Below are 57,038 nucleotides of genomic sequence, written 5' to 3'. Positions count from 1 at the left end.
GCCGACCGCCGACATCAGCCCCAGCGTCTTGCCTCCGGGTGCGGCACACGCATCAAGCACCCGCTGGCCCTGTAGCGGGCCAAGAGCCTCGACCGCCAATTGCGCGGCAAGGTCTTGCACATGGAAGGCACCGTCATCGAATCCCGGGAGCTGCGTCGGGTTCGCGCGCTCGAGGACCCGCAGGCCGTCGCGCGCCGGGCCGGATTCGCTGGCGATGCCTGCCTCGGACCAACGTGCGGCGAGGGCCTCGCGGCCAACACGCGGCGCGTTGGCGCGCAGCCACAGCGGCGCCTCGGTGTTGTTCGCCTCCAGCAAGGCATCGACGCGCTCCGGCCAATCGGCCTCGAAGCGCCGCACCATCCAATCGGGGTGGCTCGTCCGGACCGCGCGCGAATCCGGGACCGCCCACGGCTCGCGCGTGGCCTTGCGCAGCACGGCGTTGAACAGGCCGGCCAGGCCTTCGCGACCGAGCTGCTTGACCGCATCGACCGTCGCGCCCACGGCCGCATGGGGCGCCATGCCGAGCGCATCGAGTTGGGCGAGTCCGACCAGCAACAGGCGCGCCACCGCGCGATCCTTCGCCGTGCCCACCGGCAGCGGCCGGGTGAGCCAGCGCGAGAGCACGAACGTGTAGCGCCGCTCGTGGCGAAGCGCCGCGAAGACGATGGCCTCGAGCAGACCGCGGTCGCGCGGGTCGGCGATCTTCGGCAGGGCCGCCGAGAGCACCGCCTTCAGCGAGCGGCCGTCGTCCAGCACGGCGACGAGCACACGCGCCGCCTCGGCGCGCAGTGCGGCGCCGGGGCCCAAGGTGCTCATGCGGTCTTCAGCTGCGGCCGCGCATTGAGAAAATCCGCCACCGGCTGCGGCTTGCCGCCTTCGCGCTGCACGTGGGTGAGGCGCAGTGCGCCGTCGCCGCAGGCGACGGTGAGGCCTTCGCGGGTCCCCGCCATGAGCGTGCCGGGCGCGTGCCGGCCGGCGCCCAGCGCCCGTGCGGCGGCGTCGGAAATCGGCACCGCGCCATGCACGCGCAGGCGCTCGCCGGCGAGTTCGCATTCGGCGATCGGCCACGGATAGAAGGCCCGAACCTTGCGAGCCAGCACAGCGGCCGGCAGCGCCCAATCGAGCTTCGCCTCGGCCTTGTCGAGCTTGTGGGCGTAGGTGGCCCCCTCGGCGGGCTGCGGCGTTGCCACCGGCACCATGCCGGCGCGCAGCAGCTTCAGGCCGTCGCCCAGCACTTCCGCGCCGAGCGCCGAAAGGCGGTCATGCAGTGTGCCGCCAGTGTCGGTGTCGGTGATCGGCGTGGTGAGCCGGAGCATCAGCGGGCCGGTGTCGAGGCCCTTCTCCATGCGCATCAGGTCGACGCCGGTGAGTTCGTCGCCGGCCTCGATGGCTCGCTGGATGGGCGCCGCGCCGCGCCAGCGCGGCAGCAACGAGGCATGCACGTTCCAGCAGCCGTGGGTCGGGATGTCGAGCACGGCTTGCGGCAGGATCAATCCGTAAGCCACCACCACCAGGAGGTCGGGCTTCAATTCGCGCAGCTGCGCCTGCGCCTCGGCGTCACGCAAGGTCGCGGGCTGGAAGACGTCGATGCCCAGCTGCGTCGCCCGCTGCTTCACCGGGGATTCGGCCAGTGCGCGGCCGCGGCCGGCAGGGCGGTCGGGCTGGGTGTACACCCCCACGACTTCGCCGCGGGCGGCGGCGGCGTCGAGGCAGGGCACGCTGAACTCCGGCGTGCCCGCGAAGACGATCCGCAGGGCCATCAGCCCTCGGCCTTGGCCAGTTTGGCGAGCTTCTTCATCGCCATCTCGCGCTTCAGAGGCGTCAGGTAGTCGACGAAGACCTTGCCGTCGAGGTGGTCCATCTCATGCTGCACGCAGACGGCCTCGAGGCCGCTGCAGGTGAACTCGTAGGTCTGGCCGTCGCGGTCGAGGGCGCGGACCGTCACGGTCTCCGCGCGCTTCACCTCAGCGAACACCGTCGGCACCGAGAGACAGCCTTCCTTGCAGTTCTGCACGCCGCTGGAAGCGACGATCTCCGGGTTGATCAGCACCTTCTTGTTCGACTTGTCGTCAGACACGTCCATGACGATCAGGCGGATGTGCTGGTCGACCTGGGTGGCGGCGAGGCCGATGCCCGGCTCGTCGTACATGGTCTGGAACATGTCGTCGATCAGCGCCCGCAGGGCGTCGTCGACGTGCTCGACCGGCTTGGCGACGGTACGGAGGCGGGGATCGGGGAATCGGAGGATCGGCAGCAGGGCCATGGCGAGGGGTTCGGCAAGGGGCGCGGGCCGGGCCCGCTGGTCGCACAGTTTAGCGGCCGCACCCCAACCGGCGCTGGCCGATTGCAATGCCGTGGACGATCTGGTCTATAGTGACAAGTGTTAACCTTTCGGAAAATCAGGGGGATAGCGGCCATGTTTAAACGGCTTTGTGCAGTCACCGCAGCCGCGCTGCTGACGGTGGCGTCCTACGCCGCTGCCGTCGAGATGCGCGAAGGGCATCCGACCACTTATACGGTGCAACGCGGCGACACGCTGTGGGACATCGCCGGCCGCTTCCTGTCGAAGCCCTGGCTGTGGCCGGAGATCTGGCAGGCGAATCCGCAGATCGAGAACCCGCACCGGATCTACCCGGGCGACATCATCAGCCTCGCCTACCTCGACGGCCGTGCCGTCGTGCAGACGACGCAGGCCGGGCCGCGTTCGGAGCCGGCCATCACCACCGTCCCGCTGACCGACATCGAGGCCTTCCTGCGCCAGGCATCGGTCGTGGCGGAGTTCGAAGACCTGCCGCACGTCGTCAGCATCGAAGAGGGCCACCTGCGCGGCGGTGACGGTCAGATCGCCTACGTGCGCGGCCTCGAGGGCGCGTCGGTGGGCGACACGATCATGCTGGTGCGCCCGACGCACCACTTCCGCCTGCCGGCCTCGCGCCGCATCACCAACACGATCCCGACCGAGCTGGATTTCCGCGGCGACGAGACCTACCGCGACGTCCGCAGCGCCTGGGGGCGTGATCTGGCGCGCGGCGAGAGCCTCGGCTACGAGATGACCCGCCAGAGCCTCGCGCGCATCACCCAGGTCCAGGGCGAGGTGGCGCTGGCCCTGCTGGTCGACGGCACCGCCGACGTCCGCCCGGGCGACCGCGCCGTGCCGGCTGAAGCCCAACCCTACGACGACGGCTTCCTGCCGCAGGCGCCGACCTCGATCCCCGACCATGCCGCGGTGATCGGCATCGCCGACGCCGGCCTGTCGGCCGGCCCGAATTCGGTGATCGCGCTGTCCGTCGGCAGCGCTGACGGCGTCAAGAACGGCACGGTGTTCTCGACCTGGCGCCCGGGCCAGGCCGTGCCGGACGACGTCATGAACGCCAACCGCATCGCCGCAGCCCGCGACAAGGTGCAGCTGCCCGACGAGTTCAACGGTCGCGTGATGGTGTTCCGCACCTTCGACCGCGTGAGCTACGCCATGGTGATGGAGGGAGTTCGTCACACGCAGGTTGGCGACAAGCTGAAGGCGCCCGACGCGGTGCAGTAAGACCCGGCATCGCAGGGTTTTCCGACTGAAGGCGCCTCCGGGCGCCTTCATCGTTCCGGGCATGGACACCGTCGATGCCTTCCTTCGCCTCCACCACGCCGCCGGCAATGCCGGCTGGCTGCGCGAGGCGCTGCTCCGCAGCGAACCCCGCGCGCCCGAAGGGGCGGACGACGCCGGATGGACCCCGGAACGTCTGCTGGCCGCGCCCGTGGCCGACTGGCTGGCGGCGGGTGCGCCGATCGGGGCCCGCGAAGCCGCCTTCGGCCCGGAGGCTGACGCCTACGTGCTCGGGATAAGGGCCTGGCTCGAAGCCGACCCGACGCACACGATCCTGGGCTGGTTCGACGCCGATTACCCGAGCCTTCTGCGCGAGATCGCGAATCCGCCGACCGCGCTGTTCGTGCACGGCGCGGCCGAGCGACTGTGGTGGCCGCAGGTCGCCGTGGTGGGGAGCCGGGCGCCGACGCCCGCAGGCCGGGAGCGCGCGGCGCGCTGGGCCCGCGCCTTCGCCGACGCCGGTTATGTCGTCACCAGCGGGCTGGCCGCCGGCGTGGATGCCGCGGCGCATGCCGCGACGCTGGACGAACCCGGAACGATTGCCGTCATCGCCACCGGCCCGGACCGCTGCTTCCCTGCCGCGCACCGTCGGCTGCAGTCCGACGTGGCCCGGCACGGCGCCGTCGTCACCGAGCACCCGCCTGGGGCCGACGCGCGGCCCGAGCACTTCCCCAGCCGGAACCGGATCATCGCCGGGCTGTCGCTCGCCACCGTCGTGGTCGAAGCCGCGCAGCGCTCCGGCGCGCTGATCACCGCCCGGCTCGCGGCGGAGACCGGCCGCGAGGTGTTCGCCCTGCCCGGCGCGCCCGAGAACCTGAAGGCGCGCGGCTGCCACCGGCTGATCCGCGACGGCGCCACCCTCGCCGACGATCCGGCCCAGGTGATCGAGGCGCTGGCCACCGGCACCGGCGCAGCCATCGGCCGCCTGCGCTCGGTGCTACGCGGGCCACGCCCATCCTCTTCGGCGACGACGGCATCCCTGCCCTTCGCCAGCGTCGACGACGAACGGGTGTGGCAGGCGCTCGGCCCGGACGGCGCGGGCTTCGATGAACTGCTCCAACGCGCGGGATTGACGACGGCCACCCTCGCCCCCATCCTGCTGGTCATGGAGTTGGATGGTCGTCTCACGCAGCAGCACGGGGTGTACATCCCCCGCGGCTCCGCCCCTCACACACGCGCTGGTTTGCAGCGCAGGCGCTAGGGTGTGATGAAAGAATCGATCCTCGACGTACTGCTCTATCTCTTCGAACACTACTTCAGCGACGACGCCGACCTCGTCCGCGACCGCGACTCGCTCCAGAACGGCCTGCTCGAAGCGGGCTTCAGCCCCGCCGAGATCCACAAAGCCTTCGAATGGCTGGATGAACTGGCCGAGCAGCGCCCGGCCGTCGCCAGCACCCGCTTCGACGGGCCGGTGCGCCTCTACACCGCCCCCGAGTACGCCAAGCTCGACGCCGAAGGCGTCGGCTTCCTGATGTTCCTCGAGCAGTCGGGTGTACTGAATGCCGAGCAGCGCGAACTGGCGGTGGATCGCGCGATGGCGCTCGACCAGGACGACATCGATCTCGACGACCTGAAGTGGGTGGTGCTGATGGTGCTCTTCAACCAGCCGGGGGCCGAGGCGGCCTACGCGTGGATGGAGAACCTGATGTTCGGCGACGAACCCGCGCCGACGCACTGACCGGCGGCGCCATTCCTCGCGCCGGCGGCGCCGGCTCGGCTTCCCTTGGCCTGCCGTTCACGGGCATCCTTCCCGGGACGCCGCCTCGCGCGGCCATCCCCCTGAAGTCTTGGAGTCCGGGCATGGAAACCGCCCCGTGGTACTACGTGAACGCCGATCGGCAGCGCCAAGGGCCGGTGCCCGCGGCGACGATCCGCGAATTGGCCGCCGCCGGTTCGGTGGAGGCCCGAACCCTCGTCTGGCGCCAGGGCATGCCGCAATGGCAGCCGCTTGAAGCAATGGCCGGGGAGCTCGGCATCGTGCTCGCCGCGACGGCTCCGTCGCCCGCACCGCCTTCCCCGCCGCCCGCGCCAGCCCCCGCGCCCCGCATGGACAGCCCGGCCCAGGCCGCGGACACCGAGGCGACCCGCGTGCTGCGCTCCGAACCGCGCCTCGCCGATGTCGGCGCCGCCTCGCCGCTCTCGGAACCGAAGCGAGTCGCGCCCGCGAGCGCCTATCCCGATGCGGCCGTGCAGCAGGCCTACGCGGCGCAGGTCGGTGCGGATCCGCAGGCGCGGACCGCCTTCGCCGCTGACGGCCACGTGCTCTATGCCAGCTTCTTGAAGCGCGTTGCAGCCAGCATCATCGACGGCTTCATCGTCAGCATCATCGCCGTGGTCGTGCAGACGCCGATCGCGCTCGTCGCCGGCATCAGCCTCGGCGCACTCGGCGATAGCACGGGCGCGGGGTCCGCCTTGCTGCAGTTGGCGAGCCAACTTATCGGCGTCGCCATCGGCATCGCCTACTTCGGCTACTTCTACACCTCGGAACAGCAGGCCTCGCCCGGCAAGCAGCTCGTCGGCATCAAGGTCGCGCGGCCGGACGGGGAGCGGATCAGCTTCGCCCGCAGCGTCGGCCGCTATTTCGCCAACTGGCTGAACATCTTCACCCTCGGCCTGTCGTACCTGTTGCCGCTGTTCACCGAGAAACGCCAGGCACTGCACGACCTCATCTGCGACACGGTGGTGGTCGACCGGTGGGCCTTCACCGACTCCCCCGAACGCCAGACCGAAGAGCTCGGCGGCTGCGCCATCGCCGTGCTGGTGCTCTGGGGCCTGATGATCCTCGGCATCATCGGTGCGACGGTGTTCTTCATCGCCGCCCTTGGCTCCGGAGGTTGGAACTGATGTCCTCGCCCACCTGGTACTGCGTCAACGCCGCGCGCGAGCGGCTGGGCCCGATGGCGGCCGACGAGATCCGCCGCCGCTTCGAAGCCGGCGAACTGCAGCGCCGCAGCCTGGTCTGGCAGAACGGCATGCCGCAGTGGCAGCCGCTCGAGTCGGTGGCCGGGGAGCTCGGAATCGCCCTCGCCGCCGAGGCGCCGACGCCGTCGGCAGCGCCCCTGATGCCGGAACCTCCGACAGCCCCCGCGGCGAGCGTGATCACCACCGAAACGCCGAGGGCGCCTGCCGCCGAGGCCGCCATGGCGCAAGCCTACGCGGCGAGCTCGCGCGATGCCTCGGCCACCGGAACGATCGATGGCGAAGACATCGTCGACGCGGGGTTCCTGCGTCGATTCGCCGCGTTCATCGTCGACAGCTTCATTCTCGGCATCGCGATGTACGCGGTCATCTTCCTGTTGCTGATCGTGCTGGGCTTCGGCATCGGCGGCATCGTCACGATGTTCGAGTCGAGCGCGAGCGGCGGCCTCCCCGAAGGCCCGCTGCTCTGGGTCTTCGTGATCGGCTTCTACGTGCTGCCGATCCTGATGCAGGGCGCGTACCACATCGTGTTCACGGGCTCGACCTGGCAGGCCACGCCGGGCAAGCGCGTGCTGGGCATCAAGGTGGTCGACCAGGACGGCCGCCGCATCACGCTGGCGCGTTCCACCGGGCGCTGGTTCGCCGCGGCGCTGTCCTACCTGACCTTCTACATCGGCTTCCTGATGGCCGCCTTCACCGACCGCAAGCTGGCCCTGCATGACATGGTGGCGAGCACCCGCGTGGTCGACCAGTGGGCCTACACCGCGAACCCCGAGCGGCAACAGCGTGGCCTCGGCGGCTGCGGCATCGCCATCCTGGTCGGCGGGCTGTTGTTGGGCCTGGTGTTCTTCGTGGGCATCCTCGCGGCGATCTCGCTGCCGGCCTACCAGGACTACACCCAGCGCGCGAAGGTCGCCGAAGTGGTGGCGCAGGGCCGCAGCATGACCCTCGCCATCGACGAGTTCGTGCTGGCGACCGACCGTTGCCCGGCCAGCCTCGAGGAAGCCGGGCTCGTCGAAGCGTCCAGCCCTCTCGTCGAGTCGACCGATCTCGGCGAGATCGACGCCGGCCAATGCAGCCTCCGCTTCACTCTGGGCGGCGCCCAAGCCGGCCCTTTCGATGGCGAATACCTGTGGTTCTCCCACGACGGCGAAGGCGGCTGGGACTGCGGCGGCAGCATGGACGACAAGCTCCTGCCGGCGGCCTGCCGGGGCTGAAACTTGACACCGCCGCCGCACCGGTGGCCCTAATGAAAAAAGGAAAGCCCGCCCCTTGGCGGGCTTTCGCCCCTTCGCGCGGCCTTCCGCGCGCGGCCCTCACGGTAAACCGGACATGGCCAAGAACCTCCTCATCGTCGAATCGCCCGCCAAGGCGAAAACCATCAACAAGTACCTGGGCAAGGACTTCCAGGTGCTGGCCAGCTACGGCCACGTCCGCGACCTCGTGCCCAAGGAGGGCGCGGTCGATCCCGAGCGCGGCTTCGCCATGCGCTACGAGCTGATCGACAAGAACGAGAAGCACGTCGACGCGATCACCAAGGCCGCCAAGGACGCCACCTCCATCTACCTCGCGACCGACCCGGACCGCGAAGGAGAGGCCATCAGCTGGCACATCGCCGAGATCCTGAAGGAGCGCAAGCTGCTGAAGGACAAGACGCTGCACCGCGTGGTGTTCACCGAGATCACGCCGAAGGCGATCAAGGAAGCGGTGGAGCACCCGCGCAAGGTCAGCGACGAACTGGTGAACGCCCAGCAGGCGCGCCGCGCGCTGGACTACCTCGTCGGCTTCAACCTCTCGCCGCTGCTGTGGCGCAAGGTGCAGCGCGGCCTGTCCGCCGGCCGCGTGCAGTCGCCCGCGCTGCGGATGATCGTCGAGCGCGAGGAAGAGATCGAAGCCTTCAAGGCGCGCGAGTACTGGTCGATCGCCGCCGAGGCCACGCACCCGAAGCAGCCCTTCACCGCCAAGCTCACCAAGCTCGACGGCGGCAAGGTCGAACAGTTCACGATCACCGACGGCAAGACGGCGGAAGCCGCGCGCGCGCGCATCGCCAAGGATGCGCAGGGCCTGCTGGTCGTCACCGATGTCGAGAGCAAGCAGCGAAAGCGCCGCCCGGCGCCGCCCTTCATCACCTCGACGCTGCAGCAGGAAGCCGCGCGCAAGCTCGGCTTCTCCACCAGCCGCACCATGCGCGTCGCGCAGAAGCTCTACGAGGGCGTGGCCCTCGGCGACGAAGGTACGGTCGGTCTGATCACCTACATGCGTACCGACGGCGTCAGCCTGTCGGTGGACGCCGTGGCCGAGATCCGCGACGTCATCGCCCGCGATTTCGGCACCCAGGCCCTGCCCGACAAGCCGGTGCTCTACCAGTCGAAGTCGAAGAACGCGCAGGAGGCCCACGAGGCCGTGCGCCCGACCTCGGCGCTGCGCACGCCGGCGTCTGTCGCGAAGTACCTCGCCGACGACGAGCGCCGTCTTTACGAGCTGGTGTGGAAGCGCACGCTGGCCTCGCAGATGGTGCCGGCCACGCTGAACACCGTCTCGGTCGACCTCGCCGCCGGCAGCCAGCACGGCTTCCGCGTCAGCGGCACGACCGTCGTCGATCCGGGCTTCCTCGCCGTCTACGAAGAAGGCAAGGACTCCAAGGGCGAAGAGGACGACGAGGAAGGCCGCAAGCTGCCCGACATGAAGCCGGGCGACCGCGTCCCGCTGGCCGATGTCACCACCACGCAGCACTTCACCGAGCCGCCGCCGCGCTTCTCGGAAGCTTCGCTGGTGAAGGCGCTCGAGGAACACGGCATCGGCCGTCCCTCGACCTACGCCAGCATCATCCAGACCCTCCTCAACCGCGAGTACGTCTACCTCGACGCGCGCCGCTTCCGACCGACCGACGTGGGCCGCGCGGTGGCGAAGTTCCTCTCCGCGCACTTCACGCAGTACGTCGACTACGACTTCACCGCCAAGCTCGAGGACGAGCTCGACGAGGTCTCGCGCGGCGAGGCCGAGTGGGTGCCGCTGCTCGAGAAGTTCTGGAAGCCGTTCTCGAAGACGGTGGAAGAGAAGGGCGAGAGCGTCGAGCGCAGCGAGGCCTCGGGCTCGCGCGTGCTGGGCGTCGACCCGGCGAGCGGCAAGCCGGTGTCCGTTCGCCTCGGCCGCTACGGGCCGTTCGCGCAGATCGGCACCGCCGAGGACGAGGACAAGCCGAAGTTCGCCTCCCTGCGCGGCGGCCAGAGCATGCACACGATCACGCTCGAGGAGGCGATCAAGCTCTTCGACCTGCCGCGCACGCTGGGTGTGTCGAACGGCGAGACGGTGACCGTGGCCGTGGGCCGCTTCGGGCCGTTCGCCAAGCGTGGGCCCACCTATGCCTCGCTGGGCAAGGAGGACGATCCGTACACGATCACCTTCGAGCAGGCCGTGGCGCTCATCGACGCGCGCGAGCTCGCCATCGCCAACCGCATCATCAAGAAGTGGGACGACGCCGGCATCGAGGTGCTCAACGGCCGCTATGGCCCGTACATCACCGACGGCGCGAAGAACGGCAAGATCCCGAAGGATCGCGAGCCCGCCTCGCTGACGCTCGAGGAGTGCAAGGCCATCCTCGAGGCCGCGCCGGAAGCCAAGGGCCGTTTCGCCAAGAAGGCGGCCGCTAAGAAGGCCGCGGCGAAGAAGGCGCCAGCGAAGAAGGCCGCCAAGGCCGCGAAGCCGGAGGGCGAGGCCGTGAAGGCCGCGCCGGCGGCGAAGAAAGCGACGGCGAAGAAAGCCGCCGTGAAGAAGGCAGCAGCGAAGACGGCACCAGCGAAGAAATCGGCGACCAAAGCGGCGGCCAAAAAGGCGCCCGCGAAGAAGGCGGTGAAGAAGGCGGTGAAGAAGGCGACCGCGAAAGCCTGAGCCGGAGGGCCCGTTCAGACGGATCCACGGCGGCTGAACGGGGCGACCGTCGGCGTGCAGCGCGCGGTGCCCCGGGAGTAGCATCAGGCTCCCCCTCGGCCACCGGACGGCCGTTCATCAGGAGCTTTCCGATGTCGCTTCGTCCCCAGATCCTTGCCGCCGCTGTCCTCGCCAGCCTCGCTGTCCTGGCGGCGCCGACCACTTCCGCCCAGAGCGTCCGCGGCGAACCGCTGAAGCTCGAAAACGCCAAGCGCGACGTCGCGCATGCCTTCAAGGCCGCCACCCTGGCGCCGCAGGCCACGCTGCGCTTCCAGTCGCTCGACGCCGAGCGCGTGGCTGCCATGCAGCGGTACAACGTCGCCAACGGCGCCAAGCGCCTGCAGATCGGCATTGAGCGGGACGTCGCTGACGAGGCCTCGGCCCTGCTACCCGCAGCCCTTGAATGGACGTCGGTGAGCGGTGGCCGGGTGCTGCGCTTCGACGTGACTTCGCCGCAGGCCGCCGCGCTCCGCGTCGCCCTCGACCTGCGCCAGGTGCCGGACGGAGCCGAACTGCGGGTCGCCAGCGCGTCGGGCGGGATCGTCGAGTTCGTCGACGCCGCCGCCCTGCGCGCGGGTGTCGATGGCGCGGGCCTTTACTGGTCGCCGGTGACCGACGGCGACACCCAGCGCCTCGAACTGTTCGTGCCGGCGGGCGCGTCGACCTTCGCTCCGCTGGCTACCCGCGTGTCGCACCTCGTCACCTCGCCGCTGCGGCCGCTCAACCTGGCCAAGGCGTTGGGCAACTCGGGCGCCTGCAACATCGACGTCGCCTGCCGCACGGGCAGCCTCGGCCAGTCGTTCGTCAACGCGAAGAACGCCGTCGCCCGCATGGTGTTCCAGGACGGGGGAAGCTTCACCTGCACGGGCACCCTGCTGAACGACAACACGCCGTCCACGCAGGTGCCGTACTTTTATTCCGCGGCGCACTGCATGACGACACAGACGGTGGCGAGCACCCTCACCACGTTCTGGAACTACGAGACGCCGACGTGCAACGTCAGCAGCTCGGGCAGCAACACGCAGGTCACGGGCGGCGCGGACCTGCTGTTCGCGACGCTGTCGTCCGACGCGCTGCTGCTGCGCTTGCGGAGCACGCCGCCGGCCGGCGCGTTCTTCGCGGGCTGGAACGCCGCCACGTTGACGGCGCCGAGCGCGGTCATCGCCATCCACCACCCGGCCGGCGACAACAAGAAGTACAGCCGTGGCACGCACAGCGGTTTCTCGTCCAACGTCCAGTTCCAGGGGGATCCGCAGATCGTGACGAGTGCTGCGCGTTCGACTTGGGCCGAGGGCACGACCGAAGGTGGCAGCTCAGGCTCCGGTCTCTTCACGCTCAGCGGGTCTGACTACCAGCTCCGCGGCGGGCTATACGGCGGCGGCGCCTCGTGCGCGAACACCGGGCAGTCGGAAGGCAACGGCAACGTCGACTACTACTCGCGATTCGACCAGGTCTACCCGTCGCTGCAGCAGTGGTTGGGCAACAGCACGACCCCAGGCCCGACGCGCGACTACACCGGCGCCTGGTTCGTGCCTGCGGAGTCGGGCTGGGGCCTGACGGTCTTCAATTTCCCCGGCCAGATGTTCGCGCTGTTCTTCGTCTACGACAGCCAAGGCCGTCCGGCGTGGTACCGCTTCCAGGGCGCCTGGACGGGCCCCGACCAGGTGACGGCGAACCTCGATCGCGCCACCGGCCCGGCTTGGTCGTCGAGCTTCAACCCGAACGCGGTGAGCTACACCACGGTCGGCACCGGCACGATGACCTTCACCTCGGCCACGGCGGCGACGTTGACCTTCAGCGACGGCACCGTGACCCGCACGGTGACGCTCTCGAAGCTCTGACGTGGGCCCGGCGCGCTGGCGCGGGCATCGCAGCGGCGCGCAATTCCGCGCCGTCATGGCGGCCGCGCTTGCGCTGCCCGCCTTCGGCCTGAACGCCTCACCGGGGACGACGCCCGCGGCGACGGCTTCGGCACCGACGGCCGGGGTGATCTACCGCTGCACCGCGGCCGATGGCGCCGTCGCGCTGCAGGACGACCCTTGCCCGCGCGGCCAGCGGCAGGAATTGCGCGAGATCGCCCCGTTCGCACCGCCAACGGCGCCTTCGGCTTCCTCGCTGCCGGCCTCGGAGGCCAACGGCGAGCCTGCGGGCGGAAGCGCGGGCTCGCCTCCGCCGGGGATCACGACGGGCGAAGCCCCGCCGCCGCGTCGGAGCGTGCTGCCCCCGCCGCTGTGGCGCTGCACCGACCTCAACGGGACGTCGCGCCTCTCTGACACCTACGACCCGCAGCCGCGCTGCGTGCCGCTGTCCGTGCTCGGTGTCGATCTGTCCCGTGCGCCACCCTCGGCGGCGACGCTCTGCCGCACCGTCGAGGATGCCTGCGTGGAACTGGGCGGCGAAGCCGCCTGCGCGGCGTGGGAAGAACGGCTGGCGAACGCGGAGTCGGCGCTTCGCCATGCCTTCAGCGACACGCAGGATCAGCGCCGTCGCGAGCGCGATCGCGCCAAGGCCGTCGTCGAGAACGACTGCCGCGACTAGCGGCGCGCTTCAGAACCCGTAGTTGAGGAACCCGCCATCCACCGCGAGGCATTGCGCGGTGATGTAGCCCGACGCCGGCAGGCACAGGAAGGCGATGGCCGCGGCCACCTCCTCCGGCTCGCCGATGCGCGACATCGGCGTGCGATCGAGCACCTCCTCGAGGTAGTCGGCGTCGGCCAGCACCGTGGAGGTGCGCCGCGTGCGGATGTACCAGGGCAGTACCGCGTTCACGCGTACGCCCTCGGGCGCCCACTCCACCGCGAGGTTGCGCGTGAGCTGGTGCATCGCCGCCTTGCTCATGCCGTAGGGCGAGCCGGTGCGCACGTGCGTGGCGCCGGACACCGAGCCGACATTCACGATGGCCGAGTTCGCGTGTTCGCGCAGCAGCGGATAGGCGCTGCGGCAGAGCTCGAAGGTGGCGAACAGATTGGTTTCGAAGATGGCGCGCCATTCGGCCTCGTCGTAATCCATGGTCGCGCGACGCTGGTTGGTGCCGACGTTGTTGACCAGGATCGAAAGCCCGAGGCCCAGCCCGTCGATCCAGTCGAACAGGCGCTCGCGCCCCGCCGCCTCGGCGACATCGCAGGCCAGCACGTGCACCTCGCCCTCGGGATGGTCCTCGCGCCACTCGGCAGCGGCGGCCTCGAGGGTGTCGATGTCGCGTGCGCAGGCCAGCACGGTGGCACCGAGGCCCAGCAGTTCGGCGACGGTGGCGCGGCCGATTCCGGCACTCGCGCCGGTGACCAGGGCGACCTGGCCGTCGAGGCGCCATCGAGTGGCATTCGGCATCACGGACTCCATGGAAAGGCGGGCGCCGTAGGATAGCCGCACGCCCACCGGAGTCCGGCCATGCCCGCGAATCGCTTCCCCGCCCTCCCGCTGCTCGCCGTACTCGCCCTCGCCGCCTGCAGCCCCGAGCCCACGCCCGTGGAACCCACGCCGGTGCCGGAAGACGAGCCCACGCCGCAGGTGGTGGCCGGCGACGCCACCGAGCTGCGCGATGCGATCCAGGCGCCGCAGGACAAGGCGCGCGCCGTCGAAGACACACTGATGCAGGCCGCCGATGCGCAGCGCGAGGCCATCGACGCGGCGGAGAGCGGCGAAACCGCGCCGCCCGAGGGCGGCTGACCGTCGCGGCCGCCTGCGGCTCGCGGACGTCGTCCACGAACGGATCCAGCGAGCAGGCTCGTCGACCCCGGGGCCGGTAAATCGCATGACGCGACGCAGCGACCCAGCGGTTTCTGGCAACCGCCGGGACTGATGCCCGATCCGAAGGCGCACCCCAACGGATTCCCTGCCCTGTGCCTTGCTGGAAAGGATGCTGGGGCTTCGCTCGAAACGTCCGTTTCGCTCAGCCACGGAGGCTCATCCCGTCGACCAGGCCCTCCGCGCACTGGGCGAACGAGTCTCGAATCCGCTCCGCCGTCGGTTGCTCGGCCCAAGCCCAGAGGAGGCCTTGGCCCTCGAGGGTGGCGGTGACCTGGCGGGCGAAGGCCTCGGGTGATCGGGGTCGAAGGACCCGTCCGTCGGCCACGTCGGAGCGGTAAAGCCGTGCCATCTCGGCCTCGACGGCTTGCTGGCGGTCCCGAACCCATTCCGCGCGGTCCGGAAAGAGCGACAACAGGAACCGCAAGTAGCTGGCGAGATCGATGCCTTGGTCGAGGAGTCCGGCCAAGTGCTCCGCATAGCCAGCGGCCAAGGTGCGCACCAGTGTGGCCGCGTCCGGGGCCTCGGTGGGTTCTCCGGAGGGCAGGAAGCCGGTGAAAAAGTGGTCCACGCAGGCCTCGAAGAGGTCGGGCTTGCGGGAAAAGTGATGGTGGAAGGCCCCTTTGGACAAGCCGCTGGCGGAGGCGAGGTCGGTCATGGTCGTGCCTTCGTACCCCTTCGTCAGGAAGAGTCGAAAGGCCACCAAGAGCAGTTCCTCCCGGCTGGTTTTCATTGCGCCGCCTCCTTCTCCTCAAGGGTCATCAGGAAAACCTCAAGCGTGCCCAGCCTGAGGGACCCGTCATGGGTCAGGCCCCACCGACGGTAGACGTCCACGTTGGCCGGATTTTCTGTATCGAGACCCCAGACACCGGAATGACGGGACACCAGGAACGAGAACAGCTGTCGACCGAGGCCCTGGCGCTGGAATTCCGAGTCAACCCCGAGCATCACCAGGTAGAACGCCAGTGCACTGCGGTGGGCCTGCCGCACCGCCCTGCGGTATGCCTCCACCCGAGAAAGGACCGCCCAGGGCAGCGCTCGGCCCACGGTGGCCAGACTGGCCACCTCCGCCCAGCCCCGTCGCAAGGCCCTTCCAAGGCCCGGGCGCCGGTCCTCGGTAATCGCCACGGCGGCGAGCCGCGAGCCCAGATACAAGCCGACCACCTCATCGCCGCCCCGCAGTGCCGACTGCAGCACCAAGGTCAGTAAGGCCCCGAGCTGTTGATCCCAGCGCGATGGGTCCGCCGCCGGTCGCGGCCCCAGAAAGTGAGCCATGGAAGGATCGGCGGCGAAGGCGCTTGCCAGAAGCCTGACGGCCTCAGGCACCTCCTCTGAGCCCAGAAGGCGAAACACCGCCGTCATCCCTGACTCCGATGGGTCGGATAGTGGTTCACGGCGAAGGCGTAAAGCACCTTGACCAGAAACAGCTGGGCCACCGCAAGCGCCCAGGGCTCCCATGGACCAACGAGGGGGGCGGCCCCGAGGCCTACAACCAACAGCACTCCGGCGACAGGCACTTGGCTCGATCTCCCGTCCAGGGCGTTGATCACGAAGGCGCCCGCGATCGTCCATGCCCAGACCAACAACCCAGGCACCAAAGGGAGGCCCGTCAGGGCGAGGACGACAGGCAGGTGAACATGGACAGCAATGAACCCGATTCTGTGCACGGGACGGGCGGCGTAGAAGTCGTTCGTCCCCCGGGTGAAGTTGGCCGCGCACCCGGCAATGATGTCGAGGATCAGCAGAAGCGCCAGGGCCGCGCGCCAGCCCTCCACGGCAGACAAGCTGGGCAAGGCCGCCCAGCCGATTGCTCCCCCGAGGAACAGCACCGTGAGCCCTAGACCCGCCAAGGCCGACAGTTCCTGCGTTTCACCCAGAACTTCGTGGAAGGCCGAAGGAATCGCCAAGCGCTTCATCAAGCCTCCAAAATACCGGGCGGATGGTATGTTTTGCAGCGTACCCCAGGGCCACCGACCCATCAACCCCTCGCCGTCGCCGCGCAGAGGAAGTTCGAACGCCCTTCCGGGCGAGCCTTGCGGGTGGGTGGCTGCCACGCAAGCGCCGGTTTGGGCGCGGCATCCGACGTACGCGCTCAACAGGCCGGACGCTGCCCGGCGGGCGCGTCCTCGTTTTCGGTCGCCGGCTGGCAGCGAACCGAGGAACTGCCGTCAAGAAAAAAGGAACGCCCCTCGCGGGGCGTTCCTCAGGTCCGGCTCACGGTCCGTGTTTGGCACGGACCGTGAGCCGCGGTCTTTCGTTCGCCGCAACCCCGGGACCGGGAGCGCCGCCGCCTTACAGATCGCAGAAGCAGTGCGCGACGGCGCGGAAGGGCTTGCCCTGCGAATCCAGCACGAAGGCGAGGTCGTCGGCCACGCGGCCGGCATGCTCGTCGCCGAGGAAGGCCAGCGCCGGCGCGACGCGGCCCAGCACCGCATTGGCCTGAGCACTGCGGTTGACGTCGGCGAGGAACTGCTCGAATGGCGTCATCGGCGCGGTGATGTAGGTGTGCGGCGCATCGGCCTCGAGCTTCGCGAGTTCGGTTGCCTTCGCCAGCGCATCGCGCAGGCCGCCGAGCTCGTCGACGAGGCCGCGTTCCTTCGCCTGCGCACCGCTCCACACACGGCCACGGGCCACCTGGTCGATGGCCGCGACGTCGGTCTCGCGCGCCGTAGCCACCTTGCCGATGAACTGCTGGTAGCCGTGGTCGATGAAGGTCTGGATCAGCTCGCCCACTTCCGGCACGAGGGCGCGGGTGGGATCGAAAGCGCCGGCCAGCGGCGTGGTGCCGACGCCGTCGGTGCGCACGCCGATCTTCTCCAGCGCGCGCGGGCCGTTCATGAACAAGCCGAAGATGCCGATCGAACCGGTGATGGTCGAGGGATCGGCGTAGATCGTGTCGGCGTTCATCGAGATCCAGTAACCGCCCGAGGCCGCGACGTTGCCCATCGAGACGACGACAGGCTTGCCCGCGCCCTTCAGCAGTTCCACTTCGCGGCGGATCTGCTCGGACGGATACACGCCACCGCCGGGCGAATCGACGCGCAGCACGACGGCCTTGATGGCGTCGTCCTCGCGCGCCTGCCGCAGCAGGGCCGAGGTGCTGACGCCGCCGACGGCGCCGACCGGCTGCTCGCCGTCGACGATGCCGCCCTGGGCCACGACCACGCCGATGCCCGGCGCCGCTTCGGTCGGCAGCGTGGGCGCGCCGAGGTGCGACAGGAAGCGGTCGAGGTCGACCTGGCGGTAGCCCGTCTCTTCGTCTTCCGCGCCGCGCTCGGCGAGCAGGGTCTCGAGCTCTTCGGCGGTCTTGGTGCCGTCGATCATCTTGGTTTCGACCGCGAGCGCGGCGAAGTCACCACCGGCGGCCCTCAGGCGCGCGGGGAACTCGGCGACCAGCGTCTCGAACGAGGCGCCTTCAAACTTGCGCGCCGCCGACACATCGGCGAGGTAGCGCTGCCACAGGTCACCCATCCAGAACAGGTCGGCTTCCTTGGACTCGGCCGATGCGCCATCGAGGATGTAGGGCTCGGCGGCGCTTTTGAACTCACCAACGCGGAACAGGTGCACGTCGACGCCGAGCTTGTCCGCCAGCAGCTCGCGGTAGTACGGGCGATAGCGGCCGAGGCCTTCGATCAGGATCAGGCCTTCGGAATCCATGTAGATCTCGTCGGCCTGCGCCGCGAGGTAGTAGCCGACCTGGTCGTAGCCGGTGCCCCAAGCGACGACCTGCTTGCCGCTGGCCTTGAAGTCGGCGATGGCATCGCCGAGCTCGCGCAGGGCCGCGAAGCCGCTGGCCGAGAAGCCGTCGGTCTTCAGGACGAGGCGGTCGATCTTCGGATCGTCCTTGGCGCCGTCGATGGCGCGCAGCAGGTCACGCAGCTGGAACTCGGCGGTCGCTTCGCCGCGGGTGATCTGCTCTTCGAATTTCTGTGCCGGTGAGCGCGCTTCCTCGACCAGGCGACCGCCGAGGTCGAGCACGAGGGCGCTCTTGTCCTGCACCGGCTTCACCGACGGACCGGAAAGGATCGCGACCAGCAGGAACAGAAGCACCGTGAGGAACAGCAGATTGAAAACGAGGCGACGGGTGAAGTTCAGGGCGTCCCACAGGCCGCCGAACAGGCGGCGGAGGGGACCGGGACGATCGACTGTGGCCATGGGGGACTCCGAAAGTGACGACCCGACCTTAGCCGCTCAATCGGCGGCGGTCACGCCCCGAAAGTCACGTGAGGAATGCGCGAGGAAGCGCCAGGTGAGCAGCACCGCGGCCACGCTCAGGCCCACGATCAGGCCGGCCCAGTAGCCCGGCGGGCCCCAGCCGAGGCCGAGGGCGATGCGGGTGCCGCCGTCGGCGCCGATGCCGCCGAGGCCGATGGCCACCGGCAGGCCGAGGCCCCAGTAGCTGAGCACGCAGATCCACGCCGGCACGCGGGTGTCCCTCAGGCCGCGCAGGGCACCGGCCGAGATCGCCTGCAAGCCGTCGGTTTACTGGAACACCGCTGCGAACAGCATCAGCGTGGCGGCCATCGCGATGACGGCCGGGTCGTCGGTGATCAGGGCCGCGATCCACGCCCCGCCCAGGGCCAGCACGAGGGCCGAGGCCGTCTGGGTGGCGAATCCGATGATCCAGCCTGCCTTGGCCGCCCAGCGCACGCCCTCGGCATCACCGGCGCCGGCCGCCTGCCCGACGCGCACTGTTGTGCCCATGGCCACGCCCAGCGGCACCATGAAGGCCGCGGAGGCGGCGAGGATCGCCACCTGGTGGGCAGCGATCGGCACGGTGCCGAGCGTCGCGATCAGCAGGGCCGTGGCGACGAACAGGCTGCCTTCCATGAAGATCGCCAGGCCCATCGGCAGGCCGAGCTTCAGCAGCTGGCCGATGGCCGCGGCGTCGGGGGCGTCGAAGCGGGCGAACAGGCCGAGGTCCGCACAGCGCCGCGCGCGCGCCAGCGTGGTCGCCATGGCCGCGACCTGCGTCCACAGCACGAGCGCGGTAGCGAGGCCGAGCCCGCCGGCGCCGAGCTCCGGCAGCGGACCCACGCCGTCCATCAGCGCCCATCCCAGCGGCAGCAGCAGCACGAGGCCACCGGCACCGATCACCATGGTCGGCACCGTCCAGGCCACGCCTTCGGCGAGGTAGCGGAGGCTGAAGTACAGCGCCAGCGCCGGCGCTCCCCAGCTGATGCCGTGCAGGAAGCCGGTGACGCCGGGCATCACCTCCGGCGCGATGAAGTTCGACAACGCGAGCGGCGCGAGCCGGATCAGCGCGAACAGGCCGAGGCCGAGGGCCAGCGCCAGCCACAGCGCCTGCCGGAACAGGGCGCCGATCTCGCCGCGGCGTCCGGCGCCGTCGAGCTGCGCCACCGAGGGCGGCACGGCCATCAGCACGCCGATGCACAGCAGGATCACCACCGACCACGCCGGCGCACCCACGCCGATGGCGGCCAAGGTCTGCGTGCCATGGCGTCCGGCCAGCACGGTGTCGATGACGTTCATGCCCATCGAGGACAGCTGCCCGACCACCAGCGGCGCGGACAGCAGGGCGGTGGCCCGCAGCTCGCGCTTCAGGCGCGCGCGGTGGGCGTCGTCATGACGCATGGCAGGGGAACCCGGGAATCGGCGGGCGCCTACTATATCGACGATGACGACCCCGACCGACGCCCATTGCCGCAACTGCGGTTCGCCCCTGTACGGCGAGCATTGCTACGCCTGCGGCCAGCCGACGAAGGGCCTGGTCCGGCACTTCAGTTCGATCCTCGGCGATGTCGCCGACACCATCTTCAACATCGACGGCCGCCTGCTGCGCACGCTGCCGGCGCTGCTGCTGAAGCCCGGCTTCCTCACCCGCGAGTACATCGAAGGGCACCGCGTGCGCTACGTCTCGCCGGTGCGGCTGTTCGTGTTCCTGTGCATCGGCACCTTCTTCGCGGCGAAGCTCGCCACGCCCTCGTTCGAGATCGGCCGCGACGATGCCGTGCGGGTGGCCGGCACCGATGCCGTCGTCCTCGACCCCGACGGCAACGAGGGCTTCGAGGAGATCGACACCGTCGAAGGCGTCGAGGCGCGCATGGCCGAAGTGCGGGCGGAATTCGCCGCCTCGCGCAAGGAGTCCGAGGGCGTGCCGGGCATGCGCTCGGTGCTCGATGCCACGGAGAAGCAGGTCGAGGCCGCCGCCGCGGCGCGCATCGCCGAACTGCGTGCGTCGGAAGGCGACGGTGGCGCACCGGCAACGCGCGAGTCCTCGCCCGGCTTCTCGGTGGACGAGAATTCCGACACGCCCGACATCAACTTCAACGGCAAGCCGTGGGACGCGGAGACGAATCCGCTGGTGATCGAGTCATTGCCCGATGGCGTGAACCGCTGGCTCAACACCCAGATCGGTCACGTCCCGCAGAACTGGAAGCGCGTGCGCGAAGACCCCGACCTGCTGCGCAACGCCTTCTATTCGGCGCTGCCGACGGCGCTGTTCGTGCTGGTGCCGGTGTTCGCGCTGCTGCTGAAGATCCTCTACGTCTACCAGCGGCGGCTGTACATGGAGCATCTCGTCAGCGCCCTGCACGGCCACGCCTTCGTTTGCGCGATGCTGCTGGTGCTGATGGCGATGACCTCGTTCGAATCGCTGCTCGGGTCGCCGGCGTGGCTGGCGGCACCGATGGGCTGGCTGGAGTGGCTGGCCTTGGCGTGGATCCCCGCCTACCTGTGGCTGCACCTGAAGCGGGTGCACGGCCAGGGCTGGTTCGCGACCAGCCTGAACTTCGCGATCCTCGGCTTCGCCGAAATCCTGCTGCTCTCGGTGGTGGCGGTGTTCGCGCTGCTCGCGGCACTGGTCTGGCTGTAGCGTCGCCCAGACGCCACGCCTGACGCGGCCGGCGGGCCTCAGGGCCCCGCCGCCTCGGCCAGCAGGCCGGGACGGGCGTCCGCCGGAGCCGCCAGCACCTTGCCGCGAAGCGCGGCCCGCTGCGCCGTCCCCATCGTGGCCACGCGCGCCGCCAGCGCGGCGCGGGTCGGCTCGCCCAGGGCCTCGAGTGCGGCGATCAGGGCCGCCTGCTCGCTGGCCGGCACGAAGGCCAGCAGGGGTCGCAGGCCCGGCAGCTGGGTGCCCAACCGGGGGCCGACGGCCCAATCGCGTTGGGATTGCGCATCCAAGGCGGCGAAGGCCGCCCGCTGCGCCTGCTGGGCGTCGACCGGCAGGGCCGCCAGCACGGCCGCCGTGGCCGTCAGCGCTTCGCGCTCCCCGGCATCCAGCGCCTTCCACTCCGCGTGGGCGGCGCGCAGGGCGGAGCGCTCCAGCGCCGGCCGCTGCACCCAGGCGGCATAGGCCGTGCGCAGGGCCTCACGGCGTGCGGTGTCGTAGCCGGCCCACGCCTCGGCGTTGGCCAGCAGGTCGGCCTGCGCGGCCGCGTCCAGCGCCGGCCACGCCGCCTGGACCGGGGCCAGCAGGGCCTGCCGGTCCGCCGGCAAGCTGCCCCAGGGGCGCGCCACGGCCGGGGAGGGGTCGACCGGTGTGGGCAAGGCCACGCCGCGCTGCACGGTCGCCCAGCTCAGAAAGGCGACGCCCTCGCGCCAGGGCGCGGCCGGGGCCGCGTCGAGCAGGGTGAAATCGGGATCCACGACCAGCGCCGCCGCCATGTCGCGGGGCGGCGATCCGGGCGAGGCCTCGAGTGTGGTCGGGGCGGCATCGGCCGAGCCGGCGGCCGTGGCCGGCACGATCGGTGCCGGTGGCCAGATGAAGGTCGCGGCCAGAACGGCCAGAAGGACCAGTGCCACCGCCCCGAGACCCCATTGCAGGGGCGTCGGGCGCCAGCGCGGCCCGCGAGGCCGCCCGATCGGCGCGGCATGGCGCGCCGGCGTGCGCGGCGGCGCATCGGCGGAGGCGGCCTCGCCGCGTGCCTCGCGCTGGAAGGCCTCGTGCCAGCGCATCAACACCGCCGGCCCCACGCCCTGTTCGGCCAGCTTGTCTTCCGCATCGGCCCAGAGCGCGCGGTAGGCGGTTTCCGACAAGCCCATGACGCGAGCGGCGCCGGCCGGCTCCAGGCCGACCACCAGACGCAGCAGAAGCGCGAGCCGACGCGTGTGGGTCAGGCTGTAGAGCGGATGCGCCGGGGTCTGGCCGGAAGGACGGCCGAGCTCGTCGCGAGCCAACAGCAGGCCCCAGTAGCGCAACGGCCATTCGGCCAATGGGAGGCGGGCCGCGCGCGCGCTGAATTCCTCCCGCACGTCGGCCAGCAGGCGCTCGTCGTCGAGCGCCGGACCGGCCTGGGCGCGGGAGAGCACGCGGGCACGCGGCTCGATGCCGCGGAGGAAGGCCGGAAGGGCGGAAGAAGGGGTCGAGCTCACCCCGCGAGTCTAGGCAGGGGCGTCGACAAGGTCACGTTTCGCTTGCCCCCGCAGGCTTGTGCCGTCGTCCGCACTTTTTTTCGTCCACCGGTTGACAGGGGGCCGAACAGCGGCTCCGCCGCGATTTTGTTGGGGTTCTGCGGGGCGCAGTTGTGCACACCCCGGCCTGAGACCCGTTCCCGATCCATTCAGGCGGCCAACCACCCCGCACAGCGCCCCCTTTCACACCCTAAGCCATTGCTTTAAAAGGGATATTTCAGTTTGACTAAAAAATCATCAAGACACAAAGAAGCCGCGAAACAGCGGGGCTGCGCAGCCCCCACCCCATGCCATTCCACAGACTTATCCACAGCGCATGTGGATAAGACCGCGACCCCATTCAAATCAGCAGCTTGTGGTGCACACCTCAGCGAGTGGGCAGCACTGTGCGGCAAGTGGCCCAACGGTCGCACCGGGCGGGGAGAGGGCCTGCGACGGGCCTCAGCGGCGCGCTGGACGCCGCCGCTACACTCGCGGCATGCCGCTCACGACCCTGCAGGTGGCCCTGCCCCGGCCCCTGCCCGCCCCGTTCGACTACCTCCCCGACGAAGGCCGGGAGGCGGACACGGGCTGGATCGGCTGCCGCGTGCGCGTGCCCTTCGGCCGCGGCAGCGCCATGGGCGTGGTGGTCGGCGTGGGACCGAGCGGGGCGGCCGACGCCGTCCTGAAGCCGGTCCTTGAGCGCCTTGACGCACAGCCCCTGGTCGACGCCGAGCTCTGGAGCACGTTGGGCTTCGCCAGCCGCTACTACCATGCGCCGTTCGGCGAGGTGTGGGCCACCGCCCTGCCCGGCCCCCTGCGCGATGGCGAGCCCGTGCTGGACCACCGTGCGTTCGGCTGGCGCCTGACGCCTGCGGGCCGGGCCGGCCTCGAGACCCTGCGCACCGGCCGCCCCAAGGCGCTGGCCGAGGCCTGGGCGGCCACCGGCGACGCCCCGTGGCCCGAAGCCCGACTCGACCTCGAACACCCGGGATGGCGCGATGCGGCCCGACGCTTGGCCGAGCGCGGCGCCGCCGAGCGGGTGCCGATGCCGGCCGCGGTGCGAGCGATCGGCGCTGGCCTCACGCTCAACGACGCTCAGGCCGAGGCCGTCGCAACGATCACGGGCCCCCGAGGCTTCGCGCCCTTCCTGCTCGACGGCGTCACCGGCTCGGGCAAGACCGAGGTCTACCTCGAGGCCATCCGCCATGCCTTGGCGCAGGGGAAGCAGGCGCTGCTGCTGGTGCCGGAAATCGGCCTCACCGCGCAGACCATCGCACGGCTCCAGCGCGGCCTGCCGGTCGAGGTGCACGCGATGCACTCCGGCCTCGCCGACGGCGCCCGCGCCCGGGCCTGGGCGGCGATGCGCAGCGGCGAAGGCCGCGTGCTGGTCGGCACCCGCTCCGCGGTGTTCTGCCCGCTGCCCGAGGCCGGGCTGATCCTCGTCGACGAGGAGCACGACGCCAGCTACAAGCAGCAGGACGGCATCCGCTACCACGCCCGCGACCTCGCGCTCTGGCGCGGCCAGGCCTGCGGTGTTCCGGTGGTGCTGGGCAGCGCCACGCCCGCCCTCGAAACGCAGCGCCAGGCCCTGTCGCGGCGGCTGACGCGGTTGGTGCTTCCCGCACGCGCGCGGGCCGGGGCACGGGCACCGTCGGTGCGCGTGCTCGATGTGCGCAAGCGCAAGCTCGAAGCCGGCCTCGCGCCGGAACTGCTGGACGCGATCGAAAAGACGCTGGAACGCGGCGAGCAGGCGCTGGTGTTCCGCAACCGCCGCGGCTACGCCCCGGTGCTCCTCTGCCACGACTGCGGCTGGAGCGCGCCCTGCAAGCGCTGCGATGCGCCGCTGACCGTGCACGGCGTGGGTCGAAGGCTCATCTGCCACCACTGCGGTTACCGCGCGCCGAAGCCGAACGCCTGCCCCGACTGCGGCAGCCTCGCCCTGCAGCCGCAGGGCCAGGGCACCGAACGCGTGGAGGAGGCGTTGGCCGCCCGATTCCCCGACGCCCGCATCGTCCGCGTCGACCGCGACACCACGGCGGTGAAGGACGGCCTCGCGAAGCGCTTGGCCGAACTCGGCGACGGCCCCGGCATCTTCGTCGGCACGCAGATGCTGGCGAAGGGCCACGACCTGCCCCTGCTCACGCTGTCCGCCGTGGTGTCGATGGACGAGGGCCTGTTCTCTGCCGACTTCCGCGCCGGCGAGCGGCTCGGTCAGTTACTGGTGCAGGTGGCCGGGCGCGCCGGGCGCAGCGAGCGTCCCGGCGAGGTGATCCTGCAGACCCACCATCCCGAACACCCGTGGCTGGCCCTGCTGCTCTCCGGCGGCTACGCGGCGCTGTCGGCCGCCCTGCTGGCGGAACGCGAGGCCGCCGCGCTCCCGCCGTTCGCGCACTGGGCCCTGCTGCGCGCGGAAGCGACCGACGCGGCCGACGCGGAGGCCTTCCTCACCGCGGCTCGGCAGCATCTGCTCGGCGCGGCCGTCGATGGCCAGCGCGTGCCGGGCTTGGATTGGGCCGGCCCGGTACCTGCGCCGATGCCGCGCCGCGCCGGACGCGCCCGCTTCCAGCTGCTGCTGCGCGCCGACGAGCGTCGCGTGCTGCAGGCGGCGCTGGGCGCGGCGGCGTCCGGCTGGTACGCGCTGCCGGAGGCCCGCCGCGTGCGATGGTCGATCGACGTCGATCCGATCGACCTTTACTGAGGGGCGAGCGGCGCGATGAGGCCCTAAAACGAAACGACCGGCACAAGGCCGGTCGTTCGCAAGGCGGGATGCGGAGGCGGCCCGTTACGGCTGCAGGGCCTGCAGCTGCTTCATCGTGGCGGCGTCCACCTCGAGAGTCTCGCCGCTCGGCAGGGTCAACGTGGCCGACTTGAACGCCTGCGTCGCCTGGTCCGTCTCGATGACGAGGCGGCCTTCGCCCTTCTCGCCGGTGATGTTGAAGATCATGACGCTCCGGCCGGCCTGGCTGGCCTCCATCATGGCGCCGAAGTCCATGCCGGCATCGGTCACGGCACCGAAATGCTCCTGCACGGCTGGCACCTGGGCGACGATTTCCTTGCCACCCGCGGAAACCGCTTTCGCGCCGAAGTAGAACATCGCCGCGACGGCGAGCCCGCCGAGGACGATAAGCGTGAGGCAGCCGCCGAGGAACCACGGCCAGAGCTTGCGCTTCTTCTCGGGGGCGGCGGGCGGCGGCGGAAAGGGGGTGTTCATGGGTTCGTTCCTTGTGGGGGTGGGGAAAGGCCGCACGATGCTAGCAGCCCGAAACGACGACGGCGCCCGAAGGCGCCGTCGTTAGGTTGCCCGGCCGGTGGCCGCGGGCTCAGGCCAGCAGCAGGCCGCGCAGCTTCTTCAGCGCATTGGCTTCGATCTGGCGCACGCGCTCGGCCGACACGCCGTACTCGACGGCGAGGTCCTGCAGGGTGGCCTTCTCTTCGGCGAGGAACCGGCGTTGCAGGATGGCGCGCGAGCGGGCGTCGAGGCTGTCGAGGCCCTCGCCCAGCGCGTCGAGCTGCTTCTCTTCGTGGTTCTCGCGCTCGAACAGCGCGGCCGGATCGCCATCGGCCTGCTCGAGGTAGGCGATCGGCGCCGGCGGCGCGTGGTCGTCATCCTCGCCGGCGGGCGCGTCGAAGCCGATGTCGCGGCCGGACAGGCGGGCTTCCATCTCCAGCACTTCGCGCTTCGAGACGTTGAGGTCCTTGGCCACCGCGGTGACCTCGGCGTCGTTCATCCAGCCGAGGCGCGTCTTGCTCTTGCGCAGGTTGAAGAACAGCTTGCGCTGCGCCTTGGTCGTGGCGACCTTCACGATGCGCCAGTTCTTCAGGATGAACTCGTGGATCTCGGCGCGGATCCAGTGCACGGCGAAGCTGACGAGGCGCACGCCCTGGTCGGGGTCGAAGCGCTTCACCGCCTTCATCAGGCCGATGTTGCCTTCCTGCACGAGGTCGCCGACGCCGAGGCCGTAGCCCTGGTAGCCGCGGGCCACGTGGACGACGAAGCGCAGGTGCGAGACGACGAGGGCCTTCGCGGCCTCGAGGTCGCCCTCGTCGCGGAGGCGGCGGGCGAGCGCCTGCTCGTCCTCGACGCTGAGCACGGGGATCTGGTGGACGGCCGCCACATAGGCCTCCAGCGAGCCAAGCGCGCTGGGGATGGGGTAGTTGGCGGTGATCAAGGTCGTGGTCATTCCTGCGTCCCTCGGGGGGTCATGGGGGCAATTTAGCACTCGCCTGCTACGAGTGCTAAGACCCCGGAAAGTTCCACAGCGTTCCACCGGCAGCAGCAATCGCCATAGTCTCATTCACTTATGAGATAACCCCTCGCCCATCGGCGCAGGGCCCGCGCATACTGGAGCGTCCGCCCGGGGCCGGCGGCCACCAGGACGAGGACGCATGCCGAAGAAAGCCGCCACGAAGGCCAAGGGCCCCCTCCAGATGAGCGACCTCGCGAAGATCGCGGGGGTCTCGGAGTCGACGGTCTCCCGCGCGCTGGCCGACCATCCGACGGTAGCCCAGGCCACCCGGGTGAGGATCAAGGCCCTGGCCAGCGAGCTCGGTTACCGCATCAACCCGATCGCGCGCAGCCTGCGCGCGGGGCGCTCCGGCGTCATCGCCGTCGTGGTGCCCCTGCAGCACGATCGCAGCGGGCACCTCACCGACCCGTTCATGATGACGATGCTGACCTACCTCGCCGACGAGCTGACCAGCCGCGGCTACAGCATGCTGCTCTCGAAGGCCGTGCAGGAATCCGGCACCTGGCTCGACGCGACGCTGGCGCAGTCGATCGCCGAGGGGCTGGTGATCATCGGCCAAAGCCACGAGCACGAGGCGATCAACGCCGCCGCCGAGCGCGGCGCGCCACTGGTGGCCTGGGGCGCGCAGATGCCCGGGCAGGCCTACCCCTGCGTCGGCTCGGACAACCACGCCGGCGGGCTGATCGCCACCCGGCACCTGATCCGCCAGGGCCGCCGCCGCATCGCCTTCCTCGGCGACGAGCGGCTGCCGGAAGTGGCGCACCGCTTCGCCGGCTACAGTGAAGCGCTGGCGACGGCGGGCATCGACGACGACCCGCGGCGGCACCTGCGCGCGCCGTTCGACGCGGACGAGGCCTACCGCGCCTTCCGCGGCCTACTCGCACAGGACGTGCCGCTGGACGGTGTGGTCGCGGCCTCCGACGTGATCGCGATCAGCGCCATCCGCGCCCTCAACGACCGCGGCGTGCGCGTGCCCCAGGACGTCTCGGTGGTGGGCTACGACGACGTGCCGCTGGCGCAGTACACGCATCCGGCGCTGACCACCGTGCGGCAGGACCTCAAGCGCGGTGCCGAACTGCTCACGCTCTCGCTGATCGAACGGCTCAACGGCGGCGACCCGCGCCCGGCGCCGATCGCGCCGTCGCTGGTCATCCGCGAATCGGCGTGAGTCGGGACGGACGCCGCCCGCGCGGCGTCAGCGGAACACCCAGACGATTGCCGCGGTGAGCACCAGCAGCGCGACGGCCTGCAGCCGGTAGTTCTGCCAGGCCGGCACGCCGGCCAGCGCCCGCGTCTCGGCGCGGAAGAAGTCCGGGGTCCAGAGCATGGCGTCGACACCGTCCTTCGCCGGGGCGGGGGACAGCAACGAGACGGTCACCAGCACCACCACGCACAGCACGAACAGCAGCGGGGCGACCAGCAGGAAATGCAGCCCCAACGGCTCGGCGGCGACGACGTTCGTCCAGAAGAGGGCACCACCGCCGACCACGCCCGCCACGATGCAGGCCACGGCGCCTCGGGCGTTCGCCCCGCGCCAGAACAGGCCGACCAGGAACAGCGCGCAGATCGGCGGCACCGCGTAGGCCAGCACGGCCTGCAGGTACTGCCACAGCGATTCGAAGCGGGCGATCTGCGGCGCCCACAGCACCGCGAGCACCATGAAGCCCACGGTGGCGAGCCGACCCGTGCGCACCAGCGCGTCGTTGTCCATCTGCGGCCGCCACACGCGGATGAAGTCCATCGTCACCAGCGTGGCCGCCGAATTGAAGGTGCTGGCGATGGACGACATGATCGCGGCGAAGAAGCCGGCGATGACGAGGCCGAGCAGGCCCGCCGGCAACAGGTCGAAGACGAGCGTGGGGTAGACCAGGTCGGGCTTGGCCAGCTCGGGGTAAAGCAGGATCGCGCAGGTGCCCGGGAGCACCATCACCCACAGGACGGGCAGCTTCAGCAGGCCGGCGAACAGCGCGCCCCAGCGGCCGTGGTTCTCGTCCTTGGCCGAAAGAACGCGCTGCACCATGAACTGGTTGGTGCACCAGAAGTAGAAGCCGAGCAGGGGCACGCCGAGGACCAGGCCGGTCCACGGCAGATGCGGGTCGTCGGCGGGTCGGACGAGGGAGAGCTTCTCCGGGTCGACGCTGGCCATCACGTGGTCCCAGCCGCCGGCCTTGTCGAAGGCGAACCAGGCGATGACGATGGCCGCGCCACCAAGGATGACCGCCTGCAGCGTCTCGGTGTAGATCACCGCGCGCAGCCCACCCAGAACCGTGTAGACGCCGGCCGACAGGGCGAGGCCGACGACGATCTGCCACAACGGCACGTCGGGCAGCACCAGGCTGAGCATCAGCGCACCGCCATAGAGCGCGCCCGCGGTGTCGACGACGATGTTGAGGAAGATGGTGAGACCGGAGAAATAGGTGCGCGACGCGCGGCTGTAGCGGCGTTCGAGGTACTCGGGAAGCGTGTAGACCTGCGAACGCAGCAGGAACGGCAGGAAGAACACACAGAAGAAGGCCAGCACCACGGTGGCCATCCACTCGTAGTTGTAGACCGCGATGCCGGAGGCGAAGGCCGCGCCGGCGAGGCCCACGAGCGTGGTCGACGAGATGTTCGAGGCCAGCAGCGCCGACCCGATCACCGGCCAGGACATCGAACGCGAGGCGAGGAAATAGTCCTGGGCGCTCTGCTTGCCGCGGGCGACGAACAAGCCCAGGCCGATGACGACGAGGAAATAGAGCGCGACGATCGCGTAGTCGATGCCGGCCAGCTGCGGGTTCACGTTGCCCATGTGCGGATCGTACCGGTAGCGCGGGCCCCTCCCCGCCGGCGAACGATGCCCGCAGCCCACCGCAAATGCAATCGGTTGCGCTAATGGCGCGTGCTGCACCACAGCATACGAATGGAATCGCAACCGCGGAACGGAAAAACACCCTAGATATAAGCACCGTATGGACACCAAAGTGAGGCGACATCGCCTTCACGCGGGGCACTTGCAATCGTTTGCATCGAGGCGTATCCATGACGAACCAGCGGCCGCCGCTGGCAAAGCCATCATGCCGTTCCTGGGAGGGGAGGCCATGCACCACACACCACGCAAACCCAATCGCCGCGCGCTCGCGGCCGTCATTGCCCTGCTGCTTGCCGCGCCCTTCGCCGCTGCGCAGGCACCCGCTGCGTCGCCCGGGCCCGACGACGAAGCCCCGACGCCCCAGAGCCTCGACGCGATCATCGTCACCGGCACGCCGGCGGCGCAGACCAAGCTCGAATCGAGCGTCTCGATCTCGACCATCGGCGTCGAACAGATCGAGCAGTCGGCGCCGCGCTCGACGGCGGAGATCTTCCGCAACATCCCCGGCGTGCGCTCCGAGAGCACCGGCGGCGAAGGCAACGCCAACATCGCCGTGCGCGGCCTGCCGGTCGCGGCCGGTGGCGCGAAGTTCCTGCAGCTGCAGGAGGACGGCATGCCGGTGCTGGAGTTCGGCGACATCGCCTTCGGCAACGCCGACATCTTCCTGCGCGCCGACTGGAGCCTGGATCGCATCGAAGCGCTTCGCGGCGGCTCGGCCTCGACCTTCGCCAGCAATTCGCCCGGCGGCATCATCAACTTCGTCAGCAACACCGGCGAGGTGCAGGGCGGCGCGATCGGCCTCACCGCCGGCCTCGACTACGACAGCTTCCGCACCGACTTCCGCTACGGTGGGCCGATCAACGACCAGTGGCGCTTCCACGTGGCCGGCTTCTACCGCCGCGGCGACGGCGTGCGCGACCCCGGCTACACCGCGGAAGACGGCGGCCAGATCAAGGCCAACCTGACGCGCGAACACGATGGCGGCTTCCTGCGTTTCCACCTGAAGCTGCTCGACGACCGCGCCATCGGCTACCTGCCGATGCCAGTGCGCGTCACCGGCACGAACCGCAACCCGCGCTTCTCCGGCTTCCCGGGCTTCGACCCGGGCCGCGACACGCCGCACAGCCCGAACTTCCTCACCGACATCGGCCTCGACGGCAACAACCAGCGCCGCCGCACCGACATCGCCGACGGCATGCGGCCGAAGTCGACGGCTTTCGGCCTCGAGTTCCAGCGCGCCTTCGACAACGGCTGGACGCTGGACAACCGCTTCCGCTACGCCGACACCGACGGCCGCTTCGTCTCGCCGTTCCCGGCCGAGGTGGATGACGGCGCCGACATCGCCGCCTCGATCGGTGGCGCCGGCGCGCGCCTCGTGACCGCGGGCAGCGCGGCGACCAGCCCGGCCTACACGGGCCTCGCGATCCGCGAGCACCTGTTCAACACCGAGATCAATGATTTCGGCAACTACGCCAACAACCTGCAGCTGTCGAAGGCCTTCGACAGCGCCGGTGGCACGCTCGACCTCGCCGGTGGCTGGTACCGTTCGCGGCAGAACATCGACATGGACTGGGTCTGGAACAGCTACGTGCTGGCGCTGGACGGCAACGACGCGCGCCTGCTCGACGTCATCAGCGCCACGGGCCAGCGGCTCTCGACGAACGGCCTCTACGCCTACGGCGTGCCCTTCTGGGGCAACTGCTGCACGCGCAGCTACAACACGAAGTACGTCATCGACGCGCCCTACCTGTCGCTGGCCTGGTCCAATGACCGCCTGAGCGTGGACGCCAGCGTCCGCCGCGACAACGGCGAAGCGACGGGCAACTACGCGGGCTCGGTGCAGGTCGCCAACCTCGACGTCAACGGCAACGGCACCATCGAGCCGACCGAGCGCAGCGTCTCGACCGTCAACAATGCCGCAGTGTCCCCGGTGAACTACGACTGGGGCTACACCTCGTGGTCGGTCGGCATGAACTGGCTCGCCAGCGACGACCTCGCCTACTTCGCCCGCGCCAGCCGCGGCGGCCGCGCCAATGCCGACCGCCTCCTGTTCGGCGTGGTCCGTGCCGACGGCTCGGTGCGCTCGGAAGACGCCGTCGACCTCGTCGACCAAGTCGAAGCCGGCGTGAAGTGGCGCTGGGAGGGCCTCGACCTGTACCTCACCGCGTTCCGCGCGGAGACCGAGGAGCAGAACTTCGAGGCCACCAACCAGCGCTTCCTCAACCGCACGTACCTCGCCAAGGGCATCGAGATCGAGGGCGCGTGGCGCTCGGGCGCGTTCTCGGTGAACGGTGGCGCCACGTGGACCGATGCGGAGATCTCGCGCGACCAGATCAGCCCGGCGAACGTGGGCAACACGCCGCGCCGCCAGGCCGATTGGGTCTACCAGGTGACGCCGGCCTATGCGTTCGAGCGCTGGACGATCGGCGCCAACGTGATCGGCACGACCGACAGCTACGCGCAGGACAACAACGCGCTGGTGATGCCGGGCTTCGTGCAGACCAACCTGTTCGCCGACTGGCGGGTGACCGACGCGCTGACGCTGACGCTGAACGTCAACAACGTCTTCGACGAGTTCGGCATCACCGAGTCGGAGGAAGGCGCGATCGTCGACAACGCGGCGAACATCATCCGCGCGCGCTCGATCCCGGGGCGTTCGACGGCGCTGTCCCTGCGTTACGACTTCTGACGGGCCGTTGCGCATGGGAATGGGCACCGCCAACGCCGCCACCGAGGCCACGCCGGATCCCGGCTGGGCCGCGCGATGGGCACGCTTCGGGCCTCGGCTCGAAGCGGCCTTGGGCTCGGTGTACGGCACGCTCGATCCCGCGTGGTACGCGCGTCTGGTCGACGACATCGCGGCACGCGCGGCGGCTCGCCCCGCCACGCTCCGCGCCCTCGATGCCGACGCACCGAGGGCGTGGCTGACCGATCCGGCGACGATCGGCTATTGCACCTATGTCGACCGCTTCGGCGGCACGCTGGCCGGGGTGGCACGGCGCGTCGACCACCTCGATGCGCTGGGCGTGCGCTACCTGCACCTGCTGCCCTTCCTCGCCATGCGCGAGGGCGACAGCGACGGCGGCTTCGCCGTGCGCGACTACGGCGATGTCGAACCGCGCCTCGGCACGATGGCCGACCTCGAGGCGCTCGCCGCCACCTTGCGCCCGCGCGGCATCCACCTGTGCGCCGACTTCGTGCTCAACCACTGCTCGGACGACCACGCGTGGGCGAAGGCGGCGCGCGCCGGGGATCCGTTCTACCGCGCGTTCTTCCACGTGCTGCCCGATGACGCCGCCGTGGCGCGCCACGAAGCGCACCTCGGCCAGGTGTTCCCGCGCACCGCGCCGGGCAACTTCACCGTCGTCTCCGGTCTGGGCCACGTGTGGACCACGTTCTACCCCTACCAGTGGGACCTGAACTGGGCGAACCCGGAGGTCTTCCGCGCCATGGCGCTGGCCCTGCTGGATCTCGCCAACCGCGGCGTCGAGTGCTTCCGCCTCGATTCCACCGCCTTCCTGTGGAAGCGCGAAGGCACGCCGTGCATGAATCTACCGGAGGCGCATCGCCTGCTGCAGGCCTTGCGCGCCGTCGTCGACCTCGCAATGCCCTCCGTGGTGTTGAAGGCGGAAGCGATCGTGCCGATGCGCGAGCTGCCGCCCTACTTCGGCACGGCGAGCGCCCCCGAATGCCACATCGCCTACCAGAGCTCGCTGATGGCCGCGGGCTGGGCGGGGCTGGCGCTGGGCCGCGCCGATCTGGTCGCCAACGTGCTGGAGCGCACGCCGACGCTGCCGGACGACGCCACGTGGCTGCACTACGTGCGCTGCCACGACGACATCGTGTGGCCCGTGCTCGATGACGAGGCGGCCGGCCGCAGCGGCGTGCCGGGATTCGACCTCGCGGCGCTCTCGCGCCACTACGCCGGCGACGCGCCGGGCAGCACCGCGCGCGGCGAGGCCTTCCAGAGCGATGGCGGCCACGCGCACGGCAGCAACGGCATGGCCAGCGCCCTGGCCGGGCTGGACTGGGCCCACGCACACGACGACGAGGCCGAGCGCGAGTGGGCGCTGCGACGCGTCCTGCTGCTCTACGGGATCGCGATGGTGTTGCCGGGCATTCCGCTCATCTACATGGGCGACGAACTCGCCCAAGGCAACGACGAAAGCTTCCGCGCCGATCCCGAGCGCCGCCACGAAGGCCGCTGGCTGCACCGCCCCGCCTTCGACGATGCGGCCGCAGCGCAGCGGCATGATCCGACGAGCGACGCGGGCCGCGTGTTCGGCGCACTGCGCGGCATGCGGCAGGCGCGCGCCATGGTGCCGGCGCTGGCCGACCGCGCGGTCGATGCGGGCGCGCACGGCCCCGTGCTCACGGTGGCGCGCGGCACCGGCCTGTTCGCGGCATTCAACCTCGGTCGCGAGGGCGCGAGCGTGGCGTTGCCGGAGGGCCGCTGGCGGCGACTCGCGATCGATGCCCACACCACGCCCGACGACGGCGCGTCCGCCGGTGCCATCGCGCTCGCCCCCTACGAACAGGGCTGGTGGGTGCGCGCATGAGCGCGGGCGGAACGGTTCGCATCGCCGCCGTCGAAGCCGGCGGCACGAAGATGATCGCCGCACTCTGCGATGCCGACGGCACACCGCTGGAGCAGGCGCGCATCGCCACCCGCGATCCGCAGGCCACCCTCGCCGAAGTCCGCGATTTCCTCGAAGCCGCGCAAGGGCGCCATGGCGCCGCGCAGGCGAGCGGCGTCGCCAGTTTCGGCCCGCTCACGCTCGATCCGGGCGCCGCCGACTTCGCCCACCTTCGCCGTACGCCGAAGGCCGGCTGGAGCGGCACCGACTTGCGAGCGATGTTGCCCGCCAATCTTCGCGCCGCGCCCTTCGCCATCGACACCGACGTGAATGCCGCGGCGCTCGCCGAGCAGCGCCACGGCGCCGGTCGCGGCCTGGCCTCGGTGGCCTACGTCACCGTCGGCACCGGCATCGGCGTCGGCCTCGTGCTCGACGGCCGGCCGGTGCACGGGCTGCTGCATCCCGAGGCAGGCCACCTGTGGCCACGTCGCGCCGCGGACGATCCGTTCCCCGGCGCCTGCCCGTTCCACGGCGACTGCGTCGAAGGCCTGGCCAGCGGCCCGGCGATCGAAGCGCGCTGGGGGGCTGCGCTCGATGCACTGCCGCCCGACCACCGCGCCTTCGACCTGCAGGCCGACTACCTCGGCCAACTCGCGGCCCAGGTCATCCTTCTCGCCGCGCCGGAGCGCATGGTGTTCGGCGGCGGCGTCATGGCGCAGCAGGCGTTGTTCCCGCGGCTTCGCGCGCGCACGCGACACTGGTTGGGTGGCTACATCGACAGCCCGATGCTGTCGCACGACGCACACGGGCGCGACCGGCTCGATGACTTCATCGTGCCGCCGGCGCTGGGCACGGCCTCCGGATTGCGCGGCGCTTTCGAGCTCGGCCGCGACGCCTTGCGGGCCAACGCTGCAGGCTGAGCCTCAGGGCGCCGGCAGCGACCAGTCGATCGGCGCGGAGCCCAAGCCCTGCAGCCAGCGGTTGGCCTTGCCGAAATGCCCGCAGCCGAGGAAGCCGCGATGCGCGGACAAGGGCGACGGATGCGGCGCCTTCAGCACGCAGTGGCGCTGCCGGTCGATCAGCTCGCCCTTCTTCTGCGCGTAGCTGCCCCACAGCAGGAACACCAGGCCTTCGCGCTCGCGGGAGAGCGCGCCGATGATCGCGTCGGTGAAGCCTTCCCAACCTTTTCCCGCATGGCTGCCGGCGCGCCCCTCCTCGACGCTGAGCACGGCGTTCAACAGCAGCACGCCCTGCGCCGCCCAAGACTCCAGGCAGCCGTGGCGCGGCATCGGCTGCCCGAGGTCGCGCTCGATCTCCTTGAAGATGTTGAGCAGCGACGGCGGGATGGCGATGCCCGGTGGCACCGAGAAGCTGAGCCCATGCGCCTGCCCCGGCCCGTGGTAGGGGTCCTGGCCGAGGATGACCACGCGCACCGCGTCGAACGGCACGGCGTCGAGCGCGGCGAACATCAGCCGGCCCGGCGGGTGCACGCGCTTGCCCGCGGCCTTCTCCGCACGCAGGAAGGCGGCGAGCGCCTGCATGTCGGCGCGCTCGAGGTAGGCCCCGACGCGCGCCGCCCAGCTCGGGTGCAGGGCCACGGCCATGGCGAGGGGATCAGCGCTTCGCGTTGCGCAGGCTGCCGGTGATCTTGCTGCCGTCTTGCGTGGCGAGCATGCAGACCACCTCCTGGTCACCATTGGTCCAGCTTTCCGGCGTGGGCTCGAGCGTGGTGAACACGTACTCGGAGCTGTCGTAGTCGAGACCGACATAAGGCTCGAACGCCGCGAGGCAGCCAGCCTCGACGGCCTTGTCCATCGCGCCGCGCTCGGGGAACGCACCGCCCGGCAGGTCGAACAGATGGTAGACCTCGGACAGATGCGGCTTGTCGCAGGCGATCTTCACCGTCTCCGACACTTCGCCCGAGGTGTCGTCGATCAGGCAGTCACCGACCGCGAGGTCGAACACACCAACCTCCTCGGAGCCATCGGCATTGGGTGCGCTGCAGGCGGCGAGCATCACGGCGAGCGCGAGGGGGGTAAGCAGGCGAAAGGACATGCGGGGGGTCTCAGTGGTGGGGAAATCGGATGGGGGGCGGCGGCGCGGGCGCCGCATTCGAAGCGCCGCGGCTCAGGCCTGGCCGTGGCGCTCGCGCAGCAGGCGGCCGACGCGCAGCTGGAACAGCAGCTTGGTGATCAGCAGGCGCTCCTCGATCGGCTTGAGCACGAGGTCGTTGGCGCCGCTGCGCAGCAGCTCGGTCTGGTTGGCGGGGTTGGCGTCGCCGGTCATCACCAGCACAGGAAGCTGGCCCTTTGGATAGCCGAAATCATTGCGGATCGACTTCACCAGGTCTTTGCCGGTGAGCTCGCCCTTCAAGTAGACGTCGGTCAGCACCACGTCGCAGCCGGGTACGCGGCCCTGCGTCAGCGCCGATTCCAGCCAGGCGATGGCGTCCTCGACACCACTACAGTGCATCACCTTCAGGCCGTGCTTCTCGAGCATGCGCCGCGTGGCGACGGCGACGACCTTGCTGTCCTCGACGTACAGCACTTCGCCGCCAGGCGCGCCTTCCGGCGCGACGTAGCCCTTGATGAAAGCGGCCAGCGCGGTGAAGCCCAGCGACTTGTCGAAGTAGTCGGTGACGTCGTCGGTGATCGAGCGCGTCTCGAGGCGGTCCTGCACGTCGCCGGAGACCACGATGATCGGGATGTAGGCCTGCGGCGTGTGCTCGCGCAGGTAGCGCGCGAGCTCGAGGCCGTCCATGTCGGGTAGCCGCAGCGCCGTGGTGACGAGGTTGATGGCGCCCTGCTGCAGGGCCACCTTCGCCTCGTCGCCGTTCTCGCAGAGGATGATCTCGGCCTGCGGCAACTGCTGGCGCAGCACGCCCTCGATCATCTTGCGCACCACCTTCGAGCCATCGACCACGAGGATGCGTGGCGAGGTGTTGTCGAAGGTGCGGAACGCGGGTGTGCTCATGAGCCGGCCGGGAGCGAAGTCCGCAGATAATGGCCCGCCGCCACCCGCGCGCCAAGCCAGCCCAGCGCCGCGGCGCTGGCCAGGACGGCGGCCGCCTCGCCCACGCCGGGGCCGGCCAGCGCGAATCCGCCGGCATAGGTCGCCACCAGCTCGGCCATCGGCGCGCGCAGCAGGGCCCCGATGGCGAACACGCCGGCCAGCGCCAGCGCACCGGACAGCGCGCCCAGCAGCACGCCGAAATGCAGCAGCGGGCGGCGGATGTCGGCATCGTCGGCGCCGAGCTGCTGCAACAGCGCGATCTCCTCGCGACGCGTCGCGAGGTCGAGGCGCACGGTGTTGCCCACCACCAGCACCGCGCCGGCGGCCAGCAGCAGGGCCAGCAGGCCCACCGCACGACGGCCCAGCGCCAGCCAGGCGTCGAGACGCGCGCGCCAGGCGGCGTCGTACTGCACGCTGTCCACGCCGGCCTCGGCCTGCAGGGCGGTGGCGAGCGCCGCCGGGTCGTTGGCGACGCCCTCCTGCGGCGAAACCACCAGCACCCAGGGGAGCGGATTGCCGTCGAGCAGATCGAGCGCGCCCGCGAGGTCGCTCATCTGCCGGAACTCGGCGAGCCCCTCGTCCGGCGTGCGCAGCACGACGCCGGCGACATCGGACCGGGCGCGCCAGGCCTCGGCGAGGCGGCGGGCGTCGGCCGGCTTGGCGTCCGCCTCGAGGAAAACGCTGATCTCGCGGGCGGCGTCGAGCGTGCCGGCGAAGCGCAGGGCGTTGGCGAGGAAGAGGCCGAGCAGCAAGGGCAGCAGCAGGGCCAGCGCGAACACCGAAAGCGTCGCCGCGGTGGCCAGCTTCGCCACACGCAGGCGCGCGACGGCATCGGCGAAGGCGCGGCGGTGGCTTCGGCCCCATGCCCCGACGCCGGGGCCGCCATACACCTCGCGGCGCGCCGCGCTGCGATTCACGCTCATGCGGCGAGGTCCTGCGCGGCGATGTCGTCCACCAGCCGCCCTTCGTGCAGCACCAAGGTGCGCTGGCGCGTGCGCTTGATCAGCGCGAGGTCGTGGCTGGCGATCAGCACCGTGGTGCCGCGCTCGGGGAGTTCGAGGAACAGGCCCATGATCTCGGCGGCCAGCTGCGGATCGAGGTTGCCGGTCGGTTCGTCGGCCACCAGCAGCACCGGTGAACCGACGATGGCGCGGGCGATGCCCACGCGCTGCTGCTCACCGGTGGAGAGCTGGGGCGGCAAGGCGGCGAGGCGGTCACCGAGGCCCACCCGGCCCAACACCTCGCGCACCCGCGGCAGCACCTCGGCTTCCGGGGCGCTGGCGATGCGCAGGGGAAGGGCCACGTTGTCGGCGACGTTCCAATGCGGCAGCAGCCGGTGGTCCTGGAACACCACGCCGACGCGACGCCGGTAGCGGGCGATGTCGCGGCCGCGCACGGCGGCCAGATTGCGGTCTTCCAGCAGCACCGCGCCGCGGTCGGGCCGCTCGGCGAGGTGCAGCAGCTTCAGCAGGGTGCTCTTGCCGGCCCCGCTGTGGCCGGTGACGAACAGCACCTCGCCGGCCTCGACGCCGAAGCTCACGTCCTGCAGGGCGGCACGGCCGCCCGGGTACTGCTTGTGGACCGCGTCGAAGCGCAGCAGGGGCATCGTCAGCCGCCGAACCAGCCCTTCACGCGGGCGGCCATGCGGGCGAAGAAGCTGTCCTTCGACACGCCGACCGGGCCGGCCACGGCGCCCGGGGCGGTCGTGGGCGCACCTTCGGCGCCGCGCTCACCGCGCGGCTTGCGACGGCGGCGACGGCGACGGCGCTCGGCATCGGCCGGGCTCTCGGCGGCGTTCGGGACGTCCGTCGCCTGCATCGGAACCGCCTCGCCCTCGGGCTTCGGCGCGCGCTCGGGGCGCGGGCCACGCTCGCCTTCCGGACGCGGGGGGCGCGGACCGCGCTCACCCTCGGCACGCGGCGGACGCGGGCCACGGTCGCCGCGGCCGTCATCGCGACCTTCGCGACGCGGACCACCGCTGCTGCGGCCACCGCCAGCGCCGCCACGGCCACCGCGGCCGTGCTTGGCGTCCTTCTCGGCCATCTCGGCCCGGGCTTCGCGGAAGATGTCGCTGACGCGCTCGACCGGCTCGGCGCCTTCCGGCAGGGCCTCGCGCTCCGGGCGCGGCAGGGCGGTGAGCAGGTCGGTGGTGACCGCTTCGACCGGGATCTTCTGCTCGATGTACGTCTCGACCGCCGGCAGGTGCTGCGCGTACAGCTCGCAGGCGAAGGTGATGGCATCGCCCTCGGCGCCGAGGCGCGCGGTGCGGCCGATGCGGTGCACGTAGTCCTCGGCCTCGAAGGGCAGGTCGAAGTTGTAGACGTGGCTCACGCCGTCGATGTGCAGGCCGCGGGCGGCCACGTCGGTGGCGACGAGGATCTCGAGCTCGCGGCGCTGGAACTTCGCCAGCAGGCTCTGGCGCTTCTTCTGCGGCACGTCGCCGCTGAGCACGCCGACGAGGTAGCCGCCGCGCTCCAGCGCGCGGCCGACGCGCTCGACCATCGCCTTGGTGTTCACGAACACCATCGTGCGGTTGCCCGGGCTGCGCGAGAGCAGGCCCAGCAGCAGCGGGATCTTCTCGTCGTTGGCCGGGAAGTAGATCTTCTGCCGCACGCGGGCGGCGGTGATCGTCTCGGTCTCGACGACCAGCTTCTCCGGCTCGTTCATGTGCTCGTACGCGAGCTCGAGCACGCGGTGGCTGAGCGTGGCCGAGAACAGCAGGGTCTGGCGCTCCTCGCGGGCCGGCAGGCGGCGCATCAGGAAGCGCAGGTCCTTGATGAAGCCGAGGTCGAACATGCGGTCGGCCTCGTCGAGGATGCAGACCTCGCAGGCGTGCAGGCTGACGACATGCTGCTTCACGTAGTCGATCAGGCGGCCGGGCGTAGCGATGATCACGTCGGTGCCGGCCTGCAGCAGCTCGCGCTGCTTGTCGTAGTCGACGCCGCCGTAGACCAGCGTGTAGCGCAGGCCGAGGGCCGAGCCGAACTTCAGCGCGTCCTTGTGGATCTGGATGGCGAGTTCGCGGGTCGGGGCGAGGATCAGGGCGCGGGGGTCGCTGTCCTTGCGGTTGGCCAGCGCCGGGCGGGTGAGCAGGCGGTTCACCATGCTCACGAGGAAGGCCAGGGTTTTGCCGGTGCCGGTCTGGGCCTGGCCGGCGACGTCGCCGCCGCGCAGCGTGACCGGGAAGGTCATGGCCTGGATGGGGGTGCAGCGGGAGAACCCGGCTTCCTCGAGGCCGGCCATCAGGGCCGGGTGAAGGTCGAAACTGGACAGGGTGACGTCGGTCAGCGGTTTGTCGCTCATGGGATCCTTGGGTGTGCTCGTCAGCTTGAAGCGGCGGCGCGGCGCGCCTGCGGGTGAACCGGTTCGGTTCGGTCTTGCGCCCGCTTCACGCGCGGTCGCACACTGCGGCCGCGGGGGCCGGCACCTCGGGGTTGCCAACCGCTCCGAGGGCCCCCAAGTGTACCAGTCATGGCCGCGGCGCCCGCGGCAGCCCATCGAGGACCTCCCATGAGCGACAAGATCTCCCACGTCGGCGATGCCGATTTCTCCACCGCGGTGCTCGGCAGCGACGTCCCCGTGCTGGTCGATTTCTGGGCCGAGTGGTGCGGCCCGTGCAAGGCCATCGCCCCTTTGCTGGACGACGTGGCCAAGGCCTACGACGGCAAGGTCAAGGTGGTGAAGATCAACATCGACGACAACCCGCAGACCCCACGCCAGTACGCGGTGCGCGGCATCCCGACACTGATGATGTTCAAGGGCGGCAAGGTCGCCGGCACCCATGTCGGCCTGGCCGGCAAGCCGCAGCTGACGGCCTTCATCGACAAGAGCCTCTGAGGCTCGCCTGCTGAACCGGAGGCCGCCCGAGACTTGCCGGGCGGCCTCTGCCGGGTGTAGTGTCCCGGCGACTTCTGCGGTCGCGACGCCCTTTCCGCGACGCCACCCGCACACCCCTTCCAGCTCATCCCCTGAGCTTTCTCCACTCGCCATCGCGAGAGTTCCCCGTGTCCGAAAACGAGATCGAAGGCGCCGACGCGCCTGCCGAAGCCGCGGAAAAAAAGCCGCGCCGCACCCGCAGCAAAGCCGCTGCCGAAACCCCGGCCGAAAGCCCCGACACCGCGCCTGAAGCGGTCGCCGCACCGCCCGCGCCCGAGCCGAGCACGGTCACCGCCACCAGCGCCGCCGTCCGCGACGTCATCGCCGATGCGATGAACGAGGACGACGACGGCCCGGATGGCGATGATGCCGACGGCGACGGCGACGGCGACGACGGTCAGGACGGCGGCAACGACGGCCCCGGCGGCCCGAACGCCAGCGGCCAGACCGGCCCGAATGGCGAACCCCGCATGTCGCGCCGCGAGCGCTTCAAGCAGCGCATGAAGGAGCGCCGCGAGCGCCAGAAGGAGCAGCGCCGCAACGGCGGTGGCGGTTTCCGGAACGACGCCGAGGGCGACGAGGCCGGCGGCCCGTCGCAGGGCGGCCAGGGCCAAGGCCAGGGTCAGGCCGGTGGCGGCCAGGGTCAGGGCCAGGGCCAGGGCGGCAACGACTGGCAGCCGCGCCCGTCCTTCCAGTTCCCCGAAGGCTTCGTGGTGCCCTCGCTCACCGAAATGAAGCGGATGCCGGCGTTCAAGCTGCTCGACCTCGCCGAGCGCCTGAACCAGCATGAGGGCGTCGCCCGCATGCGCAAGCAGGACGTCATCTTCCAGCTGCTGAAGGTGCTCTCGCGCCACCCGAACGGTGTCGCCGCCGACGGCGTGCTCGAGATCCTGCCCGACGGCTACGGCTTCCTGCGCGGCGCCGAGGCGAGCTACCTCGCCGGCCCGGACGACGTCTACATCTCGCCCAGCCAGATCCGCCGCTTCAACCTGCGCACCGGCGACTACATCGCCGGCCGCATCCGCAACCCGAAGGACGGCGAGCGCTACGTGGCGCTCAACCAGCTCGACACCATCAACGGCGAGCCGCTGGAAGCCAGCAAGGGCAAGGTGCTGTTCGAGAACCTGACGCCGCTGTTCCCGCGCGAGCGCTTCAAGCTCGAGCGCGGCAACGGCAGCTCGGAGGACATCACCGGCCGCGTGCTCGACCTGATGGCGCCGATCGGCAAGGGCCAGCGCGCGCTCATCGTCTCGCCGCCCAAGGCCGGCAAGACCATGCTGATGCAGCAGGTCGCCACCGCCATCACCACCAACCACCCGGACGTGCACCTCATCGTGCTGCTTGTCGACGAGCGTCCGGAAGAAGTGACGGAAATGCAGCGCACCGTACGCGGCGAAGTCGTCTCCTCGACCTTCGACGAGCCGGCCGCGCGCCACGTGCAGGTCGCCGAGATGGTGATCGAGCGCGCCAAGCGCCTGGTCGAGCACAAGAAGGACGTGGTGATCCTGCTCGACTCGATCACCCGCCTCGCCCGCGCCTACAACACCGTGGTGCCGAGCTCGGGCAAGGTGCTGACGGGCGGCGTCGACGCCAATGCCCTGCACCGCCCGAAGCGCTTCTTCGGCGCGGCGCGCAAGGTGGAGGAAGGCGGCTCGCTCACGATCATCGCGACGGCCCTGGTGGAAACCGGCTCGAAGATGGACGAGGTGATCTACGAGGAGTTCAAGGGCACCGGCAACTGCGAAGTGCACCTCGACCGCCGCATCGCCGAGAAGCGCGTCTACCCGGCCATCAACATCAACCGCTCGGGCACGCGTCGCGAAGAGCTGCTGATCGAGCCGGACATGCTGCAGAAGATCTGGATCCTCCGGAAGCTGCTGCACCCGATGGACGAGCTCGCCGCGATGGAGTTCCTGCTCGACAAGATGAAGAACACCAAGTCGAACGACGAGTTCTTCAACTTCATGAAGCGCTGAGGCAACGCGGCGAAAGCCGCGACGCTGATGAGGCGGAAACGACGAAGGCCCCGCGATGCGGGGCCTTCGTCGTTTTCACGGATCCCGCGGCTTAAGCAGTCGCGCGAGCGACGGCAGCACGCCCGAGGTCGCCGGCGCGGCCGGCGGCGGCACCACGGCCGCGGCGTCTCCGGTGCCGGCGTCCGCCGCGGGTTTCGCTTCGGCGTGGCGCACCGACTGGAAGAGCGCGGCAATGTCGACGAAGCCGCGGATCAGGGCGAGGTCGTGCGGGGTGCGGCCGAGGCGGTCGCGGGCCGCGGGCTGGGCGCCTTCGCGCAGCAGCCGCTCGACGATGCGGCCGAGGCCGTGCAGCGCCGCGAGGTGCAGGACGGTGAGGCCGCGGTGCTCGACGTGGGCCAAGGACACGCCTTCGCTGAGCAGGCGATCGAGCGCGGCCAGCAGCACATCCTCGTCGACGCTGGCGCCGGCCTCGGCGCGCGCGCCGAGCAGCAGCAGCGTCGGGGTCTGCTCGGAAGCGCTCGTCGCTTCGGCGTCGGCATCGGCCAGGAGCAGCGCGTCGAACAGCGCGAGCACGCGGGCGCGTTCGCGCGAGTTGAAGGCGAAGAGCGCGGCGCAGTGCAATGGCGTCAGGCCTTGTGCATCGCGCGCGGCGACATCGGCACCGGCGCGCAGCAGGCGCGACACGAGGTCAGGGAGGCCCAGCGCGGAAGCCAGCATCAGTGGCGTGACGCCGCCGGGCATGGCCTGTTCGGGGTCGGCGCCCGCCGCCAGCAGGCGATCGACGACGTTGGCGTGGCGCATGCTGATCGCCGCCGACAGCGGCGTGGCGCCGGTGCGCGCCGCGACGGCGGTGTGGGCATGCAGGCCCAGAAGGTGGTCGACGATGGCGAGATGGCCACCACCGGCGGCACGCAGCAGGGCCGTGCAGCCCTGTGCGTCGACACCGTCGACCGCGAGGCCGAGCGCCACAAGGCGCACGACGGCGCCGAGATCACCGGCCATCGCCGCGGCCGGGAGATCCCCCGGCTGCAGCGCGCGGCCCGGCAGTTTCCAGGGGCCCCAGTCCAGCCATTCGGCGAGGTCGCGGCGGCCACGGGCAAGGGCCGCGCCGCGCGGCGTCTGGCCATCGGCAGCGCGTGCATCGGCCGGCGCGCCGTGGCGGACGAGGCGCTTGATGACGGCTTCGTGGCCGCGGGCGACGGCCAGATGGAGCGGCGTGTGGCCCCGCGCGTCGCGCTGCGCCGGATCGACGCCGCGCTGCAGCAGCGCGTCGAGCACGGGCAGGCAGGGCAACTGTGCGGCGAGGCCGATGGCGCTGTCCCCGTTCGGTGCGGGGCCGAAGGGGTCGACGCCGCGTTCGAGCAGCCCGAGGCCGATGGCAGCCGCGCGCGACGGTTCGCGCGGGTTCGCGGCCAGCCAGCGCGCCACCGCACCCACGCCCTGCGGGGTCTGGCCCTGTGCCAGCAGCGCGCGCAGGCCGAGTTCGGCATCGAGGCCGCGATCGAGAAGCAGCAGGCCCACGCTGTCCATGCCGGACACACGATCGTCAGAATGCGCGCCGTGCTCGAGCAGCCATTCGAAGACATCGATCCCGGCGGCATCGGCGAATTCCAGCAGCAGCATCGAGAGCGCTACGCGGCCCGGCGCGTCCTCGGCACCGAGTACGTCCTTCGCGGCGCGGAAATCGCGGGCCCGCAGCGCGTCGCGGAGGCGCTCGCGGGCCGGCTTCAGCGCCGTGCCCGGCGCCACCTCGTCGAGGTCGCCCGGCAGCGGATAGTCGGGATCGAGCACGGCCACCAGCGCCCAGCGCCCGCCGCCGACGGCGTGGTCGACGGGCCGACGGCCCGCCGCGTCGCGCGCCTCGCGATCGATGCCGAGGGCCAGCAGGGCCTTGAGGCGCTCCGGCTCGACGCCGGCCTCGCAGGCCAGGGCCAGCGCGTTGCGCCCGCCGACGTCGCGGGCCGCCGGGTTGGGATGGCGGGCGAGCACCAGCGGCAACAGCGCCGGGTTCGGCGAACGCGCGGCCTCCAGCAGGGCCGTGCGCCCTTCGTCGTCGGCGGCATCCACCGAGGCGCCGGCGTCGATCAGCACCTGCGCGATCGCCGCATGGCCGGCAGCCAGCGCTTCGAGCAGCGCGGTGCGCCCGCGGGCGTCGCGCGAATCGACCTTCGCCTTGTGCTTGAGCAGCAGCTGCACGCCCGCGGGGTCGTCGTCGTCGCCACCGGCGGCGGCGAGCAGGCTCGGCTGCGCACCGGGGGATTCCGGCTTGGCGCCACGTTCCAGAAGGAAGCGCGCGACCCGCCAGTTGCCCGAGGCCAGGGCCAGCGCGAGCGGCGGCTGCGCCTCGCCGTTGAGGGCATGCAGATCGGCACCGGCATCGAGCAGCTGGGCCGCGATCGCCGGATCGGTGCTGCGCGCGGCGTGGTGCAGGGGCGTGTTGCCGTCGCGGTCGGCGCGTCGCGGGTCGGCGCCGTTGGCCAGCAGCATGGTCACGGCGTCGATGCGGCCGTGCCAGGAATCGCGCGTCGCCGCGAGCAGCGGGGTCAGCCCGGCGTGCTCCTGGTTGAGGTCGGCGCCGCGGACGATCAGCTCACGCAGCAGGCGCAGGTCGGGCAGCAGGGCCGCGAGCATCGGCAGGCTGCGCTGGTCGGGCGCACCGGGCTCCGGCAGGGCGTCCGGGTCGGCGCCCGCATCGAGCGCTTCGATCACAGCATCGATGCGGCCGGCGCGGGCATGGGCATAGACGTCGCCGACGGGCGGCGAAGCGGGTTCCTCGTCTTCCTCGGCTTCGAGCACCCGAGGAGCGACAGGCTCCGGCGGCAGCGGCGGTGCTTCGGGCGCATGGCCCGAACGCTGGAGGGCGGCGTGCACCGCCAGCAGGCCGACGGCATAGGGCACCGCCAGCCACCAGATGGACAGCAGGCGCGGCGGCGGCCACACCATCAGCCACGCCCCGACCGTGGCCGCGAGCACCGCGAAGGCCAGTGCCAGCCCCCGATGCAGCGACCAGGTCCCGGGCACCGCGGCGGCGAGTGTGGCCAAGCCGCCGCCTTGGCGGGCGGCCATGGCGAACAAGGTCCATTGCCGCCACAGCACGGTCCACGCGAGTCCCACGACCGCACCCAGCCCCAGCGCGGCGGCAAGGCTGCCGGTTTCGAGCAGGCTGCTCCAAGGCCAAGCGAAGCCGAGACCCAGCAGGGCGAACGTGGCGCCCCACAGGACGGCCAAGGTGATCGCGTCGCGCCACCACACGCGCAGCGCCGGGGACTCCGGGGCGGGCGACAGCAGGGCCATGCCGAGGGCCAACGCGGGCTGGGCCAGCCACGGCCCCAGCACGGCCATCGCACCGACCGGCCAGAGCGCAGGCAACACGGCCAGCCCCAAGCCGACGAGCAGCAGCGGAAGGGCGAGGCTGCGCTGCAGCGTCGACCGCGGATCAGTCATCCGCGCTCCCGTCGGTGGGCGGCGGCGGGAATTGGATATGGAAGCCCTGCCCGGCGAGGTTCGCACGCACCACGGCGGCATCCTCGCGGGCCAGCTGGCGCTCCGGCGTCAGCGCCACGTCGAGCACGAAGCGCAGTTCGCCGAGCTGGGTGCGCAGCACCTCGGGCAGCAGGCCGAAGGCGTCGCGCTCGCGCAGGTAGACGAAGGTCTCGGCTTTGCGGAGGGATTTGTAGACGTAGGCCTGCATTGAGCGGCGGCGCAATGCGCCAAATCTTGGGAATGCGGCGATTGTGGCCGCTGGCGGCCACAGTGACCAGCGCGCCGTCGCGCAGCCTGCGCGCGGGGCCCTGCTAGGCTCGCGCCCTCGTTTCCCGATGGAGAGCCTCGTGCCGAAGCCCCTGCCCCGCCCGATGCGCGGCCTTGCCCTGCTTGCGTCGACGCTGGCCGTCGCCCTGCCCGCCCATGCCGAGCCCACGCCCGCCCCGCTGACGCTGGACCTCGCGATGTCGCATCCGGACTGGATCGGCCCGCCGGTGGAGCAGCTGTGGTGGAGCGCCGATTCGCAGCACGTGGCCTACACGCTGAAGCGCGCCGGCTCGCCGGTGCGCGACGTGTTCCGCCAGCCTGCGGCCGGCGGCGACGCGGTGAAGCTGGCACCGGCCGATGCCGCGGAAGCCGACGCCGCTGCCCCGGTCTTCGACGCCCGCCGCACGCGCATGGCGACGCTGCGCAACGGCGATGTCTTCGTGGTGACGCTCGCCACCGGCCAGCGCCAGCAGCTCACGCAGAGCGCCGCCGACGAAGCCGACCTGCGTTTCGCCGCCGACGGCAACGCGGTGTTCTACCGCGTCGGCGACGAATGGCGCGCCTACGATTTCGCCGCGCAGCGCGAGCGCACCGTCGCCGTGCTGAAGGCCGAGAAGGATCCCCAGGCGGCGCCGAAGCCCGACGTGCTGCGCGATGCCGAACTGCGACTGATCGACACCCTCGCCCGCCAACGCGCCGACCGCGATGCCCTGGCCGCGGAGGCCAAGGCGCAGCGCGACGGCGACCGAACACGCGTGGCCGCACCCGTCTTTTTCGGCGACGACGTGACCATCGCCGCGAGCAGCCTCTCCACCGATGGCCGCCACCTGCTGGTGGCGCTGGAGCCGAAGGGCGCCGATGCCGGGCGCGGCGGCAAGATGCCGCGCTACGTCAACGAGGATGGCTTCGAGGACGCCGAGGACGTGCGCACGCGCGTGGGTCGGAACGCCCCCATCGCGCAGACGTTCAAGCTCGTCGACCTCGCCGACGGCACGGTCACCGACCTCGACCTCAAGGCCCTGCCCGGCATCGACGTCGACCCGCTCGCCGCGCTGAAGAAGGAACACGAGCAGCCCGCGCTCGAGGGCCTGCGCGCCGTGCGCCTGATGGACGCGCGTTTCGCCCCGGACGGCGCGCCGCTGGCCATGCTGCGCAGCGTCGACAACAAGGATCGCTGGATCGTCCGCATCGACCGCGACACCGCCGCGCTCTCGACCGTGCATCGCCTCACCGATACGGCCTGGATCAACTGGAACTTCAACGACTTCGGCGTGCTGCCCGATGGCCGCGCGTGGTGGCTCTCGGAGGAATCCGGCTACTCCCACCTCTACGTGCAGGACGGTCGCCGCGCGAAGGCGCTCACCAGCGGCCGCTGGGAAGCCTCGTCGCCCGTCCTCACGGCCGACGCCGCCAGCTTCGTCTTCGTCTGCAACCGCGAATGGCCGGGTGACTACGAACTGTGCCGCGTGCCGGTGGCCGGCGGCGAAGTGCGCGAGCTCACGTCGCTCGATGGCGTGGAGGACTTCGCCCTGTCGCCCGACGGATCGAAGATCGCGCTGCGCTGGTCGGCCTCGTTCACGCCGCCGCAGGCCGCCGTGGTCAGCATCGATGGCGGCGACGTGCGCAAGCTCACCGACACGCGCACGGCGGCCTTCCAGGCCATGCCGTGGCGCGCGCCGCGCTTCGTGCAGGTGCCGAGCAGCGATGGCGCCGGCAGCATCTGGGGCAAGCTCTACACGCCCACCACGATGGAGCCCGGCAAGCAGTATCCGGTGGTGATGTTCGTGCACGGCGCCGGCTACCTGCAGAACGTCTTCGCCCGCTATCCGGTGTACTTCCGCGAGCAGATGTTCCACCAGCTGCTCACCGACCGCGGCTACATCGTCCTCGACCTCGATTTCCGTGCCTCGGAAGGCTACGGCCGCGACTGGCGCACGGCGATCTACCGCCAGATGGGCACGCCGGAGCTGCAGGACTACAAGGACGGCATCGACTACCTCGTCGCGAACCACCAGGCGGATCGCGCCCGGGTGGGCATCTACGGGGGCAGCTACGGCGGCTTCATGAGCCTGATGGCGATGTTCAAGGCGCCCGGCGTGTTCCAGGCCGGCGCAGCGCTGCGCCCGGTCACCGACTGGCGCCACTACAACCACGAGTACACCAGCAACATCCTCGACACCCCGGAGCTGGGCCCGCAGGTCTACATCGACAGCTCGCCGATCGAGCACGCGGAAGCCCTGCAGGGCCGCCTGCTGATCGCCCACGGCATGATCGACGACAACGTGTTCTTCCAGGATTCGGTGCGCCTCGCGCAGCGCCTGATCGAACTGAAGAAGCCGGGCTGGGAGCTGGCCAGCTATCCGCTCGAGCGCCACAGCTACGTGCAGCCGGAAAGCTGGTACGACCAGTACCGCCGCATCCTTGAATTGATGGACGAGACCCTGAAGCCATGATCACCGCGCTCACCCTCCTCGCCGGCCTCGCCCTGCTGATCGTCGGCGCCGAAATGCTCGTCAAGGGCGCCTCGCGCGTCGCCGCCGGCTTCGGCATCTCGCCGCTGGTGATCGGCCTCACGGTCGTGGCCTTCGGCACCAGCTCGCCGGAGATGGCCATTTCGGTGTCGTCCGCCTGGAAGGGCGAAGCCGACATCGCCGTCGGCAACGTGGTCGGCAGCAACATCTTCAACGTGCTGTTCATCCTCGGCCTGTCGGCGCTGATCACGCCGCTGGTGGTGAGCAAGCAGCTCGTGAAGCTCGACGTGCCGCTGATGATCGGTGTGTCGGTGCTAGCCTTCCTGCTGTCGATGGACGGCCGCATCGCCTTCTGGGAGGGCGCCATCCTGTTCGCCGGCGTGATCGGCTACTGCATCCTCGCCATCCGCGTCGGCAAGGCCAGCGGCGAAACCGGCGAGGCCATCGAGGCCGACGGGCACTGGGCCAAGGACATCGGTCTCATTCTCGTCGGCTTGGTACTCTTGGTGCTCGGCTCGCAGTGGCTGGTCAGCGCGGCCATCACGATCGCGACGGCCATGGGCGTCAGCGAGCTGGTGATCGGCCTGACCATCGTCGCCGCCGGCACCTCGATGCCGGAAGTGGCGACCTCGGTCACCGCGGCCATCCGCGGCCAGCGCGACATCGCCGTGGGCAACGTCGTGGGCAGCAACATCTTCAACATCCTCGCCGTGCTCGGCCTGACCGCGATGGTGGCGCCGGCAGGCTTGCCGGTATCGCAGGCGGCGATCAACTTCGACTTCCCGGTGATGATGGCCGTGGCGGTGGCCTGCCTGCCGATCTTCTTCGTCGGCTACACGATCCAGCGCTGGGAAGGCGCCCTGTTCCTCGGCTACTACGTGGCCTACACCGTGTACCTCGTCTTCGCCGCCACCGAGCATGAGGCCCTGCCCGTGTTCAGCCAGGCGATGATGTGGTTCGTGGTGCCGCTCACGGTGATCACGCTGCTGATCGTGTTGGCCCGCGAGCTGAAGGCACGCCGGTCACGCCAAGGCGCGTGAAACAACGGGGCGCGTTACGGCCGGTAGACGCCCCGCAAGACCCTCAACAAGCCAAGCCATCGCCGGCCACCGCTCAGGTCGCCGGCGAGGCGCATCAGCGCATCGTGGAAGCCAAGGTCAGGCAACGCGGCCTCCACCGAACGGATGTGTTCGGCGCTCAGCCCCTTGCGCAGCCGCCCTTGGGTTGCATCCACCCAGTCCGCCTTGCGCAACGCATTGACCACCCTCGCGTTCGGCCCGCGGTAGGGCGTCAACTTGTGGTGCCAGTGGATCAACGCGACCATCAGCTCCACATCCACCGCGAGCTGCCGCTGGCGCACCGTCTGCCTCGCCAGATGCTCGGAGGGCGCCAGATAGGCAAGGTCCTTGGCCACCCACAGCCCAATGTCATGGAAGGCCAAGGCGGCTTCGATGGTGGTGCGGTGCGCCTCGTCCCCGCCGAGGAAGTGATTGGTGTAGGTCAGCACCCGAAGGATGTGGTTCCGGTATCCGGGCAGGTCGCTGCCGATCAGCGCAGCGTGAGGTTCGAGCAGCGTCTCGACCAGCGGCGAAACGGTGATGATGGCGATGGGGGTCACGAGCGGCTTGTCCGGTCTGCGGGCAGGCGGCGATCCTAGACATTGCATGCCCCCGGGGCGACGACAGAATGTTCTGACTCGATGCGAAAGCCCTACACGAAGAAGCGGCCGCCGCTGGACCCCTGCCCTCTGGAGGAGGTGCTCTCGCTCGTCGGGGGCAAGTGGAAGGCGCGGATCCTCTACGCGTTGGACCAGGGGCCCGCGAGCTTCAGCGGGCTGAAGGCGTCGCTGGGTCGTGTCTCCCGCGAGGTGCTATCCACCCAGCTGCGCGCGCTGGTGTCCGATGGGCTCATCGCGGCGGCGTCCGACGAGGGCGGCACGGGAACGCTTTACCTGATCACCACCGACGGTGCGGCACTGGTCGCGCTTCTCGTGCCCGTTGCCGCCTGGGGCGAGCAGCGCCTCGAGCGGCGGTGCCTTCCCCGCTAGCGCACGCCGAACACACCCTCGAGCTCCACGTCGAGCTCGCGACGGCAGACGTCGCCGTGCAGGAAGGCAACGCGGGCCAGCGGCAGGCCAGTCGCCTCGAGACGCGCCTGTGCCGCCGGCATCGCGTCGGCGTCGCGCAGGTAGACGCGCAGGGCCTGCAGGCCCTCCATGCGGAAACGTTCGCCGCTGCGCTGCGAGCCCTCGTCGAGCAGCACGTGCAGGTTGGCGAGGCTCTCGTCGAGCTGGGCCACGACATCCCCGGCGTGCAGCGAGACATGGCCGACGATGCTCGCCGTGCCGGAGGCCAGCAGCGTGGCGCCGTCGCCGTCGCGCAGCACGGCGCCGCGCGAGAAGCCCGGCGGCACCGGGCCGTATTCGCGCGGGTACTGCCAGGCCGGCGTCTGCCGCGGATTCTCCAGCGCGATGGCGGGCTGCGCGCTGCACAGCGCGACGACGCTGAGCGGTGCGCCGGGATCAGGCGCCCCGATGGCGGTGGCCGCCGGCGGCGGATCACGGAACATCGCATCGACGGCCGCGTTGCGCCCGACGCAGAAGCGCCGGTAGCGCTCGCTGTCACCATCGCCGGCATTGATGGCGCCGAAGTAGTTCCAGATGCGGATCAAGTAGGGGTGCGCGCTGGGCCGCGCGGCGGCGAGCAGGTCGCGGTAGGCGGCTTCCGACTCCGCCGCCACGTCGCCGCCGGCCATCGGCCGGTGCAGGCCCAACACCGCCCACGCGCCGGCGGATCGGCGCAGCACGCCCGCACCGATCGATCCGGCCTCCAGCGGCCGGTCCGACAGCCAGGCCTCGCGTCGCGCGCCGCCGAGCCACGCGCAGCCGCTGCGCCACGGCAGGGCGGCATCGACGAAGTCGAAGTCGAGCAGGGGAGCGGCGTCGGGGCGGTCGGAAACGCGCAAGGCGGATCGGGGCGATTCGGAAGGCCGCGAAGTATAGCGGCGCAGCCCCCTTGACCCCGCGCAAGGGGGCTCGACGGCAGGGGCCGCTAGACTGCGCGCCATCGATGCCTCCGAGGACCCGCATGAGCGCCCCCAGCCCGAACTTCACCGCCGTCCGCGACTACCTGATGGGCCTGCAGGACCGCATCTGCGCGGGGCTCGAGGCCGAGGACGGCGAGGGCCGCTTTGCCGAGGACGCTTGGGCGCGGACGGAAGGCGGCGGCGGCCGCTCGCGGGTGATGAAGGAAGGCGCGGTGTTCGAGCAGGCGGGCGTGGGCTTTTCCGACGTGAGCGGCACGACCCTGCCCGCCTCGGCCACCGCGCATCGCCCCGAACTGGCGGGCGCACCATGGCGAGCCGTCGGCGTCTCGCTGGTGATCCACCCACGCAACCCCTACGTGCCGACCTCGCACGCGAACGTGCGTTTCTTCGAGGCGCGCCCCGAAGGTCGCGACCCCATCTGGTGGTTCGGTGGCGGCTTCGACCTGACGCCGTTCTATCCCGTCGACGAGGACGTGCGGCATTGGCACGGCGTCGCCCGCGACCTCTGCGCGCCCTTCGGCGCCACGCGCTACGCCGAGCACAAGGCCTGGTGCGACAAGTACTTCTTCCTCAAGCACCGCAACGAATGCCGCGGCGTCGGCGGGCTGTTCTTCGACGACCTGCAGGCCGACGGCTTCGAGCGCAGCTTCGCCTACCAGCGCGCCGTCGGCGACGGCTACCTCGACGCCTACCTGCCCATCGTCGCGAAGCGCAAGGCCACGCCCTACGGCGAACGCGAGCGCGAGTTCCAGCTGTACCGGCGCGGCCGCTACGTCGAGTTCAACCTCGTGTGGGACCGCGGCACGCTGTTCGGCCTGCAGAGCGGCGGCCGCACCGAAAGCATCCTGATGAGCCTGCCGCCGCGCGTGCGCTTCGAGTACGGCTACGTGCCGGAGACGGGAAGCGACGAGGCGAAGCTGGCCGAGTACCTGGTGCCGAGGGAGTGGGCATAGCTTCGCGATAAGCTTTCGCGCCCCACCCAGGAATCCCCCATGACCGCAAGGATGCTTGCGGGCAGCGCCCTGATGGCGCTCGCCGTCCTGCCAGTAAAGCGCTTGATCCTGCGCTCGCAACGCGTGCACTTCGAGTGCGGGAACGAGCGCGAAGCGGGCAGCTGGCGAGGCTAGGCGGGAGGCGCACCCGGTGCCGGGGGCGTGGCTGTAAAATGGCGCAGCCCTAGAGACGGAACTCCCCCCGTGCTTGCCCCCCCCGTTCGCCGCGCCTGCCGCGCGGCCCTGTTCCTGATGCTCGTCGCCGATATCGCTTCGCTCGAGGCCTGGGCGGCAACGCCTGTTGTCCTGGATGGCCCGCTGGGAACCTATAGCGGTGATGACCAAGGGTACGCGGACTATGTTCTCAGGGGCCTCCCGCCGACGAATGACTTGCGAGCCCAGGTCGTGGCAACGGGGCATGTTTCCGCATACGCGGGCGAGGCAGAACTGCGCGCCGACGGAAGCACGGAGGCGCTGTGGGGCCTCGTGAGACTGCCCACGGGAATGCGGCCCGAAGAGTTCCTGCGCCTGTCGGTTGTCGCCACGGCGGATGACGGGCTCCCGCTGTCCCTCCAATTGAGGAATGCGGCGGGGCGCCTCGAATGCCCAACGAACTGGAGCACGACGACCGCAACAGGCGGATGCAACCACGTGTTCCGCGTCAGCGAGCTGACGGGCTCGACCACCCGCGAAAGCACCTCGCGCGACACGATCGACCTGATCGTCGCGCCGTCGACCAGGAGGCGAACCCGCGTCTACATCGATGCCGTCCTCGGCATCACCGACATCACCACGCGGACGCTTCAGGTGACGCCCAAGGTCTCGCCCTCCGGGACATCGCGGTTGAGGTTCGCGTGGGATGACCGGATGTGGGGGCCGGATTCGCGGATAGCGCACGTCGTCGAGGTGCGTGACGGCGCCCGCCCCATCCGCGGCTTCATGCTCAAGACATTCGGGCACGCCGGCCGTTCCTTTGCCCCGCTCTCGCCGAGGATGACCGCGACCGACACGCAGTTCTCGTTGGCCGGCACGTACGGCGCCAGGCGGTTCTTGAACGGGGTACCGATCATCATTCCGGACAACGGCGCAGCGGTCACGATCGATGTGGCGGGAACGCTGTTCAGCGCGGCCTCACCGCGGCCTCCCGCAGATTTGCGAGTCGAGCTTTACCGAGGACGCCGCGACCCCGCGCATGCCGCAATCAACGGAATCCGCCACGATGCGAGCCCCGACGTGGTGATCGATGACGAGCCCGCCTCGAACACCGGAAGAAGTCGCGAACGACGCACGATTCCAGCCGGAACACTGGCGCCGGGCGTCTGGTACGTGCGTCCTGTTTCGGCGTTGGCGATGCACCTGGACGTGAACGTGTCCTTTGGCAGCGCGGCGCGCGGCAACACGCCCCGCTTCGGCCACTACTTCAACCCCCACCGCCCAGGGCACGGGTTCTCGCTGTCTCCCGCCGGTGGAGACTGGGTCCTGATCTGGTACGCCTACGATGACGATGACCTGCCCACCTGGTATTACGCGCAGGCGAGGAGGCCGCTGGCATCAACGCGGGACACGCTCTGGAGCGCGCCCTTGTGGCGCGTCGCCTGGGATGGCGAGCGCTCGCACTTTGCCGACGCGGGCCATGTCCAGCTTTCGTCCACGGGCGGTGAAACGCTGGAAATGACTTGGACGCTGGATGGCATCGGTGGTTCCGAACCCATGGTGCCCCTCGGCCCGACGGGCTGCGCTCAATCCTTGAATGGCGTCGCGTTGGATGTGAACGGCCAATGGTACTCACCGCTTCGCTCGGGATTCGGCTACAGCGTCCAGATGATCAGGGATCAGGAATTCCACTTGGCCTACCTCTACGACGGGGAGGGCCTTCCTCGCTGGATTACCGCGCAGGACAGATTCACGTCCGTGGCGCGAAGCATCGTTGCCTTGCAGGTCGCCGGCTTCTGCCCAAGTTGCGACGCGACGCCAACCACCAGTCGAGCGGTCGGTTGGCTCTCGCGTGAGTTCAGCACGGTCGGCGGGACTCCGAGACTGACGACCATCGGGGCGGCAGTGGACTTCACCGGCCCCGTCGTCGGCGGTTGGCGACAGGCGCTCCCCACGGATCGTCTCGGCGCGCCCTTCGGCTGCCGCTAGGCCGGAATCACCCCGCACATCGCTCTCGGCCCTGACCCGAAGAACCTCAAGGCCTCCACCGCCTGCTGGCGCAGTTCCGGCACGGCGCTGGTCTCGAATCGCTCGCCGAAACGCGCGGCGCCGATGACGGTAAGGCTCGGGTCGGCGGGCGTACGCACGCCGGTGCCGAGCGGGTGCGCTTCGAGCACGCCGTCGCGCACGAGTCGCGCCAACAGCGAATCGCCAGCCAGCGCGGCGCGGAAGCCCGGGCCGCGGCAGTCCAACGCGAGCGCAACATCTAGGACGGTTTCGCCGAAGCGATCGCGCTTGATGATGCGGCCTTCGGCATCGACGCGGATGCGGCCGGGCTCCAGCGAGAGGGCAGCGTCGGCATCGAGCGCCGCGCACACGTCGGGCGCCATCCGGTGGCGATGGCGGTTCCAGGTTCCGAAGACGTGGCGCAGCACGCGCCGCTGCTCGTCCGGCGCAAGGCCCGCCCAGCGCGCATTGGTGTCGGCACGCAAGGCGTCGATGACGGCGCGCCACGGGTGCCTGCTCGCGAAGTGACGGAGTACGCCCAGCACGTCGCGCGCGGTGATCGCTTCGTCGAGCGCCTCGTCGAGGGCTTCGCGCACGTCGGGCGCCAGCGGCGCGGCCGGGGCATGCGCCTGCGACCAGCGCCCCCCCGGTGAGACGGCGCGGATCCGCCCACGGAAGCCGCGCTCCCGCAGGCCGAGCACCATGTCGACGGCGGTGAGGCCACTGCCCACGACGAGCACCGTGTCGTTATCTCGGAGCGGCACGCCGTTGGCCGGCAGCGCGCGCCACCACGCCCACGAGTCAGCGACCCAATGCCGCGGCGCATGCGGCATGGGCAGCCCTGCGGGCATGCCGAGGCAGAGCGCGACGCGACGGGCCGTCGGCGCGGACGCGCGTTGTCCCTCGGATCCACCGTCGCCCAAATCGATGCGCCACATGTCGTCATGCTTCCGAAGCGCACGCACGGCGCCGAAGCAGCTCGCGGAATCGGACGCCTGCACGCGAGCCGCGAGGTACTCACCGAACCAGCGGCGCGGCACGAACTGCCCGGGCAAGACGTCGCGCTCCGGGTGTTCGCGGCGCAGCCAGTCGAAGAAATCGACCGGCGCTTCGGCGTCGAGCCCCATGCGCTCGACCGGCACGTTCAGTCGATGCAGCAGGCTGTTGCCGCCATACGCCGGCAGATAGCCGCGAGCGGAATGCTCGGGCCCGCGACACCAGAGCATGCGCCACTGCGGCTGCAGCGCTTGGGCCGCCAGCACGGTCGCGACGGCCGCCGGGCCGCCGCCGATCACGGCGAGGTCGTAGGGAGCGTCGATCGCGGTCATGCGGCCTTATGCCACAAGCCGCCGGGATCGGAAAATAAAAGGCGCTGTTCGCGTTGATTGTGGTTGATTCGGTCACGCCATGGCCAACCTGAGCAATGATGCGGCTCCTGCGCCGGTTTGGGCGTTCCGCTCCAAGGCGCGGAACCAGCCCAGATAGTTCGGCAGATAGGACGTCGCCACGCCATGGAATCGGGCGATCCAACCCTTCAGCCG

46 protein-coding genes and 2 pseudogenes (1 of these 48 running past the window's edge) are annotated in these 57,038 nt (G+C 70.6%); 23 read left to right on the top strand and 25 right to left on the bottom strand.

All coding sequences use genetic code 11. The annotated features are described in order from the left end of the window. The 3 genes in view from rsmB to def are tightly spaced (at most 5 nt apart) and all read right to left on the bottom strand, a layout consistent with a single transcriptional unit that may run on beyond the window. Nucleotides 1–816: the 5' portion of a 16S rRNA (cytosine(967)-C(5))-methyltransferase RsmB gene (gene rsmB, locus O9255_RS01445; protein ID WP_297865045.1), read on the bottom strand. 510 nt of this gene lie to the left of the window's left edge; the window shows 816 of its 1,326 coding nt (coding positions 1–816); the start codon lies at nt 814–816; its stop codon lies off the left edge, out of view. Continuing rightward, nucleotides 813–1,754 carry a methionyl-tRNA formyltransferase gene (gene fmt, locus O9255_RS01440; RefSeq protein ID WP_297865164.1) on the bottom strand — a complete coding sequence of 314 codons (942 nt, stop codon included), beginning with the start codon at nt 1,752–1,754 and terminating at the stop codon, nt 813–815. Before fmt ends, rsmB begins: the two co-directional genes overlap by 4 nt. Before the next feature lie 5 nt (nt 1,755–1,759). Continuing rightward, nucleotides 1,760–2,263: a peptide deformylase gene (def, locus tag O9255_RS01435; protein ID WP_297865044.1), complete on the bottom strand. Its 504-nt coding sequence runs from the start codon at nt 2,261–2,263 to the stop codon at nt 1,760–1,762. Between the two features lie 153 nt (nt 2,264–2,416). Here def and O9255_RS01430 point away from each other — a divergent pair, with 153 nt between their 5' ends. The 8 genes from O9255_RS01430 to O9255_RS01395 all read left to right on the top strand — a co-directional run bounded on the left by O9255_RS01430 (nt 2,417) and on the right by O9255_RS01395 (nt 12,982). Then, the gene (locus O9255_RS01430) at nt 2,417–3,538 is read left to right on the top strand and encodes a LysM peptidoglycan-binding domain-containing protein (protein ID WP_297865043.1); all 1,122 of its coding nucleotides are present in this window, start codon (nt 2,417–2,419) and stop codon (nt 3,536–3,538) included. 61 nt (nt 3,539–3,599) lie between these two features. Then, nucleotides 3,600–4,796, top strand: coding sequence for a DNA-processing protein DprA (gene dprA, locus O9255_RS01425; protein ID WP_297865042.1), 1,197 nt, complete (start codon nt 3,600–3,602; stop codon nt 4,794–4,796). Nucleotides 4,797–4,802: 6 nt separating this feature from the next. Beyond that, nucleotides 4,803–5,276, top strand: a complete 474-nt coding sequence (locus tag O9255_RS01420) for a DUF494 family protein (RefSeq protein WP_297865041.1) — start codon at nt 4,803–4,805, stop codon at nt 5,274–5,276. Between the two features lie 122 nt (nt 5,277–5,398). Then, on the top strand, nt 5,399–6,442 hold the full coding sequence (locus O9255_RS01415; protein WP_297865040.1) for an RDD family protein: 1,044 nt from the start codon (nt 5,399–5,401) through the stop codon (nt 6,440–6,442). After that, a complete protein-coding gene (locus O9255_RS01410) occupies nt 6,442–7,734 on the top strand; it encodes an RDD family protein (protein ID WP_297865039.1) in 1,293 nt (430 codons plus the stop codon). Before O9255_RS01415 ends, O9255_RS01410 begins: the two co-directional genes overlap by 1 nt. 115 nt (nt 7,735–7,849) lie before the next feature. Further along, a complete protein-coding gene (locus O9255_RS01405; RefSeq protein WP_297865038.1) occupies nt 7,850–10,405 on the top strand; it encodes a DNA topoisomerase I in 2,556 nt (851 codons plus the stop codon). Between the two features lie 131 nt (nt 10,406–10,536). Next, nucleotides 10,537–12,285 (top strand): hypothetical protein, encoded by a 1,749-nt coding sequence (locus O9255_RS01400; protein ID WP_297865037.1) that lies wholly within the window; start codon nt 10,537–10,539, stop codon nt 12,283–12,285. A 1-nt stretch (nt 12,286) separates the two neighbouring features. Next, complete coding sequence (locus O9255_RS01395) at nt 12,287–12,982, top strand: DUF4124 domain-containing protein (protein ID WP_297865036.1); 696 nt, start codon at nt 12,287–12,289, stop codon at nt 12,980–12,982. Nucleotides 12,983–12,991: 9 nt separating this feature from the next. Here O9255_RS01395 and O9255_RS01390 read toward each other — a convergent pair whose 3' ends face one another. Then, the gene (locus O9255_RS01390) at nt 12,992–13,771 is read right to left on the bottom strand and encodes an SDR family oxidoreductase (RefSeq protein WP_297865035.1); all 780 of its coding nucleotides are present in this window, start codon (nt 13,769–13,771) and stop codon (nt 12,992–12,994) included. A gap of 60 nt (nt 13,772–13,831) precedes the next feature. Here O9255_RS01390 and O9255_RS01385 point away from each other — a divergent pair, with 60 nt between their 5' ends. Further along, a complete protein-coding gene (locus O9255_RS01385; protein ID WP_297865034.1) occupies nt 13,832–14,110 on the top strand; it encodes a hypothetical protein in 279 nt (92 codons plus the stop codon). A 223-nt stretch (nt 14,111–14,333) separates the two neighbouring features. Here the strand turns inward: O9255_RS01385 and O9255_RS01380 are convergent, their stop codons facing one another. From O9255_RS01380 to O9255_RS01360, 5 genes and pseudogenes are all read right to left on the bottom strand, one after another. Further along, nucleotides 14,334–14,921: a TetR/AcrR family transcriptional regulator gene (locus tag O9255_RS01380; RefSeq protein WP_297865033.1), complete on the bottom strand. Its 588-nt coding sequence runs from the start codon at nt 14,919–14,921 to the stop codon at nt 14,334–14,336. Further along, nucleotides 14,918–15,550 (bottom strand): hypothetical protein, encoded by a 633-nt coding sequence (locus O9255_RS01375; protein ID WP_297865032.1) that lies wholly within the window; start codon nt 15,548–15,550, stop codon nt 14,918–14,920. Before O9255_RS01375 ends, O9255_RS01380 begins: the two co-directional genes overlap by 4 nt. Then, nucleotides 15,547–16,104, bottom strand: coding sequence for a hypothetical protein (locus O9255_RS01370; protein WP_297865031.1), 558 nt, complete (start codon nt 16,102–16,104; stop codon nt 15,547–15,549). Before O9255_RS01370 ends, O9255_RS01375 begins: the two co-directional genes overlap by 4 nt. 376 nt (nt 16,105–16,480) lie before the next feature. Continuing rightward, entirely contained in the window at nt 16,481–18,343 is a 1,863-nt protein-coding gene (gene sppA / locus O9255_RS01365) for a signal peptide peptidase SppA (RefSeq protein WP_297865030.1), read from the bottom strand. Nucleotides 18,344–18,379: 36 nt separating this feature from the next. After that, nucleotides 18,380–19,783, bottom strand: a pseudogene (locus O9255_RS01360) (MATE family efflux transporter). Nucleotides 19,784–19,826: 43 nt separating this feature from the next. On the opposite strand from O9255_RS01360, the gene O9255_RS01355 reads away from it, so the two are divergent. Beyond that, on the top strand, nt 19,827–21,023 hold the full coding sequence (locus O9255_RS01355) for a DUF3667 domain-containing protein (RefSeq protein WP_297865029.1): 1,197 nt from the start codon (nt 19,827–19,829) through the stop codon (nt 21,021–21,023). Nucleotides 21,024–21,061: 38 nt separating this feature from the next. On the opposite strand, the gene O9255_RS01350 is transcribed toward O9255_RS01355, so the two are convergent. Further along, the gene (locus tag O9255_RS01350; RefSeq protein WP_297865028.1) at nt 21,062–22,522 is read right to left on the bottom strand and encodes a DUF3106 domain-containing protein; all 1,461 of its coding nucleotides are present in this window, start codon (nt 22,520–22,522) and stop codon (nt 21,062–21,064) included. Between the two features lie 517 nt (nt 22,523–23,039). On the opposite strand from O9255_RS01350, the gene O9255_RS01345 reads away from it, so the two are divergent. Continuing rightward, on the top strand, nt 23,040–25,241 hold the full coding sequence (locus O9255_RS01345) for a primosomal protein N' (protein ID WP_297865027.1): 2,202 nt from the start codon (nt 23,040–23,042) through the stop codon (nt 25,239–25,241). 84 nt (nt 25,242–25,325) lie between these two features. Here the strand turns inward: O9255_RS01345 and O9255_RS01340 are convergent, their stop codons facing one another. Together O9255_RS01340 and rpoH are read right to left on the bottom strand one after the other, a co-directional pair. Then, nucleotides 25,326–25,754, bottom strand: coding sequence for a hypothetical protein (locus O9255_RS01340; protein ID WP_297865026.1), 429 nt, complete (start codon nt 25,752–25,754; stop codon nt 25,326–25,328). 109 nt (nt 25,755–25,863) lie between these two features. Beyond that, complete coding sequence (rpoH, locus tag O9255_RS01335; protein WP_297865025.1) at nt 25,864–26,724, bottom strand: RNA polymerase sigma factor RpoH; 861 nt, start codon at nt 26,722–26,724, stop codon at nt 25,864–25,866. A 205-nt stretch (nt 26,725–26,929) separates the two neighbouring features. On the opposite strand from rpoH, the gene O9255_RS01330 reads away from it, so the two are divergent. After that, nucleotides 26,930–27,958 carry a LacI family DNA-binding transcriptional regulator gene (locus O9255_RS01330; RefSeq protein ID WP_297865024.1) on the top strand — a complete coding sequence of 343 codons (1,029 nt, stop codon included), beginning with the start codon at nt 26,930–26,932 and terminating at the stop codon, nt 27,956–27,958. A 27-nt stretch (nt 27,959–27,985) separates the two neighbouring features. Here O9255_RS01330 and O9255_RS01325 read toward each other — a convergent pair whose 3' ends face one another. Further along, the gene (locus O9255_RS01325; RefSeq protein WP_297865023.1) at nt 27,986–29,578 is read right to left on the bottom strand and encodes a sodium:solute symporter; all 1,593 of its coding nucleotides are present in this window, start codon (nt 29,576–29,578) and stop codon (nt 27,986–27,988) included. A 289-nt stretch (nt 29,579–29,867) separates the two neighbouring features. On the opposite strand from O9255_RS01325, the gene O9255_RS01320 reads away from it, so the two are divergent. The 3 genes from O9255_RS01320 to O9255_RS01310 are packed head-to-tail and all read left to right on the top strand — an operon-like array spanning nt 29,868 to nt 35,135. After that, complete coding sequence (locus O9255_RS01320) at nt 29,868–32,327, top strand: TonB-dependent receptor (protein WP_297865022.1); 2,460 nt, start codon at nt 29,868–29,870, stop codon at nt 32,325–32,327. Between the two features lie 19 nt (nt 32,328–32,346). Continuing rightward, nucleotides 32,347–34,197 (top strand): alpha-amylase family glycosyl hydrolase, encoded by a 1,851-nt coding sequence (locus tag O9255_RS01315; protein ID WP_297865021.1) that lies wholly within the window; start codon nt 32,347–32,349, stop codon nt 34,195–34,197. Then, complete coding sequence (locus O9255_RS01310) at nt 34,194–35,135, top strand: ROK family protein (protein ID WP_297865020.1); 942 nt, start codon at nt 34,194–34,196, stop codon at nt 35,133–35,135. Before O9255_RS01315 ends, O9255_RS01310 begins: the two co-directional genes overlap by 4 nt. A gap of 3 nt (nt 35,136–35,138) precedes the next feature. Here O9255_RS01310 and ung read toward each other — a convergent pair whose 3' ends face one another. From ung to rhlB, 6 genes are all read right to left on the bottom strand, one after another. Next, nucleotides 35,139–35,819 carry a uracil-DNA glycosylase gene (ung, locus tag O9255_RS01305; protein WP_297865019.1) on the bottom strand — a complete coding sequence of 227 codons (681 nt, stop codon included), beginning with the start codon at nt 35,817–35,819 and terminating at the stop codon, nt 35,139–35,141. A gap of 10 nt (nt 35,820–35,829) precedes the next feature. Continuing rightward, on the bottom strand, nt 35,830–36,270 hold the full coding sequence (locus O9255_RS01300) for a septum formation family protein (RefSeq protein ID WP_297865018.1): 441 nt from the start codon (nt 36,268–36,270) through the stop codon (nt 35,830–35,832). 72 nt (nt 36,271–36,342) lie between these two features. Further along, nucleotides 36,343–37,188: a response regulator gene (locus O9255_RS01295; protein ID WP_297865017.1), complete on the bottom strand. Its 846-nt coding sequence runs from the start codon at nt 37,186–37,188 to the stop codon at nt 36,343–36,345. Continuing rightward, on the bottom strand, nt 37,185–38,150 hold the full coding sequence (locus tag O9255_RS01290; protein ID WP_297865016.1) for a permease-like cell division protein FtsX: 966 nt from the start codon (nt 38,148–38,150) through the stop codon (nt 37,185–37,187). Before O9255_RS01290 ends, O9255_RS01295 begins: the two co-directional genes overlap by 4 nt. Next, nucleotides 38,147–38,833: a cell division ATP-binding protein FtsE gene (gene ftsE, locus O9255_RS01285; RefSeq protein WP_297865015.1), complete on the bottom strand. Its 687-nt coding sequence runs from the start codon at nt 38,831–38,833 to the stop codon at nt 38,147–38,149. The genes O9255_RS01290 and ftsE overlap by 4 nt, the downstream gene beginning before the upstream one ends. 2 nt (nt 38,834–38,835) lie before the next feature. Beyond that, entirely contained in the window at nt 38,836–40,530 is a 1,695-nt protein-coding gene (gene rhlB / locus O9255_RS01280) for an ATP-dependent RNA helicase RhlB (protein ID WP_297865014.1), read from the bottom strand. A 207-nt stretch (nt 40,531–40,737) separates the two neighbouring features. Here rhlB and trxA point away from each other — a divergent pair, with 207 nt between their 5' ends. Both trxA and rho read left to right on the top strand, forming a co-directional pair. Continuing rightward, entirely contained in the window at nt 40,738–41,064 is a 327-nt protein-coding gene (gene trxA, locus O9255_RS01275) for a thioredoxin TrxA (RefSeq protein ID WP_297865013.1), read from the top strand. 167 nt (nt 41,065–41,231) lie between these two features. Next, nucleotides 41,232–43,079, top strand: coding sequence for a transcription termination factor Rho (gene rho / locus O9255_RS01270; protein WP_297865012.1), 1,848 nt, complete (start codon nt 41,232–41,234; stop codon nt 43,077–43,079). A gap of 75 nt (nt 43,080–43,154) precedes the next feature. Here the strand turns inward: rho and O9255_RS01265 are convergent, their stop codons facing one another. Together O9255_RS01265 and O9255_RS01260 are read right to left on the bottom strand one after the other, a co-directional pair. Then, complete coding sequence (locus O9255_RS01265; protein ID WP_297865011.1) at nt 43,155–46,523, bottom strand: ankyrin repeat domain-containing protein; 3,369 nt, start codon at nt 46,521–46,523, stop codon at nt 43,155–43,157. Further along, nucleotides 46,516–46,770, bottom strand: coding sequence for a YcgL domain-containing protein (locus O9255_RS01260; RefSeq protein ID WP_297865163.1), 255 nt, complete (start codon nt 46,768–46,770; stop codon nt 46,516–46,518). Before O9255_RS01260 ends, O9255_RS01265 begins: the two co-directional genes overlap by 8 nt. Before the next feature lie 127 nt (nt 46,771–46,897). Between O9255_RS01260 and O9255_RS01255 the strand changes: the two genes are divergently transcribed. After that, on the top strand, nt 46,898–49,282 hold the full coding sequence (locus O9255_RS01255) for a S9 family peptidase (protein ID WP_297865010.1): 2,385 nt from the start codon (nt 46,898–46,900) through the stop codon (nt 49,280–49,282). Continuing rightward, nucleotides 49,279–50,340 carry a calcium/sodium antiporter gene (locus O9255_RS01250; RefSeq protein WP_297865009.1) on the top strand — a complete coding sequence of 354 codons (1,062 nt, stop codon included), beginning with the start codon at nt 49,279–49,281 and terminating at the stop codon, nt 50,338–50,340. Before O9255_RS01255 ends, O9255_RS01250 begins: the two co-directional genes overlap by 4 nt. A 14-nt stretch (nt 50,341–50,354) precedes the next feature. Here O9255_RS01250 and O9255_RS01245 read toward each other — a convergent pair whose 3' ends face one another. Beyond that, nucleotides 50,355–50,918, bottom strand: coding sequence for a hypothetical protein (locus O9255_RS01245; protein ID WP_297865008.1), 564 nt, complete (start codon nt 50,916–50,918; stop codon nt 50,355–50,357). 81 nt (nt 50,919–50,999) lie between these two features. Between O9255_RS01245 and O9255_RS01240 the strand changes: the two genes are divergently transcribed. Beyond that, on the top strand, nt 51,000–51,347 hold the full coding sequence (locus O9255_RS01240) for a helix-turn-helix domain-containing protein (protein WP_297865007.1): 348 nt from the start codon (nt 51,000–51,002) through the stop codon (nt 51,345–51,347). Here the strand turns inward: O9255_RS01240 and O9255_RS01235 are convergent. Continuing rightward, the gene (locus O9255_RS01235) at nt 51,344–52,264 is read right to left on the bottom strand and encodes a pteridine-dependent deoxygenase (RefSeq protein ID WP_297865006.1); all 921 of its coding nucleotides are present in this window, start codon (nt 52,262–52,264) and stop codon (nt 51,344–51,346) included. The two genes, O9255_RS01240 and O9255_RS01235, sit on opposite strands and share 4 nt — an antisense overlap. A gap of 122 nt (nt 52,265–52,386) precedes the next feature. Here O9255_RS01235 and hemF point away from each other — a divergent pair, with 122 nt between their 5' ends. The 3 genes from hemF to O9255_RS01220 all read left to right on the top strand — a co-directional run bounded on the left by hemF (nt 52,387) and on the right by O9255_RS01220 (nt 55,479). After that, a complete protein-coding gene (hemF, locus tag O9255_RS01230; RefSeq protein ID WP_297865005.1) occupies nt 52,387–53,298 on the top strand; it encodes an oxygen-dependent coproporphyrinogen oxidase in 912 nt (303 codons plus the stop codon). 39 nt (nt 53,299–53,337) lie between these two features. Beyond that, nucleotides 53,338–53,472 (top strand): hypothetical protein, encoded by a 135-nt coding sequence (locus tag O9255_RS01225; protein ID WP_297865004.1) that lies wholly within the window; start codon nt 53,338–53,340, stop codon nt 53,470–53,472. A gap of 117 nt (nt 53,473–53,589) precedes the next feature. Continuing rightward, a complete protein-coding gene (locus O9255_RS01220) occupies nt 53,590–55,479 on the top strand; it encodes a hypothetical protein (protein ID WP_297865003.1) in 1,890 nt (629 codons plus the stop codon). Here O9255_RS01220 and O9255_RS01215 read toward each other — a convergent pair. Next, nucleotides 55,476–56,825, bottom strand: coding sequence for an FAD/NAD(P)-binding protein (locus O9255_RS01215; RefSeq protein ID WP_297865002.1), 1,350 nt, complete (start codon nt 56,823–56,825; stop codon nt 55,476–55,478). The genes O9255_RS01220 and O9255_RS01215 overlap by 4 nt on opposite strands. A gap of 72 nt (nt 56,826–56,897) precedes the next feature. After that, nucleotides 56,898–57,038: pseudogene (locus tag O9255_RS01210) on the bottom strand (IS1595 family transposase); the annotation flags it as partial.

This window comes from Silanimonas sp. (genome assembly GCF_027530345.1).
GTDB lineage: Bacteria > Pseudomonadota > Gammaproteobacteria > Xanthomonadales > Xanthomonadaceae > Silanimonas.
Note: the sequence above shows the minus strand (reverse complement) of the source record. Positions and strands in the feature narration are given on the sequence as shown.

What these genes read in the sequence shown, in the direction of transcription:
- O9255_RS01330 (WP_297865024.1), top strand. Translation starts at nt 26,930, where the DNA reads ATGCCGAAGAAAGCCGCCACGAAGGCCAAGGGCCCCCTCCAGATGAGC.
- O9255_RS01355 (WP_297865029.1), top strand. Translation starts at nt 19,827, where the DNA reads ATGACGACCCCGACCGACGCCCATTGCCGCAACTGCGGTTCGCCCCTG.
- O9255_RS01255 (WP_297865010.1), top strand. Translation starts at nt 46,898, where the DNA reads ATGGAGAGCCTCGTGCCGAAGCCCCTGCCCCGCCCGATGCGCGGCCTT.
- dprA (WP_297865042.1), top strand. Translation starts at nt 3,600, where the DNA reads ATGGACACCGTCGATGCCTTCCTTCGCCTCCACCACGCCGCCGGCAAT.
- ftsE (WP_297865015.1), bottom strand. Translation starts at nt 38,833, where the DNA reads ATGCCCCTGCTGCGCTTCGACGCGGTCCACAAGCAGTACCCGGGCGGC.
- O9255_RS01260 (WP_297865163.1), bottom strand. Translation starts at nt 46,770, where the DNA reads ATGCAGGCCTACGTCTACAAATCCCTCCGCAAAGCCGAGACCTTCGTC.
- O9255_RS01410 (WP_297865039.1), top strand. Translation starts at nt 6,442, where the DNA reads ATGTCCTCGCCCACCTGGTACTGCGTCAACGCCGCGCGCGAGCGGCTG.
- O9255_RS01420 (WP_297865041.1), top strand. Translation starts at nt 4,803, where the DNA reads ATGAAAGAATCGATCCTCGACGTACTGCTCTATCTCTTCGAACACTAC.
- O9255_RS01310 (WP_297865020.1), top strand. Translation starts at nt 34,194, where the DNA reads ATGAGCGCGGGCGGAACGGTTCGCATCGCCGCCGTCGAAGCCGGCGGC.
- O9255_RS01400 (WP_297865037.1), top strand. Translation starts at nt 10,537, where the DNA reads ATGTCGCTTCGTCCCCAGATCCTTGCCGCCGCTGTCCTCGCCAGCCTC.
- O9255_RS01240 (WP_297865007.1), top strand. Translation starts at nt 51,000, where the DNA reads ATGCGAAAGCCCTACACGAAGAAGCGGCCGCCGCTGGACCCCTGCCCT.
- def (WP_297865044.1), bottom strand. Translation starts at nt 2,263, where the DNA reads ATGGCCCTGCTGCCGATCCTCCGATTCCCCGATCCCCGCCTCCGTACC.
- rhlB (WP_297865014.1), bottom strand. Translation starts at nt 40,530, where the DNA reads ATGAGCGACAAACCGCTGACCGACGTCACCCTGTCCAGTTTCGACCTT.
- O9255_RS01340 (WP_297865026.1), bottom strand. Translation starts at nt 25,754, where the DNA reads ATGAACACCCCCTTTCCGCCGCCGCCCGCCGCCCCCGAGAAGAAGCGC.
- O9255_RS01385 (WP_297865034.1), top strand. Translation starts at nt 13,832, where the DNA reads ATGCCCGCGAATCGCTTCCCCGCCCTCCCGCTGCTCGCCGTACTCGCC.
- O9255_RS01415 (WP_297865040.1), top strand. Translation starts at nt 5,399, where the DNA reads ATGGAAACCGCCCCGTGGTACTACGTGAACGCCGATCGGCAGCGCCAA.
- O9255_RS01220 (WP_297865003.1), top strand. Translation starts at nt 53,590, where the DNA reads ATGCTCGTCGCCGATATCGCTTCGCTCGAGGCCTGGGCGGCAACGCCT.
- O9255_RS01345 (WP_297865027.1), top strand. Translation starts at nt 23,040, where the DNA reads ATGCCGCTCACGACCCTGCAGGTGGCCCTGCCCCGGCCCCTGCCCGCC.
- O9255_RS01405 (WP_297865038.1), top strand. Translation starts at nt 7,850, where the DNA reads ATGGCCAAGAACCTCCTCATCGTCGAATCGCCCGCCAAGGCGAAAACC.
- O9255_RS01430 (WP_297865043.1), top strand. Translation starts at nt 2,417, where the DNA reads ATGTTTAAACGGCTTTGTGCAGTCACCGCAGCCGCGCTGCTGACGGTG.
- hemF (WP_297865005.1), top strand. Translation starts at nt 52,387, where the DNA reads ATGAGCGCCCCCAGCCCGAACTTCACCGCCGTCCGCGACTACCTGATG.
- trxA (WP_297865013.1), top strand. Translation starts at nt 40,738, where the DNA reads ATGAGCGACAAGATCTCCCACGTCGGCGATGCCGATTTCTCCACCGCG.
- O9255_RS01370 (WP_297865031.1), bottom strand. Translation starts at nt 16,104, where the DNA reads ATGAAGCGCTTGGCGATTCCTTCGGCCTTCCACGAAGTTCTGGGTGAA.
- ung (WP_297865019.1), bottom strand. Translation starts at nt 35,819, where the DNA reads ATGGCCGTGGCCCTGCACCCGAGCTGGGCGGCGCGCGTCGGGGCCTAC.
- O9255_RS01300 (WP_297865018.1), bottom strand. Translation starts at nt 36,270, where the DNA reads ATGTCCTTTCGCCTGCTTACCCCCCTCGCGCTCGCCGTGATGCTCGCC.
- O9255_RS01225 (WP_297865004.1), top strand. Translation starts at nt 53,338, where the DNA reads ATGACCGCAAGGATGCTTGCGGGCAGCGCCCTGATGGCGCTCGCCGTC.
- O9255_RS01380 (WP_297865033.1), bottom strand. Translation starts at nt 14,921, where the DNA reads ATGAAAACCAGCCGGGAGGAACTGCTCTTGGTGGCCTTTCGACTCTTC.
- O9255_RS01250 (WP_297865009.1), top strand. Translation starts at nt 49,279, where the DNA reads ATGATCACCGCGCTCACCCTCCTCGCCGGCCTCGCCCTGCTGATCGTC.
- O9255_RS01390 (WP_297865035.1), bottom strand. Translation starts at nt 13,771, where the DNA reads ATGCCGAATGCCACTCGATGGCGCCTCGACGGCCAGGTCGCCCTGGTC.
- O9255_RS01325 (WP_297865023.1), bottom strand. Translation starts at nt 29,578, where the DNA reads ATGGGCAACGTGAACCCGCAGCTGGCCGGCATCGACTACGCGATCGTC.
- O9255_RS01375 (WP_297865032.1), bottom strand. Translation starts at nt 15,550, where the DNA reads ATGACGGCGGTGTTTCGCCTTCTGGGCTCAGAGGAGGTGCCTGAGGCC.
- O9255_RS01265 (WP_297865011.1), bottom strand. Translation starts at nt 46,523, where the DNA reads ATGACTGATCCGCGGTCGACGCTGCAGCGCAGCCTCGCCCTTCCGCTG.
- O9255_RS01320 (WP_297865022.1), top strand. Translation starts at nt 29,868, where the DNA reads ATGCACCACACACCACGCAAACCCAATCGCCGCGCGCTCGCGGCCGTC.
- sppA (WP_297865030.1), bottom strand. Translation starts at nt 18,343, where the DNA reads ATGGCCACAGTCGATCGTCCCGGTCCCCTCCGCCGCCTGTTCGGCGGC.
- O9255_RS01215 (WP_297865002.1), bottom strand. Translation starts at nt 56,825, where the DNA reads ATGACCGCGATCGACGCTCCCTACGACCTCGCCGTGATCGGCGGCGGC.
- O9255_RS01295 (WP_297865017.1), bottom strand. Translation starts at nt 37,188, where the DNA reads ATGAGCACACCCGCGTTCCGCACCTTCGACAACACCTCGCCACGCATC.
- rpoH (WP_297865025.1), bottom strand. Translation starts at nt 26,724, where the DNA reads ATGACCACGACCTTGATCACCGCCAACTACCCCATCCCCAGCGCGCTT.
- O9255_RS01315 (WP_297865021.1), top strand. Translation starts at nt 32,347, where the DNA reads ATGGGCACCGCCAACGCCGCCACCGAGGCCACGCCGGATCCCGGCTGG.
- O9255_RS01290 (WP_297865016.1), bottom strand. Translation starts at nt 38,150, where the DNA reads ATGAGCGTGAATCGCAGCGCGGCGCGCCGCGAGGTGTATGGCGGCCCC.